The following is a 40,622-nucleotide window of genomic DNA, read 5'->3' as shown; positions in this document are numbered from 1 at the left end:
CCTGGCCGGTGCCTTCCTGACCTCGATCTACACCTTCCGCTTGATCTTCATCGCCTTCCACGGCGAGCAGAAGACCGAGGCCCACGCCGGTCATGGCATCGCCCACAACCTGCCGCTGGCCACTCTGATCGTGCTGTCGACCTTCGTCGGCGCGCTGATCACGCCGCCGCTGGCCGGCGTACTGCCGCAGAGCATCGGCCATGCCGGTGGCGAAGCCAAGCACAGCCTGGAGATCGCCTCGGGCGCCATTGCCCTGGCAGGTATCCTGCTCGCCGCCCTGCTGTTCCTCGGCCAGCGCCGCTTCGTCAGCGCCGTGGCCACCAGCGCACCGGGGCGCTTCTTGTCGGCCTGGTGGTTCGCCGCCTGGGGCTTCGACTGGCTCTACGACAAGCTTTTCGTTCAGCCGTACCTGCTGATCTGCCGCCTGCTCGGTCGCGACCCGATCGACCGCAGCATCGGTCTGATCCCTACGCTGGCCCGTGGCGGCAACGCCGCGCTGGTGCGCAGCGAAACCGGTCAGGTGCGCTGGTATGCCGCTTCGATCGCCGGGGGCGCCGTGCTGGTGCTCGCCGCCATCCTCTTTCTGAGTTAAGGAAAACAGCCTGATGATTCTCCCCTGGCTAATCCTGATTCCCTTCATCGGCGGCCTGCTGTGCTGGCAAGGTGAACGTTTCGGCAACGTCCTGCCGCGCTGGATCGCCCTGATCACCATGGGTCTGCTGTTCGGCCTCGGCCTGTGGCTGTGGGCCAGTGGCGACTTCAGCCTGGCCCCGCAGCCGGGTGCCGATCCGGTCTGGGCCCACGAGTTCAAGGCCGACTGGATTCCGCGTCTGGGCATCACCATTCACCTGGCGATGGACGGCCTGTCGGTGTTGATGGTCGCCCTCACCGGCCTGCTCGGCGTACTCTCGGTGCTGTGCTCGTGGAACGAGATCCAGAACCGCGTCGGCTTCTTCCATCTAAACCTGATGTGGATTCTCGGCGGCGTGGTCGGCGTGTTCCTTGCCGTCGACCTGTTCCTGTTCTTCTTCTTCTGGGAAATGATGCTGGTGCCGATGTACTTCCTCATCGCGCTCTGGGGTCATAGCGGCAGCAAGGGCCACACCCGCATCAACGCCGCCACCAAGTTCTTCATCTACACCCAGGCCAGCGGCCTGATCATGCTGGTGGCGATCCTGGCGCTGGTGTTCGTGCACTTCAATCAGACTGGCGTGCTGACCTTCAACTACGCCGACCTGCTGAAGACAGAGCTGGCGCCGCGAACCGAGTACCTGCTGATGCTCGGTTTCTTCGCCGCCTTCGCGGTGAAGTTCCCGGTGGTGCCGGTGCACTCCTGGCTGCCGGATGCCCACGCGCAGGCGCCGACCGCCGGCTCCGTCGACCTCGCCGGCATCCTGCTGAAGACCGCCGCTTACGGCCTGATGCGCTTCGCCTTGCCGCTGTTCCCCAACGCCTCGGCCGAATTCGCGCCGATCGCCATGTGGCTCGGCGTGTTCGCCATCGCCTACGGCGCCTTTCTGTCGTTCGCGCAAACCGACATCAAGCGCCTGGTGGCCTACTCCAGTGTTTCGCACATGGGCTTCGTGCTGATCGCCATCTACTCCGGCAGCCTGATCGCCCTGCAGGGCGCGGTAGTGCAGATGATGGCCCACGGCCTGTCCGCCGCCGCGCTGTTCATCCTCTGCGGCCAGCTCTACGAGCGCCTGCACACCCGCGACATGCGCGAGATGGGCGGCATCTGGGCCCGCCTGCCTTGGCTGCCGGGCATCAGCCTGTTCTTCGCCGCCGCGGCCCTCGGCCTGCCGGGGACCGGCAACTTCATCGGCGAGTTCCTGATCCTGATCGGCAGTTTCCCGGTCGCCCCGTGGATCGTGGTGCTGGCAGCCTGTGGCCTGGTGCTGGGTTCGGTGTACTCGCTGGCGATGATCCACCGCGCCTACTTCGGCCCCGCCAAATCCACCGAGCCGCTGCAGCCGATGAAAGCCCGCGAGCTGTACATGGTGCTCGGCCTGGCCGTGCTGCTGATCCTGCTCGGCGTCTACCCGCAACCGGTGCTCGACACCTCCGCTGCCAGCATGCACGGCGTGCAGCAGTGGTTCAGCGGTGCCCTCACTCAACTCGCCTCGGTCCGGTAATCACGCGCTATGGAACTGACGACTCAACACTTCATCGCGCTGCTGCCGCTGCTGGTCAGCAGCGCCACCATCATTGTGGTGATGCTGGCCATCGCCTGGAAGCGCAACCATGCCATGGCCTTCATCCTCTCGGTGCTGGGCCTGAATCTCGCACTGCTGTCGATCATCCCGGCCCTCGGCGTCACGCCGATCCAGGTCACCCCGTTGCTGCTGATCGACAAGTTCGCCTGCTATTACATGGCACTGGTACTGGCTGCGACGCTGGCCTGCACCACGCTGACCCATGCCTATTTGGGCGGTGAATCCGGGCGCCAGGGCTATCCGGGCAACCGCGAGGAACTGTATCTGCTGATGCTGTTGTCCGGCCTGGGCGGTCTGGTACTGGTCAGCGCGCAGCATCTGGCCGGCCTGTTTATCGGCCTGGAGCTGCTGTCGGTACCGACCTACGGCATGATCGCCTACGCCTTCTTCAACAAGCGCTCGCTGGAAGCCGGCATCAAGTACATGGTGCTGTCCGCCGCAGGCTCCGCCTTCCTGCTGTTCGGCATGGCCCTGCTCTACGCCGAATCCGGCAGCCTGAGCTTCGCCGGTATCGGTGCCAAGCTGGCCAGCGATGGCCTGCCCAGCCTGATCGCCCAGATCGGCGTCGGCATGATGCTGATCGGCCTGGCCTTCAAGCTGTCGCTGGTGCCCTTCCACCTGTGGACGCCGGACGTCTACGAAGGCGCCCCGGCCCCAGTCGCAGCCTTCCTGGCCACCGCCAGCAAGGTCGCCGTGTTCGCCGTGCTGCTGCGCCTGTACCAGATCGCCCCGGTTGCCGCTGGCGGCTGGCTGGAAGGCCTGCTGACGGCGATCGCCATCGCCTCGATCCTGTTCGGCAACCTACTGGCGCTGCTGCAGAACAACCTCAAGCGCCTGCTCGGTTACTCGTCCATCGCCCACTTCGGCTACCTGCTGATCGCCCTGATCGCCAGCAAAGGGCTGGCAGTGGAAGCCATCGGCGTGTACCTGGCGACCTACGTGCTGACCAGCCTGGGCGCGTTTGGTGTGATCACTCTGATGTCCACGCCTTACAGCGGCCGCGATGCCGACGCCCTCTACGAGTACCGCGGCCTGTTCTGGCGCCGTCCGTACCTGACCGCCGTGCTCACCGTAATGATGCTTTCACTGGCCGGCATTCCGCTGACCGCCGGCTTTATCGGCAAGTTCTACGTGGTCGCCGCCGGCGTGCAGGCGCAACAGTGGTGGCTGCTCGGCGCCCTGGTGCTGGGCAGCGCCATCGGCGTGTTCTACTACCTGCGCGTGATGGTCACTCTGTTCATGGTCGAGCCGGGCCTGACCCGCCACGATGCGCCGTTCAACTGGGGCCAGCGCGCTGGCGGCATCATGCTGTTGGCCGTCGCCCTGCTCGCCTTCATTCTCGGTGTGTACCCGCAGCCGCTGCTGGAGCTGGTGCAGCAGGCCGGTCTGGTCGCCATCGCGCACTGATCGCAGCAATAAAAAACCGGCTTAGGCCGGTTTTTTATTGTCCGGAGTCAGGGCAACCGCACCTGCCGTCGCATGCGGTACAGATCCCAACTGGCGATGAACAGTGCGGCGATCAGCGGGCCGATCACGAAACCGTTGAGGCCAAACAGGGTTAGCCCTCCCAGCGTCGAGATGAGCACCAGGTAGTCGGGCATTCGCGTGTCCTTACCCACCAGAATCGGTCGCAACAGGTTGTCCACCAGGCCGATCACCAGAACGCCGAACGCGATCAGCGTAATGCCCTGCACCGGCTTGCCGGTCGCCAGCAGGTACAACGCTACCGGCCCCCAGACCAATCCGCAGCCGACTGCCGGAAGCAACGACAGGAAGGTCATCAGCACGCCCCAAAGCAGTGGGCTACCGATGCCCAACAGCCAGAATATGAAGCCGCCCAGCGCGCCTTGCACGGCCGCTACCAGCAAGTTGCCCTTTACCGTAGACCGCACCACTCGGGTGAACTTGATCTGCAGCCGGCGCTTGAGAGAATCCTCGAGCGGCACAGCAGTGCGCACCAGACGCACCAGCTCTGGACCATCGCGCAGAAAGAAGTACAGCAGATAAAGCATGACGAAAAATCCGACCAGAAACTGGAAGGTGTTCTGGCCGATATCAAACACTTTGGTCGCGAGAAACTCGCTGCCCTGCATCGCCCCCCTGGCAATACGCTCGCGCAGCGCCTCGAAGTTGCCCAGACCGATACGGTCGAGCGGCTGCTGCAGCATGTCGGGAAGCCGATCCTTGAGCCGCTCGACGTAGGCGCCAATGTCCACCTCGCCCTGCTCGATACGCTCGTAGATGGCCGAACCTTCACTGACCAGCGCCATGCTGATGAGGGTAACCGGCAAGATCGCCACCACCACACACACTGTCAGCGTCAATGATGCCGAGAGGTTACCGCGCCCTCCGAAACGCCGCGCCAGCCGCCGCTGCAGGGGGACGAACAGCACGGCCAGCACCACCGCCCAGAACAGTGCGCCCCAGTACGGCAACAGAATCCAGCCAAAGGCCAGCGTCACGAGAATCAGGAGGGCGAGAAAGGATTTCTGCTCGATACGCGGTGAATACATGGCATTACCCGGTTAGGACTGTTGCTCCTTAGTCCCGTGCATCGCCCGCAAAGTGCAGCCTAATTGCCGGCCAGCAGATGCCTGAAGACCATTGCAGTGCTTGACTCTGATACGAGCGTGCGCCCGCAGCGAAGCCGCCGCCCGGAAACGGCCAGGCGCAGTCCCGCATTAACGCCTGAGCCTGCGCCCCAGCAGAAAGGCTCAAAAACGCACCGCTCAGCGGATAAGGACGACAACTGCGGAACGTTTTCAGCCTGCGAAGGCCGAGACCTGTAAGCCTGACTCACCGCCCTCACTGTGAATGCTCCGGAGGTGAACCGTGAACAACCGACTCAGCACACTGGCCCTGGCGCTGCTCCTTGGCGGCATGCTGTTGGATGCCAACGTGTCGACCGCCGCGCCGATGCGCGCCGCAGACTTCATTGCCAGGCAGGGGGTCAACCTGCACATCAGTCAGGGCACCTCCAACTACAAGAAGATGGACATGGTGACCGCCAATCTCGCTTATCTCGGCATCCAACATGTACGCGACAGCTTCAATCCCTTCTGGAATGGTCCGGCCTATGGCTACTACACCCACCTGGCGCAGGCCGGCATGAAGTGGACATTCATCAGCGCCGTCGGCGGCACACGCTCTCCGGCGACCATCGCCACCTTTCTGAACAACATCAGCGCGCTGGAAAGGGCTGTCCCCGGTTCGGTATTCGCGGTGGAGGGGCCGAACGAGATCAACAACTTCCCGCTGACATGGGAGCCAACCGGACAGAAAGGCCTGGATGCGGCCCTGGCCTTCCAGCAATCGCTATATGGGCAGACGCAGGCATCGCCGGTACTCAAGAAAGCCAAGGTGTTCTACTTCACCGGCTACGATGCCGGCAGCATTCCCAAAGGGCCTGACCCGACCACCACCCCCGGTTACTCCCACTACAACAACCAGCACCCCTACCCGTTGCATGGCAAGCCGCCCGCACGCTGGATCGCCCGCAGCAAGGCCCTGGGCAACACGCCCAGCGGGGCGGGCCCGGCGGTATACACGGAAACCGGCTACCAGATTCCCAAGACCTCGGAGGCGCAGGCCGCTTCCTGGACACTGAATTTACTGGTTGGCAGTGCCGCCAACGGTATCTACCGCACCTACCTCTACCAGCTGATGGATGAGGGGAACGGTTGGGGACTGTTCAGCAAGTCGACGAACCAGCCCACGCTAGCGGCAACTGCCATCCACAACATGAACTCGATCCTGGCGGATGGCGGTGAGAAGGCCAGAACCTTCACGCCGACCACGTTGGTCAAGTATTCGACCAGTGGTCGGCCCGCAACCGGCAGAAGCTTCGTCGTGCAAAAGAGCGATATGGAAACCAACATCCTGGTGTGGGCGGAACCTGATGAGTTTCCGGGCCCGGAGACGCCGGTCATGGTCCACTTCGGCGCCGAGCAGCCCCTGGTGCTCATCTATGATCCGCTGGAGGGGAGCCGTCCAATCCAGTCGCTGAGAAACGTGTCCTCGGCAGAAATCCGGGTGACCGACCATCCTCTGATTGTGCAGATACCGACCGCCACGGCCTTGGCGCTGGCGAAAAATCGCCTGTCGATCACGCCTACAGCAGCACAAGCGGGTCCCGCGAACTAACGGGGGGCGCCGGCAAGAGCGAACGCCCCAGGATGCCGGGTATTCGTGCGCGCCACAAACAAACGCCCCGCATGTAACGGGGCGTTTGTTTGCGCATCATCGCAGCGTCATCAGATACGGAACTGCCGTACCAGGCTGCCCAACCGATCCCCCAGGCTCGCCAGGCTGCGTGAAGTCTCGGCGCCATGACGGGTTTCATCGGCCACGCTTTCGACGGCCACGGCGATCTGGTGGACGCTGCGATTGATTTCCTCGGCAACCGCCGTCTGCTCTTCGGCGGCGCTGGCGATCTGCGCGTTCATCGCGTTGATGGTGCCGATCAGTTGAGCGATCGCATCCAGCGAGGCGCCGGCCTGGTTGGCCTGCTCGCTGGTCGTCTCACCGGCGTCGCTGGAGCGGCGCATGGCACTGACCGAAGCCTGGGTGCCTTGCTGCAGGCGGTCGATCATGCCCTGGATTTCCTGGGTGCTCTGTTGGGTGCGACTGGCCAGCGCCCGCACCTCGTCGGCCACTACGGCGAAACCACGCCCGGCCTCACCGGCACGGGCAGCCTCGATCGCGGCATTGAGGGCGAGAAGATTGGTCTGCTCGGCGATGGAGCGGATCACATCAAGCACGCTGACGATGGACTGTACGTCCTGCTGCAGGCTGTCGAGCGATTGGCCACTGTCGCGGATTTCGCCCACCAGTGCGTGGATACGCTGAATGCTGCCATCCACCACCTTCTTCGCGGCCTGACCTTCGGTGTCGGTCTGCTGCGCCGCCTCGGCTGCACCCTGGGCACTGCGCGCCACTTCATGAGCCGCAGCAGACATCTCGTTGATCGCCGTCGCCACCTGGTCGGTTTCGTGACGCTGGCGCTCCATCGCCTGCTCGGAACGTTGCGCCTGGGCGGCGACCTCGCCCACCAGGTTGGTGAGTTGCCCAGTCATCTCGGCGATCTGGCGTACCAGACCATGTACTTTCTCGACGAAACGGTTGAACGAACCGGCCAGTTGGCCCAACTCATCATCGCTGGTAACCGGCAGACGGCGAGTCAGATCGCCCTCTCCCGCAGCGATGTCGTCCAGATTGGCCTTGATCAGCTGCAGCGGACGCAGGAAGGCATTGCTCAGGGCCAGGCCAATAATGCCGAACACCACCAGCATGATCAGCGCAATCACCAGGATGCTGGTGAGGATGGTGTTTACCCGCTCCTCAATGCTGGCCTCGACCTCGGCCACCTGCAGCTCGACGCCGTCCAGATTCACCGCCGTCCCCAGGGCCAGATCCCACTTGGGCAGGTAGTAGCTGTAGGCCAGTTTGGGCACCAGGATCTTGTCGTTGCTCGGCAGCGGTGAGCTGTACTGCACATAATTGCTGCCATCTTTGGCTACACGAACCAGTTCGTCGTTGACCCGCACGCCATTGGGGTCCTGACGGCCAGTGAAGCTCTTGCCGACATCGGCTGGACTGTCACCGCGGAACAGACGCACCACCTGCGAGTCGTAACCAAAGAAGTAGCCATCCTTGCCGTACTTGATCTTCGACAAGATCGCGATGGCCTGCTCGCGGCTGCTCATGTCGCCCTGGCTTGCACTGTCGTAGAGGCTCTGCACCGAGCCCATGGCGATCTGCATATAACTCTGTAGTTGCTGGCGGCTTTCGCCGACCAGACGCTCTCGGGTTTCACGCACCTCGTCCGCCGCCAGGTCTGTGAGAATCTTCGCCGCCGCGCCACTGAGTATCAGGGCAAAGAGGATCACCGGCAGCAAGGCCAGCAGCAGGACTTTGGTTTTCAGGGTAAGACGCATGTTCCTTTCCTTATGAGCAGGTCTGCGTAAAGCACAACGGGGGTACCGCTATATCGGCACCCCCGTCGTCTACATGAACGACTTATCAGTCGGATTACAACGTCATCGCCGCCAGCCAGCCAAACGCCAGCAAAGGCAGGTTGTAATGCAGAAAGGTCGGCACCACGGTATCCCAGATATGGTTGTGCTGACCGTCCACGTTAAGACCGGAGGTCGGTCCCAGGGTCGAATCCGAAGCCGGCGAACCGGCATCGCCCAGAGCGCCAGCCGTGCCGACGATGCTGACGATAGCCAGCGGACTGAAACCCAGCTGCACGCCGAGCGGCACGAAGATGGCCGCGATGATCGGCACGGTGGAAAAGGAAGAGCCGATGCCCATGGTCACCAACAGGCCGACCAGCAGCATCAGCAGCGCACCCAACGCCTTGCTGTTACCGATCCAGCCGGCAGCGGCATCCACCAGGCTCTGCACCTGGCCTGTGGCCTTGAGCACTTCGGCAAAGCCAGCGGCAGCAATCATGATGAAACCGATAGTGGCCATCATCTTCATGCCCTCGGTGAACAGGTCGTCCGCCTCGCGCCAACGCACCACACCAGACAGCGAGAACACCAGAAATCCGGCCAGGGCGCCGACTATCATCGAGTCCAGCCAGAGCTGTACGACGAATGCCAGAGCCACCGCTACACCGGCGACCAGCAAGGTAGCGCGGCTGTAGCGCGCTCCCGCGCGCTCGACCTGGGCAATGCGCTGCAGGTCGTAGTCCCGCTTGCCGCGATAGCTGAACAACACGGCCACCAACAGACCGCAGAGCATGCCGAGGGCGGGAATAGCCATGGCATGCAGAGCGCTGAGTCCATCCACCGCAACGCCGTTCTTGGCCACATTGGCCAGCAGTATCTCGTTGAGGAAGATGCTGCCGAAACCCACTGGCAGGAACATGTAGGGCGTCACCAGACCGAAGGTCAACACGCAGGCAACCAGGCGGCGGTCGATGCGCAGACGGGTCAGCACATAGAGCAATGGAGGAACCAGCAGCGGGATAAAGGCGATATGGATCGGCAGCACGTTCTGCGAAGCAACGGCTACGGCCAGCAGCAAGCCAAGCAACAGCCACTTCAACCCAGAGTTCTCGCTACCCTGGCGCCCCACCAGAGCCAACGCCCGATCCGCCAGCGCGTGGGCCAGCCCGGATTTGGCGATGGCCACGGCAAAGGCTCCCAGCAGTGCATAGGAAAGCGCCACCGTAGCCCCGCCGCCCAAACCCGAGTTGAATGCCTGCAGCGAGCCCTCCAGCCCCAAGCCACCGACCAGCCCGCCGACCAGAGCCCCCAGGATCAGTGCCACGACCACATGCACGCGCATCAGGCTGAGGGCCAGCATCAGGCTGACCGCGACTATGACTGCATTCATCTCTCACTCCTGCGGATTACGCCTGCCCAAGGCAGAAAAAGCCGCGAACTCTGCCCGTTCGCTCTACGTCTGTCAAAGCCGGATGCACTGCGGGATTGCCTGGAAATTCAAGTGCTTTAACCTAGAGGCTCAAGCAGGGCATTAAATCGTCTCTTCGGGTCAAGCTTCTGACGCCACAGCCGATGTATGTCCTAGTAGTCTGAATCTAGAAGGATCCCGTCATGCTGTCGCGCCTGTCCATACAGTGGAAAATCACTCTGCTCGCCGGTCTCTGCCTACTGGCCATCGTGACCCTGTTGGTCGGCACCTCGCTCTATCAGTCGCGCAGCAGCGCCGAGCTGGTGAAGTCGTCCAGTACCGGCATGCTCGAGGAGTCCGCGCGCCTGCGCATGGCGGCCCGCGGCGAGCTGCAGAGCCTGCGCATCCAGCGCTACTTCATGAGCGCCTACCTCTACGGCAAGGGCTTTTCTCGCCAGGTGCTGTTTCTCAAGGATCAGGCCGAGAAGCGTTTTCTCGATGCCTTCGACCTGCGTGAAGACATGACCCGCCAGGTGCGCACCGCCCTCGAAGGCAACCCCGAGTTGCTCGGTCTGTATCTGGTGTTCGAACCCAATGCTCTCGATGGCAAGGACGAGCTGTTCGCCGACCAGGCCGAATTGGGGAGTAACGAAAAAGGCCGTTTCGCGCTGTACTGGTCGCAGAGCACTCCGGGTGAGCTGGAGTCCGAAGCCATGACCGAGGAAAACCTTTCCGACACCACCACAGGTGCCGGCGGCACCCCCTACAACGCCTGGTACACCTGCCCACTCGACACCCGCAAAACCTGCGTACTCGACCCCTACTTCGATGAGGTCAACGGCAAGCAGGTGTTGATGACCAGCATCGCCTTCCCCCTGGAACAGAACGGCCAGGTGATCGGTGTGATGGGCGTGGATATCAGCCTGGCCAACCTGCAGCAGATCAGCGACCAGGCCAGCAGCGAGCTGTATGACGGCCAGGCTCAGGTCAGCATCATCAGCCCCGCCGGCTTGCTGGCAGGTCACAGTCGTGATGCCGGCATGCTGGGCAAACCACTGGCTGATGCCTTCACCACTCAACATGCCGCCATCCGCACACTGCTGAGCCAGGGCCAGGCTCAGGCGCTGGAGCATGCCGAACTGCTTCAGGTCTTCGAGCCGCTGCTGCCCATTCCCGAAGCCACCAATTGGGGGGTTCTGCTGGAAGTGCCCCGCCCGACCCTGCTGGGCCCGGCGCTGCGCTTGGAGCAGCAACTCGATGAACAGCGCACAGCCTCCACAATGGTTGCCTTGGGCGTGGGAGCGGTGGCCATCCTCCTGGGGCTTGGCCTGATGTGGCTGACCGCCCTCGGCGTCACCCGCCCGGTACTCGGCGTGGCCGCCATGCTGAAGAACATCGCCAGCGGCGAAGGTGACCTGACCCGCCGCCTGGAATATGCCAAACAGGATGAGCTCGGTGAGCTGGCCAGCTGGTTCAACCGCTTCCTCGACAAACTGCAACCGACCATTGCCGACGTGAAACGCTCGGTACAGGACGCGCGCAGCACCGCCGACCAGTCCGCAGCGATTGCCAGCCAGACCAGCTCAGGCATGCAGCAGCAGTTCCGCGAGATCGATCAGGTAGCTACCGCCTCCCAGGAAATGAGCGCCACCGCCCACGACGTGGCCAACAACGCCGCACAGGCCGCCGACGCAGCACGCGGGGCCGATGCGGCGGCTCGTGAAGGCCTGACCATCATCGACCGCACCACGCTCTCCATCGAACAACTGGCCAGCGAGCTCAATTCGGCCATGGGCGAGGTCGAAGCCCTGGCCAGCAGCAGTGAACAGATCGGCTCGGTACTGGAGGTGATCCGCGCCATCGCCGAACAGACCAACCTCCTCGCCCTCAACGCCGCCATCGAGGCGGCCCGTGCCGGCGAGGCAGGCCGTGGCTTTGCTGTGGTAGCCGACGAAGTTCGCAACCTGGCCAAACGCACGCAGGACTCGGTGGAAGAAATCCGCCAGGTGATCGAAAACCTGCAGAGCGGTACCCGTGATGTGGTCGGCTCCATGCACAGCAGTCACAAGCAGGCTCAGGGCAGCGTCGAGATGGTCGAACAGGCCGTCACCGCCCTGCGCCGGATCGGTGATGCCGTCACGGTGATCAATGACATGAACCTGCAGATCGCTTCCGCAGCCGAGGAGCAAAGCGCAGTCGCCGAAGAGGTTAACCGCAACGTCTCCAGCATTCGCGACGTCACCGAGGCGCTGGCCGGTCAGGCTGACGAGTCCGCGCGGGTCAGCCAGAACCTCAACAGCCTGGCCAACCACCAGCAGGGGCTGATGGATCAGTTCCGCGTCTGACCTGCTCACGCCAGTGCCCGGCTGCGGGCACTGGCGTCATCCGTCCGCATCCCTGGCGCCTCGCCACTTGCCTCGTTCCAGAGCGGTCGCTAGCCTGCGCGCAGTCACTCCCACGAGGCTTTGCACATGCTCAATATCGCCCTGATTGCCGGCTCCAGTCGCCGCGACAGCCAGTCCGCTAAGGTCGCCCGCTATCTTCGTCAACGCCTGATTGAGCTGGGTCTGACCCGTGCCGAGCAAAGCAGCCTGATCGATCTGGGCGAGCGCGGTCTGCCGCTGTGGCCTGCCGATGACAAAGGCCCCTGGACTGACTACCAGCAGCAACTGGCAGCAGCCGATGGCCTGTTGGTCATTGCTCCGGAATGGAATGGTATGGCTTGCCCAGCGGTGAAGAACTTCTTCCTGTACGCCAGCAAGGCCGAGCTCGCACATAAGCCGGCACTGCTGGTGGGCGTATCTTCCGGCATCGGTGGCGCCTACCCGATCAGCGAGCTGCGCGCTTCGGGCTACAAAAACTGCCGCATTGCCTATCTGCCGGAGCACCTGATCGTGCGCCAGGTCGAGGCGGTGATGAACCCTGGCGAGGCCAATGGCGAAGACGACCTGCGCATCCGCAAGCGCGCCGACTATGCCCTGGACATCCTCGGCAAGTACGCAGAAGCACTGAAGCCCGTGCGTGCGGCCATCGACATGAGCAACCCGGCCTTCAGCAACGGCATGTGATCACCGAGGTAAAGGTAGCCTGATGGCCACTCGCAGCCCGCCCAGCGGGCTGTCCTCCAGCAACACGCTGCCCCCCCAGGCATCGACGATATCGCGCACAATGCCCAGGCCCAGGCCATGCCCGGCTACCTGTTCGTCCAGGCGCGTGCCGCGGCCCAGTACCGCCTCACGGCGCTCCACAGCAATGCCCGGGCCATCATCGTCCACCCACAGCGTATAACCGTCGCCGTCCTGTGCCAGGCCCAGACACACCTCGGCATCCGCCCATTTGCAGGCGTTATCCAACAGGTTGCCGAGCACCTCCAGCACATCCTCACGATCCCAGGGTAGACACAACCCCGGCTCGGCCTGCCAGTCCAGTTTGAGGCCATGGCTGTGGATCATGCTTAGCGTGCTGAGCAGCCCCGGCAACTCCTGCGCACAGTCGAAATGTGCTCCAGGCAGCACCTCTCCTGCCAACCGCGCCCGACCGAGCTCACGTTCCAGACGCTGCTGAATCTGCCGCAATTGCTCGCGCAGCGTGGCCTGTAGTTCAGGCTGGCCTCGCAGTTCTTCCCGTTCGCTGAGGCTGACGAGAACAGCCAGTGGCGTTTTCAATGCGTGTCCGAGATTGCCAAGGGCATTACGGGAGCGCTTGAGGGTATCTTCGGTATGACTCAGCAGGCGGTTGACCTGGCCCACCAATGGCTCAAGCTCCTCCGGCACCTCACTGTCCAGCTCGCTGCGCCGCCCCTGTTGTAACTGGGCAATCTGTTTGCGTACACGCTCCAGTGGGCGCAGGGCTGCACGCACGGTGTAACGCTGAGCCAAGAGAATCAGCAGTAGCGCGGCGCCACCCAGACCGAAGCCGATCCACTGCAGGCGACGAAAGCTCTGCAGGATCGGTGTGTAGTCCTGCGCCACAAGGATGGAAAACGACTCGCCGAAGCGCTTGTAGTCAGCCCGGTAAACCAGCAACAACTGCCCACGCGGACCGTCGCCAAGACCATCCTGCAGGCCCAGAGCGGTTGGTCGCTGCAGATCGCGGTCCCACAACGAGCGGGAACGCCAGGTTTTTTCGGCAAAGTCGATACGAAAATAGTGACCGGAGAACGGCCGCTGAAAAGTTGGGTCCAGGCGACGCTCATCGAGCTGTATTCCAGTCTGGCCGCGCACCAGAGCCGCCAGCAACATTTGCGTCTCGTCCTTCAGGTCTTCTTGCAGGTAGCGCCGCAAACTGTGGTCGAACAGCCACAAGCTGCTCTGCGCCAGTACCAGGCCCACCATCACCAGCACTCCGGCAAGGCCCAGGCTGAGGCGGCGCTGAATTGACCTCAAGTCTCAACCCCTGCATAGCGATACCCCTGGCCCCGACGTGTTTCGATCACCGCGCGCCCAAGCTTGCCGCGAAGACGGTTGACGTGCACCTCAAGCACGTTCGAGTCGCGCTCGCTTTCCCCGTCGTAGAGATGGTCTGCCAACTGACTCTTCGACAGAATCTGTCCAGGGTGCAGCATGAAATAGCGCAGCAAGCGGAATTCGGCAGAGGTCAGCTCAATCTGCTCTCCGCCGCGGCTCACGCACTGGCGACTCTCGTCCAGCTGCAAACCGGCTGCCTCAAGTTGCGGCTGATTAGCCAAGCCGTGGGCGCGGCGCAACAGTGCCTGGATGCGCAGTGCCAGCTCCTCGGGGTGAAAAGGCTTGGTCAGGTAATCGTCCGCACCAGCCTTGAGGCCATCGATGCGTTCAGCCCAGGAGCCACGCGCAGTCAGGATCAACACCGGCGTTGCCAATCCACCGCCACGCCATTCGCGCAGCACCTCGAGGCCAGGTTTTCCTGGCAGGCCCAGATCAAGAATAATCAGATCATAAGGTTCGGTAGCCCCCTGATGGACAGCATCGCGGCCATCGGCCAGCCAGTCCACGGCATAACCCTGCTCTTTCAGGGCTGCCACTAGCTCATCGGCCAGAGGTACGTGATCCTCTACCAGCAACAGACGCATCAGTCCTCCAGTTCGTCCTTGAGGATGCGGCCATCGCGGGCATCCAGCTCCAGTTCACGGACACTACCGTCGGCGGTCAACAGCTCGATCTCGTAGACCAGCACATCGTCTTCCTCTTCCAGTTCCGCCTCCAGCAACTCGGCTCCGGGATAACGGCCCATGGCCGGTGCCATCAGTGACTCCAGAGGGCGTATGACACCCTCCTGGCGCAAGCGCAGTGCCTCGTCATGATCCAAATCGCGAGCGTGAGCATTGAGCACCATCAACGAAAGCGCCAGAAGTGCTGCACCACTATGACGAGGCACAGGCATCATCAGTCATCCCGATGCTCTTGCAGAATCTGCCCATTGACGGCGTCCAGTTCCACATCCCACTGCACCCCCTGGGCGTCGCGCACCTCAACCTGGTACACATAGCGACCGTGCTCCTGCTCAAGCTCAGTGTCTTCGATCTTGCCGCCCGGATACTTGGCCAACGCGGCCTCGTTGAGTTTCTCGAAGCTCAGGATGGTACCGGCATCGCGCAATTTCAACGCCTCGTCCGGCCCCAGATCACGGGCCTGGGCGATGCCGGCAGTAGCAGTTAGGGCGGCAACGGCAAAAAGACGGGTCAGCTTGTTCATGGTGTTCTCCTCGGGGTATCTGTTGTCTACAGGGACCAAGATACTGGTGCCAACTTAATCCAAGCTGAATCCAGCTAAGCCTCACAACTGATCGGATATTCACCGGCTGAAGGCGCTTGGCCTGTCGGGACACGCCACTATAATCGCTGGCCTGCAATACGGAGCCGAGCATGACCGCGATCCACATCAAATCCCCTGCCCTTAGCCTGCGTGCAGGCAAACGCGCCCTCGCCCGCATTCGTGAACGCGGTCTGCTGCCAGCAGATGTAAGCATTCTGCCTGGGGCCGCCGGCGGGCCCAAAGGGCTTGGTATTCAGGGACTGGATCTGGCGCTGTTCGGCGACTGGCTGCCACGAGCACCACGCGAACGCACGCTCATCGGCGCCTCGATCGGTTCCTGGCGCTTCGCCAGCGCCTGCCTGCCTGACGCCTGCGCGGGCATTCGACGCCTCGGTGAGCTTTATACCAGCCAACGCTTCGCCAAGGGCGTGAGCATGGCAGAGGTATCGCGCAGCTGTGTGCAGTTACTGGATGACTTGTTCGAGGGGCAAGATGCGGCAGTACTTAACAATCCGCTCTATCGCCTCAACATAGTGATCGTGCGTAGCCATGGTCTGCTGCAGCACGATCATCGCGGCAAGCTTGGTCTTGGCCTGTCGTCGGTCATTGGCAACAACCTTCTCGGCCGACAGCGTTTAGGCCGGCACTTCGAGCGGGTGATCCTGCATGACGCCCGCCAACTACCGCCGCTAGCCACCCTGAATGATTTCCGCTCACACTTTCACACCTTGGCCGAGAGCAACTTGCGTCACGCCTTGCTGGCCTCGGGCTCCATACCCATGGTCATGGAGGCAATCCGCGACATTCCGGGCCTGGAGCCAGGCAGTTACCGTGACGGAGGCCTGCTGGACTACCACCTCGACCTGCCCTACGAAAGCGACGGTGTAGTGCTGTACCCACACTTCACCGATAAGGTCATTCCTGGCTGGTTTGATAAGAGTCTGCCCTGGCGACGGGGTGACGGTGATCGACTGCAGGACGTCTTGCTGCTGTCTCCCTCACCTGAATACCTGGCGAAACTGCCTCACGGCAAGCTACCGGACCGCAGCGACTTCAAGCGCTATCTAGGCGACGATGCCGGCCGCGAACGTTACTGGCGTAAGGCAATGGCCGAAAGCCAAAGGCTGGGCGACGAATTTCTTCAGCTGACTGAAAATGATCAGTTAAGCGAGCGTCTACAACCCCTTTGAGTTACTACCTTCAGTCCGCGAGCCCCCCCGATGCGACGGGCGATCTGAGATTGCGGCTGGTAAACTGCGGCGAACACATATCTGACCCGTTTCGCATCTATCCAGCAGAGCGCACTTACCTTGGAACTGTTCAAAGAATTCACATTCGAATCCGCCCACTTTCTGCCCAATGTACCGACAGGCCATAAGTGCGGACGCCTGCACGGCCACTCGTTCCGTGCGGCTATTTATATCGAGGGGGAGGTCGATCCTCATACCGGCTGGATTCGTGACTTCGCCGAGATCAAGGCCATCTTCAAACCGATCTACGACCTGCTTGATCATAACTACCTGAACGAAATTCCAGGCTTGGAAAACCCCACTAGCGAGAATCTCGCAAAGTGGATATGGCTGGAGCTCAAACCATTACTGCCTGAACTGTCCCGCGTACGAGTTCACGAAACCTGCACTAGCGGCTGCGAATACCGCGGCGACTGAACCGTCTTCGGCAATAGAAAGAGCCACCCAAAGGTGGCTTTTTACGTCATTAGCTTTCTATAAATTTTCTCGGCGCAAAGACAAACCCCCGACCAGCGTAAGCGGGTCGGGGGTTTGGGATAGGAGCTTGACGATGACCTACTCTCACATGGGGAAGCCCCACACTACCATCGGCGATGCGTCGTTTCACTACTGAGTTCGGGATGGGATCAGGTGGTTCCAACGCTCTATGGTCGTCAAGCAATTCGGTTGGGGACTCGGTGTTTAGTCGTTTCCCCGAATGGGTATGTGATATCGGTATTGCGTGTTCAGCAAACTTTCGGCATTTCTGTCGACTTCACCGTCTAACAGCCAAATTGTTTGGGTGTTATATGGTCAAGCCTCACGGGCAATTAGTATTGGTTAGCTCAACGCCTCACAGCGCTTACACACCCAACCTATCAACGTCGTAGTCTTCGACGGCCCTTTAGGGAGCTCGAGGCTCCAGTGAGATCTCATCTTGAGGCAAGTTTCCCGCTTAGATGCTTTCAGCGGTTATCTTTTCCGAACGTAGCTACCCGGCAATGCCACTGGCGTGACAACCGGAACACCAGAGGTTCGTCCAACCCGGTCCTCTCGTACTAAGGTCAGCCCCTCTCAAATCTCAAACGTCCACGGCAGATAGGGACCGAACTGTCTCACGACGTTCTAAACCCAGCTCGCGTACCACTTTAAATGGCGAACAGCCATACCCTTGGGACCGGCTTCAGCCCCAGGATGTGATGAGCCGACATCGAGGTGCCAAACACCGCCGTCGATATGAACTCTTGGGCGGTATCAGCCTGTTATCCCCGGAGTACCTTTTATCCGTTGAGCGATGGCCCTTCCATACAGAACCACCGGATCACTAAGACCTACTTTCGTACCTGCTCGACGTGTCTGTCTCGCAGTCAAGCGCGCTTTTGCCTTTATACTCTACGACCGATTTCCGACCGGTCTGAGCGCACCTTCGTACTCCTCCGTTACTCTTTGGGAGGAGACCGCCCCAGTCAAACTGCCCACCATACACTGTCCTCGCTCCGGATAACGGAGCAGAGTTAGAACCTCAAGCATGCCAGGGTGGTATTTCAAGGATGGCTCCACGCGAACTGGCGTCCACGCTTCAAAGCCTCCCACCTATCCTACACAAGCAGGCTCAAAGTCCAGTGCAAAGCTACAGTAAAGGTTCACGGGGTCTTTCCGTCTAGCCGCGGATACACTGCATCTTCACAGCGATTTCAATTTCACTGAGTCTCGGGTGGAGACAGCGCCGCCATCGTTACGCCATTCGTGCAGGTCGGAACTTACCCGACAAGGAATTTCGCTACCTTAGGACCGTTATAGTTACGGCCGCCGTTTACCGGGGCTTCGATCAAGAGCTTCGCTTGCGCTAACCCCATCAATTAACCTTCCGGCACCGGGCAGGCGTCACACCCTATACGTCCACTTTCGTGTTTGCAGAGTGCTGTGTTTTTAATAAACAGTCGCAGCGGCCTGGTATCTTCGACCGGCATGAGCTTACGGAGCAAGTCCTTCACCCTCACCGGCGCACCTTCTCCCGAAGTTACGGTGCCATTTTGCCTAGTTCCTTCACCCGAGTTCTCTCAAGCGCCTTGGTATTCTCTACCCAACCACCTGTGTCGGTTTGGGGTACGGTTCCTAGTTACCTGAAGCTTAGAGGCTTTTCCTGGAAGCATGGCATCAACCACTTCACGTCCAAAAGGACGCTCGTCATCAGTTCTCGGCATTAAGATCCCGGATTTGCCTAAGATCTCTGCCTACCACCTTAAACACGGACAACCAACGCCGTGCTGGCCTAGCCTTCTCCGTCCCCCCATCGCAGTAACTAGAAGTGCGGGAATATTAACCCGCTTCCCATCGACTACGCATTTCTGCCTCGCCTTAGGGGCCGACTAACCCTGCGTCGATTAACGTTGCGCAGGAAACCTTGGTCTTTCGGCGTGCGAGTTTTTCACTCGCATTGTCGTTACTCATGTCAGCATTCGCACTTCTGATACCTCCAGCAAGCTTCTCAACTCACCTTCACAGGCTTACAGAACGCTCCTCTACCGCGTCACTTACGTGACACCCGTAGCTTCGGTGTGTAGTTTGAGCCCCGTTACATCTTCCGCGCAGGCCGACTCGACTAGTGAGCTATTACGCTTTCTTTAAAGGGTGGCTGCTTCTAAGCCAACCTCCTAGCTGTCTAAGCCTTCCCACATCGTTTCCCACTTAACTACAACTTTGGGACCTTAGCTGACGGTCTGGGTTGTTTCCCTTTTCACGACGGACGTTAGCACCCGCCGTGTGTCTCCCATGCTCGGCACTTCTGGGTATTCGGAGTTTGCATCGGTTTGGTAAGTCGGGATGACCCCCTAGCCGAAACAGTGCTCTACCCCCCAGAGTGATACATGAGGCGCTACCTAAATAGCTTTCGAGGAGAACCAGCTATCTCCGGGCTTGATTAGCCTTTCACTCCGATCCACAGGTCATCCGCTAACTTTTCAACGGTAGTCGGTTCGGTCCTCCAGTCAGTGTTACCTAACCTTCAACCTGCCCATGGATAGATCGCCCGGTTTCGGGTCTATACCCAGCGACTAAGACGCCCTATTAAGACTCGCTTTCGCTACGCCTCCCCTATTCGGTTAAGCTTGCCACTGAATATAAGTCGCTGACCCATTATACAAAAGGTACGCAGTCACCCAACAAAGTGGGCTCCCACTGCTTGTACGCATACGGTTTCAGGTTCTATTTCACTCCCCTCTCCGGGGTTCTTTTCGCCTTTCCCTCACGGTACTAGTTCACTATCGGTCAGTCAGTAGTATTTAGCCTTGGAGGATGGTCCCCCCATATTCAGACAAAGTTTCTCGTGCTCCGTCCTACTCGATTTCACTTCTAAGACCTTTTCGCGTACAGGGCTATCACCCACTATGGCCGCACTTTCCAGAGCGTTCCGCTAAAATCAAAGAAGCTTAAGGGCTAGTCCCCGTTCGCTCGCCACTACTAAGGGAATCTCGGTTGATTTCTTTTCCTCAGGGTACTTAGATGTTTCAGTTCCCCTGGTTCGCCTCTTACACCTATGTATTCAGTGCAAGATACCTAACTTATGTTAGGTGGGTTCCCCCATTCAGAGATCTCCGGATCACAGTCTATTTGCCGACTCCCCGAAGCTTATCGCAGGCTATCACGTCTTTCATCGCCTCTGACTGCCAAGGCATCCACCGTATGCGCTTCTTCACTTGACCATATAACCCCAAGCAATCTGGTTACTGTCTCAAACGTGAAGACGACATTCGCCGAAAATTTGCATAGAGAACACGCAAATTTTACCTTGACCAGATCAATTACCAGTGAAAGTAATTAATCAGTCACTTCTATCACATACCCAAATTTTTAAAGAACGATTTGTACCGGTCAAAAGACCAGAAATCAGCACTCATCAGACTATTCTGAAGCGCTCATTTCTGAACTCTTTCACGCGACGATAATGGTGGAGCCAAGCGGGATCGAACCGCTGACCTCCTGCGTGCAAAGCAGGCGCTCTCCCAGCTGAGCTATGGCCCCGTATTTATCTGTACCAAGCAATTGGTAGGTCTGGGCAGATTTGAACTGCCGACCTCACCCTTATCAGGGGTGCGCTCTAACCAACTGAGCTACAGACCTATAACAGGGTCGCGTTACAGCATCGTCTTCTACAAGGAATCAAGCAATTCGTGTGGGAACTTATGAAGAAGCTGAAGTCTTCGATTAAGGAGGTGATCCAGCCGCAGGTTCCCCTACGGCTACCTTGTTACGACTTCACCCCAGTCATGAATCACTCCGTGGTAACCGTCCCCCTTGCGGTTAGACTAGCTACTTCTGGAGCAACCCACTCCCATGGTGTGACGGGCGGTGTGTACAAGGCCCGGGAACGTATTCACCGTGACATTCTGATTCACGATTACTAGCGATTCCGACTTCACGCAGTCGAGTTGCAGACTGCGATCCGGACTACGATCGGTTTTATGGGATTAGCTCCACCTCGCGGCTTGGCAACCCTTTGTACCGACCATTGTAGCACGTGTGTAGCCCTGGCCGTAAGGGCCATGATGACTTGACGTCATCCCCACCTTCCTCCGGTTTGTCACCGGCAGTCTCCTTAGAGTGCCCACCATAATGTGCTGGTAACTAAGGACAAGGGTTGCGCTCGTTACGGGACTTAACCCAACATCTCACGACACGAGCTGACGACAGCCATGCAGCACCTGTGTCTGAGTTCCCGAAGGCACCAATCTATCTCTAGAAAGTTCTCAGCATGTCAAGGCCAGGTAAGGTTCTTCGCGTTGCTTCGAATTAAACCACATGCTCCACCGCTTGTGCGGGCCCCCGTCAATTCATTTGAGTTTTAACCTTGCGGCCGTACTCCCCAGGCGGTCGACTTAATGCGTTAGCTGCGCCACTAAGATCTCAAGGATCCCAACGGCTAGTCGACATCGTTTACGGCGTGGACTACCAGGGTATCTAATCCTGTTTGCTCCCCACGCTTTCGCACCTCAGTGTCAGTATCAGTCCAGGTAGTCGCCTTCGCCACTGGTGTTCCTTCCTATATCTACGCATTTCACCGCTACACAGGAAATTCCACTACCCTCTACCGTACTCTAGCTCAGTAGTTTTGGAGGCAGTTCCCAGGTTGAGCCCGGGGATTTCACCTTCAACTTGCTGAACCACCTACGCGCGCTTTACGCCCAGTAATTCCGATTAACGCTTGCACCCTTCGTATTACCGCGGCTGCTGGCACGAAGTTAGCCGGTGCTTATTCTGTTGGTAACGTCAAAACAGCAAGGTATTAACTTACTGCCCTTCCTCCCAACTTAAAGTGCTTTACAATCCGAAGACCTTCTTCACACACGCGGCATGGCTGGATCAGGCTTTCGCCCATTGTCCAATATTCCCCACTGCTGCCTCCCGTAGGAGTCTGGACCGTGTCTCAGTTCCAGTGTGACTGATCATCCTCTCAGACCAGTTACGGATCGTCGCCTAGGTGAGCCATTACCTCACCTACTAGCTAATCCGACCTAGGCTCATCTGATAGCGCAAGGCCCGAAGGTCCCCTGCTTTCTCCCGTAGGACGTATGCGGTATTAGCAGTCGTTTCCAACTGTTGTCCCCCACTACCAGGCAGATTCCTAGGCATTACTCACCCGTCCGCCGCTGAATCCAGGAGCAAGCTCCCATCATCCGCTCGACTTGCATGTGTTAGGCCTGCCGCCAGCGTTCAATCTGAGCCATGATCAAACTCTTCAGTTCAATACTGCTTGGGTTTTGAGAAAACCCTAAACTTGGCTCAGCAATCGCAAATAAACTCTCGAATTCACGAGTGTTACTTGTGTTGCTGATAATCAGGTGACTATCAGTCTTACCTCACAAGCACCCACACGAATTGCTTGATTCTGTTGTTAAAGAACGTTTCGGCGAGTCTTTCGTCCCAACCGAGGCCGCGCATTCTACAGCAGCCCTTCTTTCCGTCAAGCTGTTTTTGAAGATTTTTCGTTTCTTCTCAACCGCTTGCGCCTCAGACCAGATTCTCTTCTCGTCAGAGGGAGGCGAATTCTACAGCGTTCAAAACCGCTGTCAACCACCTCTTTCAACCACTTTCGATCAAAACCGACCGAAGCACCGACAGAGCAAAACCACTACCCCGCCAGCCCGGCGCATTCTATTCGAATTCGCCGCCAGCGCAACCTTTTTCACTCATCTAACTCACTGATTAACAAGGAGTTTTCAGATCAGACTGCGCCGTAAGAGGCGCGCATTATAGGCCTTCGAACCTACCCGTCAATGCTTTTTTGGGCAAACCTGCCTCAAGCCTGCATGATCCAGCCATCAACTCCCATGGCGGCCTGACGCAGTGCCTCCGAACGGGTCGGATGTGGATGGCAGATCAGCGCGATGTCTTCGGCCGATGCGGCGAACTCCATGGCCACACAATATTCGCCGATCATCTCGCTCACGCTTGGCCCGACCATGTGCACGCCAAGAATTTCGTCCGTCCGCTCATCTGCCAGGACTTTCACGAAACCCTCGGCTTCATGGTTGATCTTGGCGCGACTGTTCGCCGTGAAAGGGAACTTGCCTACCCGGTAGCTACGCCCTGCTTCTTTCAGCTGTTCTTCAGTCAAACCGACACAGGCGACTTCGGGCTTGGTGTAGATGACACTAGGAATGACGTTGTAATTCACCTCGGCCGACCTACCGGCAATCCGCTCGACGCAGGCGATGGCTTCATCTTCGGCCTTGTGCGCCAGCATCAACCCAGAGGTGACATCACCGATAACCCATATACCGGGCACAGCTGTCTTGTGGTGATCATTGGCCAACATCCCGCGCTTGTCGGTTGTGAGCCCGGCGCTCTCCAGCCCCAGGCCCTCGGTGTAGGGACGCCGGCCTATGGCAACCAGAACGTAATCACATTCCAGCACCTGAGCGGCCCCACCAGCAGCCGGCTCAAGACTCAACTCAACACCCTGCCCCTTAACCACTGCGCCCGAGACCTTACTGCCGAGTTGAAACTTCATGCCTTGCTTGCTCAGCGCACGCTGCAGGGTTTTGGCCGTTTCATCGTCGAGCCCTGGGCAAATACGGTCGAGGTATTCGACCACGGTGACTGCGCTGCCCAAGCGGCGCCAGACCGACCCCAACTCCAAACCGATCACACCAGCACCTATGACCACCAGGTGTTTTGGCACCTCGGGCAGCGCCAGTGCGCCTGTGGAGTCGAGTATGCGCTGGTTATCGATTGCGACGCCTGGCAACGGTGTCGGCTCCGATCCCGTTGCGATGACAATGTCCTTGGCCTGCAGCTGAATCAGGCTGCCATCAGCAGCCGTCACCAGGACCTGCCCTGCACCGCTCAGCGTCCCCCAGCCCTTGATCCAATCAACCTTGTTCTTGCGGAAGAGGAATTCGATGCCTTTGGTCAGGCCTGCTACGCTCTCATCCTTCTGCTTCATCATCTGTAGCAGGTTGAGTTTCGGCTTGACTTCAATCCCCAGGCTGGCGAACTCCTTGCCGCTGGCCGCCTCGTAGAGCTCGGACGCATGCAACAGGGCCTTGGATGGCATGCAGCCCACATTGAGACAGGTTCCACCCAGGGTTTCTCGTCCCTCTACACAGGCGACCTTGAGCCCGAGCTGACCGGCACGAATCGCGGCGTTATAACCGCCCGGCCCACCGCCAATGACAACCACATCATATGCAGTCATTAAAATCGCTCCGTGAGTTAGCGCGCCGCTGACAGCTCTGTCGCTGCGCCACGGTTGCGTGAGAGATGGAAGGCCGCAAAAGCTGCAGCGGCGAAAGAGCTATGCAGAACAACCATAGGCCAGGCGGTAGTACCTTGCAGCATCCCAAGCAGCACGCCGGCCAGGGTGGCGCCAGCCATTTGCGCAAAGCCCATAAAGCCTGAGGCGAGCCCCGCACGGTGCGCATTGGGGATGACTGCGCCAGCAACCGAGGCCGGTATCAACATGCCACCTCCCACAGTGACCAGCACCTGCGGCAGCGAAAGCCCCCAGAGGGAAAGACCAAAGAACAGGTGCGCCAGAAGGGTCAGCGCTGCGCCTACCAGCACCAGCGCCACCCCGACGGCCACAATACGCTCGGGCCCTAGCCGCATAATCATGCGCTGCGTGAACAGGGCTCCTGCAATCAGCCCGGACACGATGCCACCGAACACCAGCCCATACTCTGCTGTGCTGAGACCCAGCAGCCTCATATAGATGAAGGATGACCCGGCAATCACACTGAACATCGCACCGTAGGTGCAGGCCAGAGTCAGCGCAAAAGTGCGCAGCGGCCTGCCCCGGAACAAGTCCATATAGTCGCCGAGCAGTTTCGATGGCCGTCCAGCCTGAGGATCGAGATGGCTATTGCTCTCTTGGTAGAAGAGAACGACTCCGAGCAGCCCCATACCGCCCACGGTTAGCGAACACCACAAAGGTGCCTGCCATCCCCAATGCAGGGTCAGGATGCCACCCAGCATGGGCGCAAGCGCGATGGAAACTAGCATCCCGATCACGGTCATCGCCAATGCCGGCCCGGCCTGAGCCTGCCAAACGTCTCGCACGATGGCACGCGCCAACACCAGCGCGGAGCACGCCCCCAGGCCTTGCAGCGCCCTGGCGAGAACAAACTCAGCGAGATCGCCAGCCCCCAGCAACCACAGTGTGGCCACCAGGTAGGTCGCCAGCCCCGCCAGCAGCACGGGACGCCGACCGAAACGATCGGAGAGCGGCCCCAGCACCAGCTGCCCCAGGCCAAAAGCTGCAACGAATGTCGACAAGACCGGCAGACTCGAACCTGGCGGCGCAGCAAAGCCACGCTCCAAGTCACCCAGAGCCGGAATCAGCAGTTGGGTAGAAATTTCGCCCAGTGCAGTCAGCAGCATGAGCAGGCACAGCAAGCTCTGTGAAGGTTTAAGCATCGCGCAACTCTCGACGGATCAGGTTTCCGGAATGGAATCGCCTGTTTACATTTCAACCATAATATTATTTATTGAATGATAGCAATCATCAAAAGACACGCGGAGAAGAAGCAAGATGCCCACACATAGCCAAGAAGAGCGCCTGATTGCCTGGAGACAGGCCGAGCAGATAGCCCGCGACAAGCTCGGAGAGCCCGGCACGTTGTCGCTGCAACAGGTCAGCGAGCTGAGCGCTCAGGAGTTCTTCGATCGAATTGGTCGAGGAGAACTGCCCAGTCCACCCTTCGGGCATCTTGTCGACTTCGTTCCGCTGGAATGGGAGCCAGGGCGGTTTCTGTTCCAGGGCACGCCTGACGCACGGCACTACAACCCGCTAGGGAGTGTGCACGGTGGTTATGCAGCCACCCTGCTCGACTCCTGCATGGGCTGTGCCGTGCATACCCGGCTTGAGCCTGGCCAGGGCTATACCACCATCGACTTGCGCATCAGCTATGTGCGCGCTCTGACCCGTAACACCGGGCCGGTGCGCGCGGAAGGCAAGCTGGTGCATCTGGGCCGCTCCACGGCCTTGGCCGAAGGACGGATCTACGACGCGAACGACCGACTGTATGCCGTCGGTTCCACTACCTGCATGATTTTCGACCTGCGCGAGCGAGGTGCAGCCTAGAGCTGCTGATCCGTACTTTAGCCCGGAAATGCCGACCAAATATATGTCGACCAACATGTCAAAAAAAGGAAACCCAGCATGACCTCCATCGTAATCGCCGGCTATGCCCGCTCCCCCTTCCACTTCGCCAAAAAAGGCGGCCTGATCAATCTGCGCCCCGACGACCTGGCCGCCCAAGTGTTGAAGGGCCTGGTCAACAAACTCGATCTTGATCCCAGCCAATTGGAAGACGTGATCATGGGCTGCGCCTACCCCGAGGCCGAACAAGGCATGAACATCGCCCGTATCGCCAGCTTCCGTGCCGGCTTTCCCGAAACTCTCGGCGGGGCCACGGTCAACCGTTTCTGCGGCTCATCCATGACTGCGGTGCACTTCGCCGCCGGGCAGATCCTGCTCGGCGCCGGCGATGCCTTCCTCTGCGCCGGCGTGGAATCCATGACCCGCGTCCCCATGGGCGGCTTCAACATTTCACCCAACCCCAGCCTGATGAGCAGTTTCCCGCAGGCCTACATGGCCATGGGGCACACTGCCGAGGAAGTGGCCAAGCGTTTCGCGGTCAGCCGCGAGGAGCAGGAAGCCATGGCGGTCGAGTCTCACGCCAAGGCCGTAAACGCCCGTGAGCTGGGATACTTCAAGGACGAAATACTTACGCTGGAGACGCCAGACGGTCTGGTCAGCGAAGACGGCTGCATCCGTCCCGGCACCAGCCTTGAAGCGCTGGCCCAGCTCAAGCCGGCCTTCGGTGGCAGCGTCACCGCCGCCACCTCCTCGCCTCTCACCGACGGTAGCGCCGCCGTACTGGTGTGCAGCGAGGAATTCGCGCGCAATCACGGTCTGGATATCCTTGCTCGCATCAAGGCCGTTGCAGTCGGCGGCTGCGCTCCGGAGATCATGGGCATGGGCCCCGTGGTGGCAACTCGCAAGGTGCTGGAGCGTGCCGGTTTGAATATCGCCGACATCGACCTGGTCGAAATTAACGAGGCCTTCGCCAGCCAGTCCATCGCCTGCGTGCGTGAGCTGGGCCTGGACATGGCCAGGGTCAATCTGGACGGCGGCGCCCTCGCCCTTGGCCACCCGCTGGGCGCCACCGGCGCGCGCATCACCGGCAAGGCCGCTGCGCTGCTCAAGCGCACCGGCGGTCGTTACGCCATCGCCACCCAGTGCATTGCCGGAGGCCAGGGCGTCGCCACCTTGCTCGAAGCCGTCTGATACCGGTAAGGCTCAGCATCTCGCTGGATCACACAATCTGCCGACCGTGTAACATTAAGGTCGGCATTCCAACCTTTGCCCGGAGCTGATCGCATGCGCTATTCGGAAGACCACAAAGCCAAGACCCATCAACGCATCATCGATGAAGCGGCTTTGCGCTTTCGCCGCGACGGCGTGCTGGCAACCGGCTTACAGCCTTTGATGAAGGCGCTGGGCCTGACCCATGGCGGTTTCTACGCGCACTTCAAATCGAAGGACGACCTGGTCGAGCAAGCCCTGCAGCAGAGTGCCGACCAACTCAAAACAGGCCTCACCGATCTTGACCAAGCGGCAAAGCCATTGCACGAGCTGATCAAGCGCTACCTCTCCTCCGCCCACTGCCAATCGCCCGGGGCTGGCTGCCCGCTGCCGACCATGTCCGCCGAGCTGGGCCAACGCGGCCAACCCAGCCGCATCACCGACCAGATAGTGCGCGATCGCCTGCAGACCATCGCCAGCGGCCTGTCCGGCGAGGATGCCGACAAGCAGAGCGCGCTGATTCTCTCGGCCATGGTTGGCGCCCTGGTACTGTCGCGCAGCGTCACCGACCCCGAACTGGCGAAATTGTTACGTACCAGCACTCGCGACCTGCTCTTACAGCAAACCGAGGCCTGAACGGCGCCCGCAAAAAAGCCCCCGAGAGTCCATCCGGGGGCTTTTCCGTTCTACCTCAGCGCTTGTAGCGCGGCGCCGCCTGGTTACGTGACAGGTTCGGCCCCAAGGCCGCACGGGCGGCAACGAAGGCCTGCCAGTCAGCCGCATCCGGCAGCGAGGGAATGGTGATCAGCTCGCTCTGATCGAAACCGGCCAGAGCCGCGTCGACCATCTCACCAACCTCCATGATCATCTCCGGCGGCAACTTGCTGCCATCGATACCGCTGCGCTCCCAAATCTCGGTCCGCGTCACGCCAGGCAGCACGGCCTGCACCTGGACACCCTTGGCGGCGATTTCACCATGCAGGGTCTGCGTCAGGCTCAGCACATAGGCCTTGGAGGCGCTGTATACGGCGTTGAACATTTCCGGCGCCAAGGCCACCACCGAAGCGACATTGACGATAGCGCCGCGGCCTGCCGCGGAAAACCGCGCCGCTGCCGCCGAAGCCAGGCGTGTCAGGGCCACCACGTTCAACTGGATCAGGCGCTCGGCCTGCTCCAGATCCGCCTCTGCCAGGGTGCCATTGCTGGCTACCCCGGCGTTGTTCACCAGCAGGCTGATGGCACCATCGTCACGCAGCTTCTGCTCGACGGCCAGCAGGTCGGTCTTGTCGGTCAGATCAGCCTTGAGCACCTCGACAGCTACGCCGTGCAGGGCGGACAGGCGCTCGGCCATCGCCTGCAGGCGTGGCAGATCACGCGCCACCAGCAGCAAGTCATAACCACGCAGCGCAAGGCGCTCGGCGTAGGTTGCCCCGATCCCAGAAGATGCGCCGGTAATCAGCGCCTTGCCTTGCTTGCTCATGGTGAATCTCCGCGATTGATTGGATGACGACCGCAATATTATATGACAAGCATCATTAAACAACCCTGAATGCGCTATGACACCGATAGAGGAATAGCTGAGCGGGCGAGAAGCCCAGGAACCAATGGCACCAAGCCGAACGCGGCTTGGTGCCGAAAGAACTATGTGCGAGGGGCCTGTGCGGGCGCGGCATCCTCGAAACGATCAACCTTGCGCAGGCTACGGAAGCCCCACATCCAGCCGCCGACCACACCCAGCGTGCACAGGCTGCCCAGCAGCGCCGCCGGCACCGCACCGAACCAAGCCGCACTGCTGCCGGCGCGGAACTCGCCCAGCTCATTGGAGGAGCCGATGAACAGCATGTTCACGGCATTCACCCGGCCCCGCATGGCATCCGGGGTGGAGAACTGCACCAGCGAAGAACGGATATACATGCTCACCATATCCGCACCGCCCGCCACCAGCAGCGCGGCAAAGGACAGCCAGAACAGGCTGGACAGCGAGAACACCAGGTTGGCCACGCCGAACACTGCCACCGCAGCAAACATGCTCATGCCCACATGGCGGTTGAACGGACGCACACTCAGATAAAAACCGACCAGCACTTCACCGATGGCCATGGCGCTGCGCAGGATGCCGAGCCCGGTCGGACCGACCTGGAGCACTTCCTGGGCGTAGATAGGCAACAGTGCCACCACGCCGCCGAGCAACACCGCGAACAGGTCCAGCGAAATGGTGCCGAGAATGATCGGTCGCGAGCGGATGAACTGAATACCCGCGGTAAAGCGCTGCCAGGCGGTGGACTCCAGGGCCTGGCGCGCTTCGGCGTAGCGCACCTTGACCAGCCCCAGCATCAGCACGCCGCCCAAGAAGCAGCCCAGGCACACCGCATAGGTCAGGCCGCCGCCGCCCAGGGCATAAAGCCCGCCACCCAGTACCGGGCCGGAGATGGTCGAGGCGCGCACTATCATGCTGTTGGCGGCGATGGCCGGCGCCAGGCGTTCGCGCGGTACGATCTGCGGCAGCAGGCTGGACAGCGCCGGGCCGGTAAAGGCGCGGGCGCAGCCATAGAACACCAGCACTATGTAGAAGGCACCGACCGGCCCCTGCACCAGCGACAACCAGAGCAAGGCCGCCGCACACAGCGCCTCCACTCCCCAGCTCAGCGCCAGGATCAGTTTGCGGTCGTAACGGTCGATCAGGTCCCCCGCCGGCATCAGCAACAACAGCATGGGGATGAACTGGGCCAGGCCGACATAGGCCAGCGCCATAGGGTCGCGGGTCAGGTCATAGACCTGCCAGGCCACCACCACGGCAAGAATCTGCACGGCGAACATGGCCAGCACTCGACTGACGAGAAACGGCAGGAACCCTGGCTGACGATAAACGGAGTGTTCGGCAAGCACGATGATGGCCTTGTACTGCGGGCTGGCTGGAAGGTCGCAAAATCTACGGGGGCAAAGCTGTCCAGGTAAACAACTTTCAGGCTCGACACTGCCCGATGCCAGAGGCGAGCGCAACGTAACGGCGCCGTAGCCAGCAGAAGATACAAACTCAGGCTAATAAGCACACAAAGTGAAGGCATAATGCCTGCACTGACAGATTTCACCTGGAGTGCCACCGTTGTTTGCCCTGCTGCTCCCACTGCTCGCACTGACCGGGATGGTCGTCCTGAGCCTGCTGTACCGCCGCCTGCAGCAACAACAGCTACTGCTGGAGCGACTCGAAGAAGGCGTTCTGCGCATCAGCGCGCAGGGCCTCATCAAGTCGCACAACCCCGCTGCGCGAAGCCTGCTCGGCAGCGACGCCACCGACCTGCGGGGGCACCCACTTTCCAACTGGCTCCCGCCACTCAGTGCAGAAGCGACTCAATCGATCGCCCTACAAGATGATGAAGGTCGACAACGTACACTGCGCATATGCCGAATCCCCGCACGCATCGGCAGTGACGAACTGCTACTTCTTCAGCCACAAGCGTCTACAGCCGAACGCGAGCGTTTTCAGCGTAGCCAGTACTTCGCCCGTATCGGCACCTGGGACTGGGATATCGACACCGATCGCCTGTACTGGTCGGAAGCCATCTACGCCATGTTCGGCTACCGGGTCGGCGAAGTGACTCCCTCCTACCAGCTGTTCTGTGACAGCGTGCACCCGGATGACCGCGCTCAGGTTCGTGCAGGCGAACTGCGCTGCATCGAAACCGGCGAGAACCACGATGAGGAATACCGCGTGATCTGGCCGGACGGCAGCATCCACTGGCTACGCGAGACCGGCAACGTGATCAAGGATGCCCGGGGCCAACCGCTCAAGATGATGGGGGTGGTGCGCGACATCACCGAGGAAAAAGCCAACGTCAGCCAACTGCACAGGCTCGCCCACCACGACCCTCTGACCGGCCTGTACAACCGCCTGCGCTTTGAAGAGCACCTGCGCGAAGCCCTGCAACACGCCCAGCACAATGACACGCGTGCGGCGCTGGTCTTCATCGACCTGAACGGCTTCAAGGCCATCAATGACGACCTGGGTCACGCTGCCGGCGATCAGGTTCTGGTCGAAATCGGCAAACGACTTAAACAGGCACTGCGCGACTCGGACAGAGTGGCGCGGCTGGGCGGTGACGAGTTTGTCGCACTCCTTGAAGGCTTGTCGCCTCAGCGCCCGACCCAGGAGGAGGCAGCGGCCATCGCCGCCAAATTGCTGGCGGTGGTGCTACCGCCCATCAACCTGGCTCAGGGTCAGCAGAAAGTCGGTGTCAGCCTGGGTATCGCGCTCTACCCGGAGCACGGCAACAGCATCGACCGCTTGCTGCACAGCGCCGACCAGGCCATGTACCAGGCCAAGCGCAGCGGCGATAACCAGTATCGCCTGGCCCGCCCGTTGCACGTGGCCGGGCAGGAGCACTCAGACTGAACGGCGAATGAACTTGATCGTGTAGTCCATCTGCGGCTTGCGCGTCACGCTGATGGCACGGCGACTTATCGTATCCAAGGTGACATTCCAGAAGCCATCGCTGGGTACCTTGATACGCGCCGGAAAGCGATCGAAGGCACCACCGTGGTAAGTGTGCCGGCCGCCGTTCTTGAAGCTGCGGAAATTCGCATCGTTCATCAGGCGGATGTTGCAGGGCTGCGAGCACTGAATGACGACCGTGTCGCCCTCGTTAAGAAACTCGCGCTGGTGGATGAATTTCATGCGGTGTAATTCCGGGTGTGAAGCCAAGCGCGCGACGATAACACGAGCGCACGGAGTAAGCTCCCCTGCCGATGGAGGACGCTGCGCCAGTTAATAGTCGCAATACGGTTCCGCTGCTACGCTGCCTTGAATGCAATCGCCGCCAAGGAAGCCACCATGCATCGAAAGTTCGCGCTCTGGGCTGTTCTGCTAGTCCTCAGTGGTTGTGCAGGCCCAGGTTATTTTGAGGCAATCCCCCCCAGCAGCCCCGAGCAATCCGTGGTGTATCTGTACCGGCCTGAAGCAGACAACCCTGGCCGGCAACCCTTGCGTTTTTCCTATCCCGACGTGCTGATCGACGAACAGAGTGTTGGCACCCTCCACTTCAATTCCTATCGCCGTATCGAGCTGGCGCCTGGCCGCCACAACCTGCGCATCACCGGACTAACCCGCCAGGCCAAGTGGGAGCCGCGTGACATCAAGCAGCAATTCAGTGTCGCCCCCGGCGAGGTCAAGTATCTCAAGCTCGATGTGCGCTTCAATCTGAGCGAAATGAACCTAGGCTCGATGGGTCCCAGCTATCTGATTCATGTCCGGCCCATGCGCGCCGATGAAGCAGTCTACGAGATCCGCAATACCGAACCGCAAACCCCATGAGCAAGGAGCTGAGCATGAACCCATTGCGTATTCTCACCCTGTCCCTGGCCAGTGCACTGCTGCTGGGCTGCCAGAGCAATGGCACTGACGAGCTGGACACAACCCAGACTCGCTCTGAAGCCTACACCCCGGGCGTGCCGGGCGGCGCAGTCACCGAGACCGAGGAGCTTCTGGCCACCGTCAGCGCCGTAGACAAGGCCAACCGTCGCTTCACTTTGCGCGACGCACGCGGCAACAGCCACAGCTTCAACGCCCCTGCCGAAATGCAGAACTTCGATCAGCTCTCCGTGGGCGACAAGGTCCGGGCCAAGGTTGCCATGGAACGTGTCGTCTACCTGCGCCAGCCCAATGACGTCAGTGCCGACGGCGCCGCCGGTCTGCTCGCCACGGCGCCGCAAGGCAACAAGCCGGGCATGCTGGCGGCAGAAACCGTCGAAGTCACTGCCGTGGTCAAGGGCATGGACACCACCCTGCGCACAGCCACCCTGCAACTGCCCGACGGTAGCGAGCGCACCGTCAAGGTTCGCCCCGACGTGGAAATGAAGACCGATTACCTCGGCCGCATCGTCGTGCTGCGTATGACCTCCGCCGTCGCCATCAGCGTCGAACCGCAGTAACCCTTGCACCGGCGGGCAACCACCTGCCGGTCTGCCCTACGCAACATTCAGGCGCGGTGATAGCATGCGCGCCCCATGCGTATCTCCGACATTTATCAGCGCCTCACCGATCTCGGTGCCCTGCCCGCTCACAGTGGGCGGGTAATGCGCGCCTGGCTGCAGGGCAAGCCGCTGAACACCGGCACCCGGCGCCAACATACCGAGCACTTTCTGCCGCTATCGGTACGCAATGGCCTGCCACAGTTGAGCGACGATCTCGATCAACTGGCCCGTGTGCATTCGGAACATCCGGCTGCCGATGGCTCGATCCGCCTGCTGGTCAAACTCGCCGACGGTCAGATGGTCGAGAGCGTGCTGCTGCCGCGTGATGGCCTGTGCGTCTCCAGCCAGGTGGGCTGCGCGGTGGGTTGCGTGTTCTGCATGACCGGCAAGAGTGGCCTACTGCGCCAGGTCAGCAGCGCCGAAATCGTCGCCCAGGTGGCCCTGGCCCGGCGCTATCGCCCGGTCAAGAAAGTGGTGTTCATGGGCATGGGCGAGCCGGCGCACAACCTGGACAACGTGCTGGAGGCCATCGACCTGCTCGGCACCGACGGCGGCATCGGCCACAAGAACCTGGTGTTCTCCACCGTCGGCGACCCACGGGTGTTCGAGCGCCTGCCGCAGCAGCGCGTGCGCCCAGCGCTGGCGCTGTCGCTGCACAGTACCGATGCCGCGCTGCGCGAACGCCTGCTGCCCAAGGCGCCGAAGATCGCTCCCGACGAGCTGGTCGATCTGGGCGAGGCCTATGCGCGCCGCATTGGTTACCCGATCCAGTACCAGTGGACGCTGCTCAAGGGTATCAATGACAGCCAGGCCGAAATGGACGAGATCCTGCGTCTGTTCAAGGGCAAATACGCAGTGCTCAACCTGATCCCTTACAACAGCCTGGAACTGGACGACTACCAGCGCCCGGACGGCGAGCGCATCGTGCAGATGGTGCGTTATCTGCACAGCCGTGGCGTCCTGACCAAGGTGCGCAACAGCGCCGGCCAGGATATCGACGGCGGCTGCGGCCAGTTACGCGCACGCGCCGTGGACATCGTCAACACCAGCCGCCTGCAGCGTCCTGTTCGCGGATAACCATCTCGCAGCCTGAGTCCGCATAGACACCTGCCACGCCCGCTGGATATGACCTGAGTCGTGCTACCCTCGCCGGCTTTGCAACCCAGCCATCGCCCACCATGCATAGCCTCGAACAACTGCGCAGCGGCGCACTGACCGGCATCACCCGCCTGGACCTGAGCGCCGAACTGAGCGAATTCCCCGCCGAAATCTTTCAGCTGGCCGACAGCCTGGAAGTCCTCAACCTCAGCGGCAATCGCCTGACCCACCTGCCCCACGACCTGTCGCGACTGCACAAGCTGAAAGTGCTGTTCTGCTCGGACAATCCCTTCAGCGAGCTGCCCGAAGTACTGGGCGAGTGCCCGCAACTGGAAATGGTCGGTTTCAAGGCCAACCGTATCGAACAGGTTCCGGAAGCGGCGCTGCCGCCACAGCTGCGCTGGTTGATCCTGACCGACAACCGGATCACCAGCCTGCCCCGGCAACTGGGTGAGCGCGCACGCCTGCAGAAGCTGATGCTGGCCGGCAACCGCCTGCAGCAGCTGCCCGAAAGCATGGCGGACCTGGCCAACCTTGAGTTGCTGCGCATCGCCGCCAACCGTATCGACAGCCTGCCCGAGTGGCTGCTGCGGCTGCCGCGCCTGGCCTGGCTGGCTTTTGCCGGCAACCCGGGCAGCGATGCCAGCGAGGCCGAAGCGCTGGCCAGCCATCCGTTGCCGGCCATCGCACGTGATCAGGTCACACTGGGCGAAGTACTTGGCCAGGGCGCGTCGGGCATCATCCACCGCGCCCACTGGCAACCCCCTGGCCAGCCGGCGCGCAGTATGGCCGCCAAACTGTTCAAGGGCGAGCTGACCAGCGACGGCCTGCCCCACAGCGAAATGGCCGCCTGCTTAGCCGCCGGCGAGCAGGCCAACCTGATTGGTGTGGTCGGCCCACTGGCCGCGCAAGCGGGCGCAGCGGAGGGTCTGCTGCTGGAACTGATCGCCCCGCACTACCGCCCACTGGCCGGCCCGCCCTCGCTGGCCAGCTGCACCCGCGACATCTACTCAGCAGAGCGCCAGTTCACCCGGCAACAGCTGCTCAATATCGCCCAGGGCGCAGCGGCCGCGACGGCCCACCTGCACCAGCGCGGCATCCTGCATGGCGACCTGTATGCCCACAACCTGCTGGTCGACGCGGCGGGCCACTGCCTGCTGGGCGATTTTGGCGCCGCCTCCTTCTTCGACCCACGCCAGGCCAGCGCACCAGGCTTGCAGCGTATCGAGGCCCGCGCATTTGGTTGCCTGCTGGAAGAACTGCTGCAGCGTTGCCCGCAGCCTGGCCTGGAAGACCTGTGGCAACTGCAGCAGCGCTGCGTGGCGGTAGATCCGCAAGAACGCCCGCTCTTTGCAGAAATACTGGCCCTGCTGGGCGATTGAGCCCGCCCATGTCCAAGCCCAAGCCTGCCCGCGCCCTGTTCAGCCTGGCCATGCTGGGCGGTCTGCTGCTGCCACTGGCCAGCGGCTGGCTGGCAGGTGCATCCGGCACGCTGCCCTGGCTGCTGGATCTCGCCGCGCATTGGCAATGGCTGTTTCTCGGCGGCCTGCTATTGAGCGCCCTGCTACAGAGTCGGCAGGATCGTCGCTGGCTAGCGCTGTTACTGGCCACGCCGCTGCCCTGGCTAAGCGCAAGCGCTAGTCTGGAGCCCGGCGCAGGAGTAGCGCTGCGCGTGGCCAGCGCCAACGTCAACCTGCACAGTCGCGACATCACTCCATTGGCGAGCTGGCTGGAGCAGGCGCAGCCGGATCTACTGGTGCTACTGGAAGTTTCCCCGCTCTACGCCCAAGCCCTACAACAACTCCCCGGCTATACCTATCGCCTGGTTCATGCGCAGGACTCGCCCTTCGGCATTGCCCTGCTGTCACGCTTGCCACTGAAAAACGCCCAGGCTCACGCCGACGACCAGGGAATCGTTTATCTGCAAGCACAAACACGTTTTGCCGGCTGCGCGATACACATCACGGCCCTGCACCCCATGCCGCCGCTGACTCCGGCCTACCACGCGCAGCGCAACCAACAGCTGAATGTCTTGCTGGTAGATGACGCGCAGCCACGCCTGCTTGCCGGCGACCTCAACGCCACGCCCTGGTCCAGCGCCTTTAGCGGCCCGCAAGCACGTGGCTGGCGCCGGGCCAGTGGCCTGGCGCCGACCTGGCCCAGCCTCGGTGCGGGACTGCTGGGCATCCCCATCGACCATGTGCTGGCATCACGGCACTGGCGCCTACTGGGCCACGAGCGCGGCCCGGATATCGGCTCCGACCATCTGCCGGTGCTGGTGCGCCTGGCGCTGCCGCCCTGCCCTGTAGGCGGCGCAAGCTGAGGGCGATCACAGTCAGCAACTCGTGGTTCGCGGCGATGACACACCGGGAGCCACGCGCACAACCACAATCCACCCAACAACTCGCTCCCGGCCAGCGTCGAGCCTCTTCACCGCGTGATCGAGGCAGTAGGAGCCGGCAGGTTGGACAGATATCCATCCGCTTGACTAGTTTGAAAGGACCCCAGCTGCGGAGCTACTTCATGCGCGCGCTGATGATACTCGCCTGCTGCGCTCTAGCCGCCTGCGCTCAGCTACCGCCGCGCCCCACTGAGGTGCAGCCGGAGCATGGCCTGCCAGTCGCACAGAGCAGTGCACTGGATCAGATATTCGCCCCGCTTGAGCAACAGCACCCCAAGCAGAGCGCCTTTCGCCTGGTCGACGACGGCTATGAGGCATTCGCCCTGCGCCTGCTCTCCAGCAGAATCGCCGAGCGCAGCCTCGATGTGCAGACCTATATCTGGCACGCCGACCTGACCGGGAATTATCTGGCCCATGCTCTGCTGCAGGCCGCGGATCGCGGGGTCAGGGTACGCCTGCTGGTAGACGATATGGATGCGCGGCAGAAGCACTATGGCTTCGCCGCCCTGGACGCCCACCCGAACATCAGCGTGCGCCTGTTCAATCCCTTTGCCTCGCGCAGCGGCATGTTCAGCCAGCTGGGAGAAATCTCCAGACGCTTCAGCGAAGTCAACCGGCGCATGCACAACAAGAGCTGGATCGTCGACAACCGCCTGGCCCTGGCTGGTGGCCGCAACCTGGGCGACGAATACTTCGGCGCCAGCGAAGAAGCCAACTTCGTCGACCTCGACATGGCCATGGCTGGCCCGGTGGTGCGGGACGCCTCAGCCTCGTTCGACCGCTACTGGAACGCCGATGTGACGTATCCCATCGCCCTGCTGGCACCGGCTGACGTGAACCGCAAGGCTCTCAACACACTACGGGAAACGCTCGGCAAGCATGCACTCGCCGCCCCCACCAGCCACTATGCCCAGGTACTGCACCAGGACGAGATGGTCCACAACCTGGTGGTCGGCAAGTGGCGCATGCACTGGATCGACGACTACCGCTTCATCAGTGACGATCCGCTCAAAGTGCGTAAACAGGAAAGCAGCCAGAGCTCTCTCGTTTTGCAAGGCCTGCTAGGCATCGCTCAGACCTGCCAACAGGACATTTTGATCATCTCACCCTACTTCGTTCCGGGAGAGGTGGGTATGGAAGCGATCCAGGCTCAACGCCAACGCGGTTGCCAGATACGCGTGGTGACCAACTCGCTGGCCGCCAATGATGTGGTGGCCGTGCACAGCGGCTACCAGAAATACCGTGGCCCCATGCTCGCCGCCGGAGTGGAACTCTGGGAGCTCAAACCACAATTCAAGAAACGCATTCGAGCCAGCCTGTTTGGCTCATCGGGAGCTAGCCTGCACAGCAAGGCGCTGGTAATCGATGGCGAACGGGTCTTCGTCGGCAGCTACAACCTGGACCGCCGCTCCGGCAGCCTCAATACCGAACAGGGTGTGCTGGTCCGTGACCCGCAAATCGGCCAGCGCATGCGCGAGCTGTTCGCCCAGCAGGCCAATGGCGAGCGGGCCTGGCAGGTCAGCCTGAAGGATGGAGGCCTGGAGTGGCGCGATGAGGATGGGCGTTACCAAACAGAGCCCAAGACGAGCGTGGGTAAACGCATGCTGACCTGGCTGATCGGGCTGCTGCCCATCGAGAAACAGTTGTAGAGGGCATCCCCCGGCAGTCCGGGGGATGCAGGTACAGATCAGGTACCGCTCTTGACCTTGTTCCAGATACGCGTGCGCAGACGGTCGATCTTCAGCGGCATAGCCTGCAGAGCATACAGGCTGCTCATCACACTCTCCGGCGGGTATACCGTCGGATCAGCCTTCAGCGCCGGCTCCACCAGGCTGTCAGCCTTGGCGTTGCCGTTGGCGTAGCGCACCGAGTTACTGATACCGGCCATCACCTTGGGCTCCAGCAGATAGTTCATGAAGGCATAGCCCGCCGCCTCGCTCGGCGCATTGGCGGGCATGGCGACCATGTCGAACCACAGCGGCGCACCTTCTTTCGGAATGATGTACTCGACATGCACGCCGTTGCCGGCCTCCTTGGCGCGGTTGGCCGCCTGCATGATGTCGCCGGAGAAACCGACCGCCATGCACACGTCACCGTTGGCCAGGTCAGCGATGTACTTGGAGTTGTGGAAGTAGGTGACGTTCTGGCGCATCTCCACCAGCAGCGCCTCGGCCTTCTTGTAGTCCTCGGGGTTCTGGCTGTGGTGCGGCAAGCCCAGGTGATGCAGAGCGATGGGCAGCAGTTCCGGGCCATTGTCCAGCACCGCCACGCCACACTTGGCCAGCTTGCTCAGGTTCTCCGGTTTGAACAGCACATCCCAGCTGTCCAGCGCCACGCCGTCGCCCAGCACGGCCTTGACCTTGTCCATGTTGTAGCCGATGCCGGTGGTGCCCCACAGGTAGGGGAAACCGTACTGGTTGCCCGGGTCGTTGGCCTCCAGCGCCTTCATCAGCACCGGGTTGAGGTTGTTCCAGTTGGGCAGCTTGCTGCGATCGAGCTTGGTCAGCGCGCCGCCCTGAATCTGCCGGGCCATGAAGTGGTTGGACGGCATCACCACGTCATAACCGGAATGACCAGCCATGAGCTTGCCGTCGAGGGTTTCGTTGCTGTCGTACACATCGTACTGGCTGCCGATGCCGGTTTGCGCCTGGAAGTTCTTCAGGGTGTCCGGCGCGATGTACTCGCCCCAGTTGTAGATGTGCACGGTTTCCGCCGCCTGGCTGACTGACGCGACGAGCATCAGCGGAAGGACTTTCTTGAGCATGTTCACCTCGGTTGTTGTGTTGTGTCGGTGGCAGTTCAGAAGATCAGTACGTAGGTCTTGCGGACCGTTTCTTGTATGTCCCACACCCCTGTGGTGTTGGCCGGCATCATCAGCGCATCGCCGGCCTGGATTGCCATCGGCTCGCCGCCGTCCGGAGTGAAGGTGCAGCGCCCGGCGATGATGTGGCAGAACTCCTGCTGCACGATCTGCCGGCGCCAACGGCCCGGCGTGCACTCCCAGACACCGGTCTCGACGCCGTCGCTGCGCGCGACCGAGGTGGTCGAAGTCACTGCGACCGGCTCGCTCAGGGGTACGGCCACCGGGTTGGACTCTTCCAGTGCCAGGGCTGGGGTGTTCTTGAAGTGGGTGATGTTCATCGTTGTGCTCTCAGTAGGAATCAGCCGACTTTCCAGGTCATCAGGCCTTCCATGCCGGCGGCCAGCTTGCTGGCCAGGCGCCGGCGCCAGGCGGGGGTATGGGGGTTGGCCAGCACGTCGTCCTCGAAGACGAAGCTGCGGATGATCGCGTTGTAGCCGAGCCAGCGGCACGGCTCCGGCTCCCAGCGGCGCAGCTGGTTGATCGCGCCATCGGCCATCACCCAGGGCTGGTGAGTCAGCTCACTGTCGCGGCCGAGAATCAGGTCAGCCAGAGTGCGACCGCCGAGGTTGGTAGCGCCTACGCCCTCCCCGCCATAACCGCCGGACAGGGCGATGCGGTTGCGTGAATCGCGCAGCATGTGCGGCCTGAAGCGCCGGGCCATGCCCAGGTTGCCGCCCCAGGCGTGGCTCAGGCGCACATCACGAAGTTGCGGGAACAGCTCACTTAGCAGGTAGCGACGCAAGCCGCGCTCATCCTCGGTGAGATTGAAGTCGCTGCGCAGGCGACCGCCGAAGCGGTAGCCTCCCCGCGCCCCAAACACCAGGCGATCATCGGCGCTGCGCTGGCCATAGGTCACCTGGCGGCTGAACTCGCTGAAAGCCTGACCACGCTCCAGGCCAATCTCGGCCCAGACATCGGCGGGCAAAGGTTCGGTGGCGACT

General features: G+C 61.1%; 32 protein-coding genes, 2 tRNA genes, 3 rRNA genes and 1 pseudogene (1 of these 38 only partly in view). 18 read left to right on the top strand and 20 right to left on the bottom strand.

Annotated features, from left to right (window positions below):
- The 3 genes and pseudogenes from P7A97_RS16905 to nuoN form a co-directional block, all read left to right on the top strand.
- Nucleotides 1–592, top strand: a pseudogene (locus P7A97_RS16905) (NADH-quinone oxidoreductase subunit L); the annotation flags it as partial.
- A gap of 13 nt (nt 593–605) precedes the next feature.
- Nucleotides 606–2,135, top strand: a complete 1,530-nt coding sequence (nuoM, locus tag P7A97_RS16900) for an NADH-quinone oxidoreductase subunit M (RefSeq protein ID WP_277691237.1) — start codon at nt 606–608, stop codon at nt 2,133–2,135.
- A gap of 9 nt (nt 2,136–2,144) precedes the next feature.
- A complete protein-coding gene (gene nuoN / locus P7A97_RS16895) occupies nt 2,145–3,623 on the top strand; it encodes an NADH-quinone oxidoreductase subunit NuoN (protein WP_277691236.1) in 1,479 nt (492 codons plus the stop codon).
- A 47-nt stretch (nt 3,624–3,670) separates the two neighbouring features.
- On the opposite strand, the gene P7A97_RS16890 is transcribed toward nuoN, so the two are convergent.
- Nucleotides 3,671–4,729, bottom strand: a complete 1,059-nt coding sequence (locus P7A97_RS16890) for an AI-2E family transporter (protein ID WP_277691234.1) — start codon at nt 4,727–4,729, stop codon at nt 3,671–3,673.
- Between the two features lie 319 nt (nt 4,730–5,048).
- On the opposite strand from P7A97_RS16890, the gene P7A97_RS16885 reads away from it, so the two are divergent.
- Nucleotides 5,049–6,359 (top strand): hypothetical protein, encoded by a 1,311-nt coding sequence (locus P7A97_RS16885; protein ID WP_277691233.1) that lies wholly within the window; start codon nt 5,049–5,051, stop codon nt 6,357–6,359.
- 110 nt (nt 6,360–6,469) lie between these two features.
- Here P7A97_RS16885 and P7A97_RS16880 read toward each other — a convergent pair whose 3' ends face one another.
- Nucleotides 6,470–8,152, bottom strand: coding sequence for a methyl-accepting chemotaxis protein (locus P7A97_RS16880; protein WP_277691232.1), 1,683 nt, complete (start codon nt 8,150–8,152; stop codon nt 6,470–6,472).
- Nucleotides 8,153–8,246: 94 nt separating this feature from the next.
- Nucleotides 8,247–9,563, bottom strand: coding sequence for a Na+/H+ antiporter NhaC family protein (locus P7A97_RS16875; protein WP_277691231.1), 1,317 nt, complete (start codon nt 9,561–9,563; stop codon nt 8,247–8,249).
- 221 nt (nt 9,564–9,784) lie between these two features.
- Here P7A97_RS16875 and P7A97_RS16870 point away from each other — a divergent pair, with 221 nt between their 5' ends.
- Nucleotides 9,785–11,926, top strand: coding sequence for a methyl-accepting chemotaxis protein (locus tag P7A97_RS16870; protein ID WP_277691230.1), 2,142 nt, complete (start codon nt 9,785–9,787; stop codon nt 11,924–11,926).
- A 126-nt stretch (nt 11,927–12,052) separates the two neighbouring features.
- On the top strand, nt 12,053–12,649 hold the full coding sequence (locus P7A97_RS16865; protein WP_277691228.1) for an NAD(P)H-dependent oxidoreductase: 597 nt from the start codon (nt 12,053–12,055) through the stop codon (nt 12,647–12,649).
- Here the strand turns inward: P7A97_RS16865 and P7A97_RS16860 are convergent, their stop codons facing one another.
- From P7A97_RS16860 to P7A97_RS16845, 4 genes are read right to left on the bottom strand one after another with little or no spacing between them, the layout of a single operon-like run.
- Nucleotides 12,650–13,966: a sensor histidine kinase gene (locus P7A97_RS16860; RefSeq protein WP_277691227.1), complete on the bottom strand. Its 1,317-nt coding sequence runs from the start codon at nt 13,964–13,966 to the stop codon at nt 12,650–12,652. It lies immediately after the preceding gene.
- On the bottom strand, nt 13,963–14,631 hold the full coding sequence (locus tag P7A97_RS16855; protein ID WP_277691226.1) for a response regulator transcription factor: 669 nt from the start codon (nt 14,629–14,631) through the stop codon (nt 13,963–13,965). The genes P7A97_RS16860 and P7A97_RS16855 overlap by 4 nt, the downstream gene beginning before the upstream one ends.
- Entirely contained in the window at nt 14,631–14,945 is a 315-nt protein-coding gene (locus P7A97_RS16850) for a PepSY domain-containing protein (RefSeq protein WP_277691225.1), read from the bottom strand. The genes P7A97_RS16855 and P7A97_RS16850 overlap by 1 nt, the downstream gene beginning before the upstream one ends.
- Entirely contained in the window at nt 14,945–15,253 is a 309-nt protein-coding gene (locus P7A97_RS16845) for a PepSY domain-containing protein (RefSeq protein WP_277691224.1), read from the bottom strand. Before P7A97_RS16845 ends, P7A97_RS16850 begins: the two co-directional genes overlap by 1 nt.
- Before the next feature lie 170 nt (nt 15,254–15,423).
- Between P7A97_RS16845 and P7A97_RS16840 the strand changes: the two genes are divergently transcribed.
- The gene (locus P7A97_RS16840; RefSeq protein WP_277691223.1) at nt 15,424–16,503 is read left to right on the top strand and encodes a patatin-like phospholipase family protein; all 1,080 of its coding nucleotides are present in this window, start codon (nt 15,424–15,426) and stop codon (nt 16,501–16,503) included.
- Between the two features lie 120 nt (nt 16,504–16,623).
- Nucleotides 16,624–16,980 (top strand): 6-carboxytetrahydropterin synthase QueD, encoded by a 357-nt coding sequence (queD, locus tag P7A97_RS16835; protein WP_277691222.1) that lies wholly within the window; start codon nt 16,624–16,626, stop codon nt 16,978–16,980.
- A 125-nt stretch (nt 16,981–17,105) separates the two neighbouring features.
- Here queD and rrf read toward each other — a convergent pair.
- From rrf to P7A97_RS16800, 7 genes are all read right to left on the bottom strand, one after another.
- Nucleotides 17,106–17,221: ribosomal RNA gene (gene rrf, locus P7A97_RS16830) — 5S ribosomal RNA — on the bottom strand.
- 130 nt (nt 17,222–17,351) lie between these two features.
- Nucleotides 17,352–20,243 (bottom strand): 23S ribosomal RNA (locus P7A97_RS16825).
- Nucleotides 20,244–20,486: 243 nt separating this feature from the next.
- Nucleotides 20,487–20,562, bottom strand: a tRNA-Ala gene (locus P7A97_RS16820).
- A gap of 22 nt (nt 20,563–20,584) precedes the next feature.
- Nucleotides 20,585–20,661 (bottom strand) — tRNA-Ile (locus tag P7A97_RS16815).
- 85 nt (nt 20,662–20,746) lie between these two features.
- A 16S ribosomal RNA gene (locus tag P7A97_RS16810) occupies nt 20,747–22,283 on the bottom strand.
- The 16S, 23S and 5S rRNA genes sit together here with 2 tRNA genes alongside, the layout of an rRNA operon.
- A gap of 554 nt (nt 22,284–22,837) precedes the next feature.
- A complete protein-coding gene (gene lpdA / locus P7A97_RS16805; RefSeq protein ID WP_277691221.1) occupies nt 22,838–24,238 on the bottom strand; it encodes a dihydrolipoyl dehydrogenase in 1,401 nt (466 codons plus the stop codon).
- Between the two features lie 17 nt (nt 24,239–24,255).
- A complete protein-coding gene (locus P7A97_RS16800; RefSeq protein WP_277691220.1) occupies nt 24,256–25,458 on the bottom strand; it encodes a multidrug effflux MFS transporter in 1,203 nt (400 codons plus the stop codon).
- 115 nt (nt 25,459–25,573) lie between these two features.
- Here P7A97_RS16800 and P7A97_RS16795 point away from each other — a divergent pair, with 115 nt between their 5' ends.
- The 3 genes from P7A97_RS16795 to P7A97_RS16785 all read left to right on the top strand — a co-directional run bounded on the left by P7A97_RS16795 (nt 25,574) and on the right by P7A97_RS16785 (nt 27,988).
- A complete protein-coding gene (locus tag P7A97_RS16795; RefSeq protein WP_277691219.1) occupies nt 25,574–26,125 on the top strand; it encodes a PaaI family thioesterase in 552 nt (183 codons plus the stop codon).
- A 78-nt stretch (nt 26,126–26,203) separates the two neighbouring features.
- The gene (locus P7A97_RS16790) at nt 26,204–27,334 is read left to right on the top strand and encodes a thiolase family protein (protein WP_277691218.1); all 1,131 of its coding nucleotides are present in this window, start codon (nt 26,204–26,206) and stop codon (nt 27,332–27,334) included.
- A 93-nt stretch (nt 27,335–27,427) separates the two neighbouring features.
- Nucleotides 27,428–27,988 carry a TetR/AcrR family transcriptional regulator gene (locus P7A97_RS16785; RefSeq protein WP_277691216.1) on the top strand — a complete coding sequence of 187 codons (561 nt, stop codon included), beginning with the start codon at nt 27,428–27,430 and terminating at the stop codon, nt 27,986–27,988.
- 55 nt (nt 27,989–28,043) lie between these two features.
- Here P7A97_RS16785 and P7A97_RS16780 read toward each other — a convergent pair whose 3' ends face one another.
- Together P7A97_RS16780 and P7A97_RS16775 are read right to left on the bottom strand one after the other, a co-directional pair.
- Nucleotides 28,044–28,832, bottom strand: coding sequence for an SDR family oxidoreductase (locus tag P7A97_RS16780; RefSeq protein ID WP_277691215.1), 789 nt, complete (start codon nt 28,830–28,832; stop codon nt 28,044–28,046).
- A 161-nt stretch (nt 28,833–28,993) separates the two neighbouring features.
- Nucleotides 28,994–30,238 (bottom strand): MFS transporter, encoded by a 1,245-nt coding sequence (locus P7A97_RS16775; protein WP_277691214.1) that lies wholly within the window; start codon nt 30,236–30,238, stop codon nt 28,994–28,996.
- Between the two features lie 217 nt (nt 30,239–30,455).
- Between P7A97_RS16775 and P7A97_RS16770 the strand changes: the two genes are divergently transcribed.
- Complete coding sequence (locus P7A97_RS16770; RefSeq protein WP_277691213.1) at nt 30,456–31,742, top strand: diguanylate cyclase; 1,287 nt, start codon at nt 30,456–30,458, stop codon at nt 31,740–31,742.
- On the opposite strand, the gene P7A97_RS16765 is transcribed toward P7A97_RS16770, so the two are convergent.
- Entirely contained in the window at nt 31,734–32,024 is a 291-nt protein-coding gene (locus P7A97_RS16765) for a DUF1883 domain-containing protein (RefSeq protein WP_277691212.1), read from the bottom strand. The two genes, P7A97_RS16770 and P7A97_RS16765, sit on opposite strands and share 9 nt — an antisense overlap.
- Nucleotides 32,025–32,150: 126 nt before the next feature.
- On the opposite strand from P7A97_RS16765, the gene P7A97_RS16760 reads away from it, so the two are divergent.
- The 6 genes from P7A97_RS16760 to P7A97_RS16735 all read left to right on the top strand — a co-directional run bounded on the left by P7A97_RS16760 (nt 32,151) and on the right by P7A97_RS16735 (nt 38,467).
- Nucleotides 32,151–32,660 carry a DUF2846 domain-containing protein gene (locus P7A97_RS16760; protein ID WP_277691211.1) on the top strand — a complete coding sequence of 170 codons (510 nt, stop codon included), beginning with the start codon at nt 32,151–32,153 and terminating at the stop codon, nt 32,658–32,660.
- Between the two features lie 14 nt (nt 32,661–32,674).
- The gene (locus tag P7A97_RS16755; protein ID WP_277691210.1) at nt 32,675–33,277 is read left to right on the top strand and encodes a hypothetical protein; all 603 of its coding nucleotides are present in this window, start codon (nt 32,675–32,677) and stop codon (nt 33,275–33,277) included.
- Between the two features lie 75 nt (nt 33,278–33,352).
- Nucleotides 33,353–34,396 (top strand): RNA methyltransferase, encoded by a 1,044-nt coding sequence (locus P7A97_RS16750; protein WP_277691208.1) that lies wholly within the window; start codon nt 33,353–33,355, stop codon nt 34,394–34,396.
- A gap of 101 nt (nt 34,397–34,497) precedes the next feature.
- The gene (locus P7A97_RS16745; RefSeq protein ID WP_277691207.1) at nt 34,498–35,799 is read left to right on the top strand and encodes a leucine-rich repeat-containing protein kinase family protein; all 1,302 of its coding nucleotides are present in this window, start codon (nt 34,498–34,500) and stop codon (nt 35,797–35,799) included.
- 8 nt (nt 35,800–35,807) lie between these two features.
- Nucleotides 35,808–36,740: an endonuclease/exonuclease/phosphatase family protein gene (locus tag P7A97_RS16740; RefSeq protein WP_277691206.1), complete on the top strand. Its 933-nt coding sequence runs from the start codon at nt 35,808–35,810 to the stop codon at nt 36,738–36,740.
- Between the two features lie 200 nt (nt 36,741–36,940).
- Entirely contained in the window at nt 36,941–38,467 is a 1,527-nt protein-coding gene (locus P7A97_RS16735; RefSeq protein ID WP_277691205.1) for a phospholipase D family protein, read from the top strand.
- A 38-nt stretch (nt 38,468–38,505) separates the two neighbouring features.
- On the opposite strand, the gene P7A97_RS16730 is transcribed toward P7A97_RS16735, so the two are convergent.
- The 3 genes in view from P7A97_RS16730 to P7A97_RS16720 are tightly spaced (at most 35 nt apart) and all read right to left on the bottom strand, a layout consistent with a single transcriptional unit that may run on beyond the window.
- Nucleotides 38,506–39,582, bottom strand: coding sequence for a polyamine ABC transporter substrate-binding protein (locus P7A97_RS16730; protein WP_277691204.1), 1,077 nt, complete (start codon nt 39,580–39,582; stop codon nt 38,506–38,508).
- Between the two features lie 35 nt (nt 39,583–39,617).
- On the bottom strand, nt 39,618–39,959 hold the full coding sequence (locus P7A97_RS16725) for a cupin domain-containing protein (RefSeq protein WP_277691202.1): 342 nt from the start codon (nt 39,957–39,959) through the stop codon (nt 39,618–39,620).
- A gap of 20 nt (nt 39,960–39,979) precedes the next feature.
- On the bottom strand, nt 39,980–40,622 hold the end of the coding sequence (locus P7A97_RS16720) for an FAD-binding oxidoreductase (protein ID WP_277691201.1). 776 nt of this gene lie beyond the right edge of the window; the window shows 643 of its 1,419 coding nt (coding positions 777–1,419); the start codon falls outside the window, past its right edge; its stop codon occupies nt 39,980–39,982.

The organism is Pseudomonas sp. GOM6, from assembly GCF_029537485.1.
Taxonomy (GTDB): Bacteria; Pseudomonadota; Gammaproteobacteria; order Pseudomonadales; family Pseudomonadaceae; genus Aquipseudomonas.
Note: the sequence above shows the minus strand (reverse complement) of the source record. Positions and strands in the feature narration are given on the sequence as shown.

Coding starts and splice junctions, on each gene's coding strand:
- nuoM (WP_277691237.1), top strand. CDS start 606: ATGATTCTCCCCTGGCTAATCCTGATTCCCTTCATCGGCGGCCTGCTG.
- nuoN (WP_277691236.1), top strand. CDS start 2,145: ATGGAACTGACGACTCAACACTTCATCGCGCTGCTGCCGCTGCTGGTC.
- P7A97_RS16890 (WP_277691234.1), bottom strand. CDS start 4,729: ATGTATTCACCGCGTATCGAGCAGAAATCCTTTCTCGCCCTCCTGATT.
- P7A97_RS16880 (WP_277691232.1), bottom strand. CDS start 8,152: ATGCGTCTTACCCTGAAAACCAAAGTCCTGCTGCTGGCCTTGCTGCCG.
- P7A97_RS16875 (WP_277691231.1), bottom strand. CDS start 9,563: ATGAATGCAGTCATAGTCGCGGTCAGCCTGATGCTGGCCCTCAGCCTG.
- P7A97_RS16870 (WP_277691230.1), top strand. CDS start 9,785: ATGCTGTCGCGCCTGTCCATACAGTGGAAAATCACTCTGCTCGCCGGT.
- P7A97_RS16865 (WP_277691228.1), top strand. CDS start 12,053: ATGCTCAATATCGCCCTGATTGCCGGCTCCAGTCGCCGCGACAGCCAG.
- P7A97_RS16855 (WP_277691226.1), bottom strand. CDS start 14,631: ATGCGTCTGTTGCTGGTAGAGGATCACGTACCTCTGGCCGATGAGCTA.
- P7A97_RS16850 (WP_277691225.1), bottom strand. CDS start 14,945: ATGATGCCTGTGCCTCGTCATAGTGGTGCAGCACTTCTGGCGCTTTCG.
- P7A97_RS16845 (WP_277691224.1), bottom strand. CDS start 15,253: ATGAACAAGCTGACCCGTCTTTTTGCCGTTGCCGCCCTAACTGCTACT.
- P7A97_RS16840 (WP_277691223.1), top strand. CDS start 15,424: ATGACCGCGATCCACATCAAATCCCCTGCCCTTAGCCTGCGTGCAGGC.
- lpdA (WP_277691221.1), bottom strand. CDS start 24,238: ATGACTGCATATGATGTGGTTGTCATTGGCGGTGGGCCGGGCGGTTAT.
- P7A97_RS16800 (WP_277691220.1), bottom strand. CDS start 25,458: ATGCTTAAACCTTCACAGAGCTTGCTGTGCCTGCTCATGCTGCTGACT.
- P7A97_RS16795 (WP_277691219.1), top strand. CDS start 25,574: ATGCCCACACATAGCCAAGAAGAGCGCCTGATTGCCTGGAGACAGGCC.
- P7A97_RS16790 (WP_277691218.1), top strand. CDS start 26,204: ATGACCTCCATCGTAATCGCCGGCTATGCCCGCTCCCCCTTCCACTTC.
- P7A97_RS16785 (WP_277691216.1), top strand. CDS start 27,428: ATGCGCTATTCGGAAGACCACAAAGCCAAGACCCATCAACGCATCATC.
- P7A97_RS16780 (WP_277691215.1), bottom strand. CDS start 28,832: ATGAGCAAGCAAGGCAAGGCGCTGATTACCGGCGCATCTTCTGGGATC.
- P7A97_RS16765 (WP_277691212.1), bottom strand. CDS start 32,024: ATGAAATTCATCCACCAGCGCGAGTTTCTTAACGAGGGCGACACGGTC.
- P7A97_RS16755 (WP_277691210.1), top strand. CDS start 32,675: ATGAACCCATTGCGTATTCTCACCCTGTCCCTGGCCAGTGCACTGCTG.
- P7A97_RS16750 (WP_277691208.1), top strand. CDS start 33,353: ATGCGTATCTCCGACATTTATCAGCGCCTCACCGATCTCGGTGCCCTG.
- P7A97_RS16745 (WP_277691207.1), top strand. CDS start 34,498: ATGCATAGCCTCGAACAACTGCGCAGCGGCGCACTGACCGGCATCACC.
- P7A97_RS16740 (WP_277691206.1), top strand. CDS start 35,808: ATGTCCAAGCCCAAGCCTGCCCGCGCCCTGTTCAGCCTGGCCATGCTG.
- P7A97_RS16735 (WP_277691205.1), top strand. CDS start 36,941: ATGCGCGCGCTGATGATACTCGCCTGCTGCGCTCTAGCCGCCTGCGCT.
- P7A97_RS16730 (WP_277691204.1), bottom strand. CDS start 39,582: ATGCTCAAGAAAGTCCTTCCGCTGATGCTCGTCGCGTCAGTCAGCCAG.
- P7A97_RS16725 (WP_277691202.1), bottom strand. CDS start 39,959: ATGAACATCACCCACTTCAAGAACACCCCAGCCCTGGCACTGGAAGAG.